General features: G+C 71.9%; 54 protein-coding genes and 8 tRNA genes (1 of these 62 only partly in view). 17 read left to right on the top strand and 45 right to left on the bottom strand.

Translation table 11 applies throughout. The annotated features are described in order from the left end of the window. The 10 genes from secF to AB0F13_RS25595 all read right to left on the bottom strand — a co-directional run. On the bottom strand, positions 1–445 hold the start of the coding sequence (gene secF, locus AB0F13_RS25640; RefSeq protein WP_362086786.1) for a protein translocase subunit SecF. 698 nt of this gene lie to the left of the window's left edge; the window shows 445 of its 1,143 coding nt (coding positions 1–445); the start codon lies at positions 443–445; its stop codon lies off the left edge, out of view. 1 nt (position 446) lies between these two features. Next, the gene (gene secD, locus AB0F13_RS25635) at positions 447–2,234 is read right to left on the bottom strand and encodes a protein translocase subunit SecD (RefSeq protein WP_362086783.1); all 1,788 of its coding nucleotides are present in this window, start codon (positions 2,232–2,234) and stop codon (positions 447–449) included. Positions 2,235–2,383: 149 nt separating this feature from the next. Then, positions 2,384–2,872 carry a preprotein translocase subunit YajC gene (gene yajC, locus AB0F13_RS25630; RefSeq protein ID WP_362086780.1) on the bottom strand — a complete coding sequence of 163 codons (489 nt, stop codon included), beginning with the start codon at positions 2,870–2,872 and terminating at the stop codon, positions 2,384–2,386. A gap of 230 nt (positions 2,873–3,102) precedes the next feature. Beyond that, on the bottom strand, positions 3,103–4,125 hold the full coding sequence (gene ruvB / locus AB0F13_RS25625; RefSeq protein WP_362086777.1) for a Holliday junction branch migration DNA helicase RuvB: 1,023 nt from the start codon (positions 4,123–4,125) through the stop codon (positions 3,103–3,105). 104 nt (positions 4,126–4,229) lie between these two features. Further along, the gene (ruvA, locus tag AB0F13_RS25620) at positions 4,230–4,844 is read right to left on the bottom strand and encodes a Holliday junction branch migration protein RuvA (protein ID WP_362086774.1); all 615 of its coding nucleotides are present in this window, start codon (positions 4,842–4,844) and stop codon (positions 4,230–4,232) included. After that, positions 4,841–5,392, bottom strand: coding sequence for a crossover junction endodeoxyribonuclease RuvC (gene ruvC / locus AB0F13_RS25615; protein ID WP_362086771.1), 552 nt, complete (start codon positions 5,390–5,392; stop codon positions 4,841–4,843). Before ruvC ends, ruvA begins: the two co-directional genes overlap by 4 nt. 126 nt (positions 5,393–5,518) lie before the next feature. Beyond that, complete coding sequence (locus AB0F13_RS25610) at positions 5,519–6,271, bottom strand: YebC/PmpR family DNA-binding transcriptional regulator (protein WP_362086769.1); 753 nt, start codon at positions 6,269–6,271, stop codon at positions 5,519–5,521. 62 nt (positions 6,272–6,333) lie between these two features. Continuing rightward, complete coding sequence (pdxT, locus tag AB0F13_RS25605; protein WP_362086766.1) at positions 6,334–6,942, bottom strand: pyridoxal 5'-phosphate synthase glutaminase subunit PdxT; 609 nt, start codon at positions 6,940–6,942, stop codon at positions 6,334–6,336. An 81-nt stretch (positions 6,943–7,023) separates the two neighbouring features. Next, positions 7,024–7,932 (bottom strand): pyridoxal 5'-phosphate synthase lyase subunit PdxS, encoded by a 909-nt coding sequence (gene pdxS / locus AB0F13_RS25600; protein ID WP_362086798.1) that lies wholly within the window; start codon positions 7,930–7,932, stop codon positions 7,024–7,026. Positions 7,933–8,062: 130 nt separating this feature from the next. Next, positions 8,063–8,605, bottom strand: a complete 543-nt coding sequence (locus tag AB0F13_RS25595; RefSeq protein WP_362086763.1) for a hypothetical protein — start codon at positions 8,603–8,605, stop codon at positions 8,063–8,065. Between the two features lie 183 nt (positions 8,606–8,788). Here AB0F13_RS25595 and AB0F13_RS25590 point away from each other — a divergent pair, with 183 nt between their 5' ends. Continuing rightward, on the top strand, positions 8,789–9,526 hold the full coding sequence (locus AB0F13_RS25590; RefSeq protein ID WP_362086760.1) for a VC0807 family protein: 738 nt from the start codon (positions 8,789–8,791) through the stop codon (positions 9,524–9,526). A gap of 61 nt (positions 9,527–9,587) precedes the next feature. On the opposite strand, the gene AB0F13_RS25585 is transcribed toward AB0F13_RS25590, so the two are convergent. From AB0F13_RS25585 to pgsA, 3 genes are read right to left on the bottom strand one after another with little or no spacing between them, the layout of a single operon-like run. Further along, positions 9,588–10,793 (bottom strand): glycosyltransferase family 4 protein, encoded by a 1,206-nt coding sequence (locus AB0F13_RS25585; RefSeq protein ID WP_362086757.1) that lies wholly within the window; start codon positions 10,791–10,793, stop codon positions 9,588–9,590. After that, positions 10,790–11,725, bottom strand: a complete 936-nt coding sequence (locus AB0F13_RS25580) for a phosphatidylinositol mannoside acyltransferase (RefSeq protein ID WP_362086754.1) — start codon at positions 11,723–11,725, stop codon at positions 10,790–10,792. The genes AB0F13_RS25585 and AB0F13_RS25580 overlap by 4 nt, the downstream gene beginning before the upstream one ends. After that, complete coding sequence (gene pgsA / locus AB0F13_RS25575; protein ID WP_362086751.1) at positions 11,722–12,384, bottom strand: phosphatidylinositol phosphate synthase; 663 nt, start codon at positions 12,382–12,384, stop codon at positions 11,722–11,724. Before pgsA ends, AB0F13_RS25580 begins: the two co-directional genes overlap by 4 nt. A 254-nt stretch (positions 12,385–12,638) precedes the next feature. On the opposite strand from pgsA, the gene AB0F13_RS25570 reads away from it, so the two are divergent. Further along, on the top strand, positions 12,639–14,846 hold the full coding sequence (locus tag AB0F13_RS25570) for an elongation factor G-like protein EF-G2 (protein WP_362086748.1): 2,208 nt from the start codon (positions 12,639–12,641) through the stop codon (positions 14,844–14,846). Positions 14,847–15,014: 168 nt separating this feature from the next. Then, complete coding sequence (locus AB0F13_RS25565; RefSeq protein WP_362086745.1) at positions 15,015–16,673, top strand: hypothetical protein; 1,659 nt, start codon at positions 15,015–15,017, stop codon at positions 16,671–16,673. A gap of 26 nt (positions 16,674–16,699) precedes the next feature. Here AB0F13_RS25565 and AB0F13_RS25560 read toward each other — a convergent pair whose 3' ends face one another. From AB0F13_RS25560 to AB0F13_RS25525, 8 genes are all read right to left on the bottom strand, one after another. Further along, positions 16,700–17,926: a YncE family protein gene (locus AB0F13_RS25560; protein WP_362086743.1), complete on the bottom strand. Its 1,227-nt coding sequence runs from the start codon at positions 17,924–17,926 to the stop codon at positions 16,700–16,702. Next, positions 17,923–18,741, bottom strand: coding sequence for a polysaccharide deacetylase family protein (locus AB0F13_RS25555; protein WP_362086740.1), 819 nt, complete (start codon positions 18,739–18,741; stop codon positions 17,923–17,925). The genes AB0F13_RS25560 and AB0F13_RS25555 overlap by 4 nt, the downstream gene beginning before the upstream one ends. Before the next feature lie 207 nt (positions 18,742–18,948). Continuing rightward, positions 18,949–19,191, bottom strand: a complete 243-nt coding sequence (locus tag AB0F13_RS25550; RefSeq protein ID WP_362086737.1) for a hypothetical protein — start codon at positions 19,189–19,191, stop codon at positions 18,949–18,951. 92 nt (positions 19,192–19,283) lie between these two features. Then, positions 19,284–19,796, bottom strand: coding sequence for a hypothetical protein (locus tag AB0F13_RS25545; protein WP_362086734.1), 513 nt, complete (start codon positions 19,794–19,796; stop codon positions 19,284–19,286). Positions 19,797–19,910: 114 nt separating this feature from the next. Continuing rightward, the gene (locus AB0F13_RS25540) at positions 19,911–20,471 is read right to left on the bottom strand and encodes an HIT domain-containing protein (RefSeq protein ID WP_362086731.1); all 561 of its coding nucleotides are present in this window, start codon (positions 20,469–20,471) and stop codon (positions 19,911–19,913) included. A gap of 137 nt (positions 20,472–20,608) precedes the next feature. Next, complete coding sequence (gene thrS, locus AB0F13_RS25535) at positions 20,609–22,585, bottom strand: threonine--tRNA ligase (RefSeq protein WP_362086728.1); 1,977 nt, start codon at positions 22,583–22,585, stop codon at positions 20,609–20,611. Positions 22,586–22,667: 82 nt separating this feature from the next. Continuing rightward, positions 22,668–23,846: a hypothetical protein gene (locus tag AB0F13_RS25530; RefSeq protein ID WP_362086725.1), complete on the bottom strand. Its 1,179-nt coding sequence runs from the start codon at positions 23,844–23,846 to the stop codon at positions 22,668–22,670. Beyond that, positions 23,846–24,526, bottom strand: coding sequence for a DUF4365 domain-containing protein (locus AB0F13_RS25525; protein ID WP_362086722.1), 681 nt, complete (start codon positions 24,524–24,526; stop codon positions 23,846–23,848). Before AB0F13_RS25525 ends, AB0F13_RS25530 begins: the two co-directional genes overlap by 1 nt. A gap of 165 nt (positions 24,527–24,691) precedes the next feature. Between AB0F13_RS25525 and AB0F13_RS25520 the strand changes: the two genes are divergently transcribed. Next, positions 24,692–25,417 carry a 3'-5' exonuclease gene (locus tag AB0F13_RS25520; protein WP_362086719.1) on the top strand — a complete coding sequence of 242 codons (726 nt, stop codon included), beginning with the start codon at positions 24,692–24,694 and terminating at the stop codon, positions 25,415–25,417. Positions 25,418–25,475: 58 nt separating this feature from the next. Here AB0F13_RS25520 and AB0F13_RS25515 read toward each other — a convergent pair. The 3 genes from AB0F13_RS25515 to AB0F13_RS25505 all read right to left on the bottom strand — a co-directional run bounded on the left by AB0F13_RS25515 (position 25,476) and on the right by AB0F13_RS25505 (position 26,297). After that, a tRNA-Val gene (locus tag AB0F13_RS25515) sits at positions 25,476–25,547 on the bottom strand. 170 nt (positions 25,548–25,717) lie between these two features. Further along, a tRNA-Val gene (locus AB0F13_RS25510) sits at positions 25,718–25,789 on the bottom strand. Between the two features lie 76 nt (positions 25,790–25,865). Continuing rightward, complete coding sequence (locus AB0F13_RS25505; RefSeq protein WP_362086716.1) at positions 25,866–26,297, bottom strand: TIGR02611 family protein; 432 nt, start codon at positions 26,295–26,297, stop codon at positions 25,866–25,868. A 191-nt stretch (positions 26,298–26,488) separates the two neighbouring features. Here AB0F13_RS25505 and AB0F13_RS25500 point away from each other — a divergent pair, with 191 nt between their 5' ends. After that, on the top strand, positions 26,489–26,902 hold the full coding sequence (locus AB0F13_RS25500) for an SsgA family sporulation/cell division regulator (protein WP_003959770.1): 414 nt from the start codon (positions 26,489–26,491) through the stop codon (positions 26,900–26,902). 208 nt (positions 26,903–27,110) lie between these two features. Then, a complete protein-coding gene (locus AB0F13_RS25495; protein ID WP_362086713.1) occupies positions 27,111–27,644 on the top strand; it encodes a CGNR zinc finger domain-containing protein in 534 nt (177 codons plus the stop codon). 23 nt (positions 27,645–27,667) lie between these two features. Here the strand turns inward: AB0F13_RS25495 and AB0F13_RS25490 are convergent, their stop codons facing one another. Then, entirely contained in the window at positions 27,668–27,808 is a 141-nt protein-coding gene (locus tag AB0F13_RS25490) for a hypothetical protein (RefSeq protein WP_177338528.1), read from the bottom strand. Between the two features lie 68 nt (positions 27,809–27,876). Continuing rightward, positions 27,877–28,326: a hypothetical protein gene (locus AB0F13_RS25485; protein WP_362086710.1), complete on the bottom strand. Its 450-nt coding sequence runs from the start codon at positions 28,324–28,326 to the stop codon at positions 27,877–27,879. Between the two features lie 165 nt (positions 28,327–28,491). Between AB0F13_RS25485 and AB0F13_RS25480 the strand changes: the two genes are divergently transcribed. After that, positions 28,492–29,040: a DsbA family protein gene (locus AB0F13_RS25480; protein ID WP_362086707.1), complete on the top strand. Its 549-nt coding sequence runs from the start codon at positions 28,492–28,494 to the stop codon at positions 29,038–29,040. On the opposite strand, the gene AB0F13_RS25475 is transcribed toward AB0F13_RS25480, so the two are convergent. From AB0F13_RS25475 to AB0F13_RS25465, 3 genes are read right to left on the bottom strand one after another with little or no spacing between them, the layout of a single operon-like run. Continuing rightward, positions 29,037–29,858: a GNAT family N-acetyltransferase gene (locus AB0F13_RS25475; RefSeq protein WP_362086704.1), complete on the bottom strand. Its 822-nt coding sequence runs from the start codon at positions 29,856–29,858 to the stop codon at positions 29,037–29,039. The two genes, AB0F13_RS25480 and AB0F13_RS25475, sit on opposite strands and share 4 nt — an antisense overlap. Before the next feature lie 40 nt (positions 29,859–29,898). After that, positions 29,899–30,720 carry an aminodeoxychorismate lyase gene (locus AB0F13_RS25470; RefSeq protein ID WP_362086701.1) on the bottom strand — a complete coding sequence of 274 codons (822 nt, stop codon included), beginning with the start codon at positions 30,718–30,720 and terminating at the stop codon, positions 29,899–29,901. Beyond that, positions 30,717–31,757 (bottom strand): chorismate-binding protein, encoded by a 1,041-nt coding sequence (locus tag AB0F13_RS25465; RefSeq protein ID WP_362086795.1) that lies wholly within the window; start codon positions 31,755–31,757, stop codon positions 30,717–30,719. Before AB0F13_RS25465 ends, AB0F13_RS25470 begins: the two co-directional genes overlap by 4 nt. Positions 31,758–31,989: 232 nt before the next feature. On the opposite strand from AB0F13_RS25465, the gene AB0F13_RS25460 reads away from it, so the two are divergent. The 6 genes from AB0F13_RS25460 (at position 31,990) to AB0F13_RS25435 (ending at position 32,539) form a co-directional block, all read left to right on the top strand. Next, positions 31,990–32,062, top strand: a tRNA-Gly gene (locus tag AB0F13_RS25460). 35 nt (positions 32,063–32,097) lie between these two features. Next, positions 32,098–32,171: transfer RNA gene (locus AB0F13_RS25455), tRNA-Cys, on the top strand. A gap of 1 nt (position 32,172) precedes the next feature. Continuing rightward, positions 32,173–32,244 (top strand) — tRNA-Val (locus tag AB0F13_RS25450). Between the two features lie 23 nt (positions 32,245–32,267). Next, positions 32,268–32,339: transfer RNA gene (locus AB0F13_RS25445), tRNA-Val, on the top strand. Between the two features lie 33 nt (positions 32,340–32,372). Further along, a tRNA-Val gene (locus AB0F13_RS25440) sits at positions 32,373–32,444 on the top strand. Positions 32,445–32,467: 23 nt separating this feature from the next. Further along, a tRNA-Val gene (locus AB0F13_RS25435) sits at positions 32,468–32,539 on the top strand. Positions 32,540–32,770: 231 nt separating this feature from the next. Here AB0F13_RS25435 and AB0F13_RS25430 read toward each other — a convergent pair. Next, positions 32,771–32,977 (bottom strand): hypothetical protein, encoded by a 207-nt coding sequence (locus tag AB0F13_RS25430; RefSeq protein WP_362086698.1) that lies wholly within the window; start codon positions 32,975–32,977, stop codon positions 32,771–32,773. Between the two features lie 583 nt (positions 32,978–33,560). Between AB0F13_RS25430 and AB0F13_RS25425 the strand changes: the two genes are divergently transcribed. Beyond that, positions 33,561–35,000, top strand: a complete 1,440-nt coding sequence (locus AB0F13_RS25425) for a serine/threonine-protein kinase (RefSeq protein WP_362086695.1) — start codon at positions 33,561–33,563, stop codon at positions 34,998–35,000. On the opposite strand, the gene AB0F13_RS25420 is transcribed toward AB0F13_RS25425, so the two are convergent. The 8 genes from AB0F13_RS25420 to AB0F13_RS25385 form a co-directional block, all read right to left on the bottom strand. Continuing rightward, complete coding sequence (locus tag AB0F13_RS25420; protein ID WP_362086692.1) at positions 34,975–35,793, bottom strand: RNA methyltransferase; 819 nt, start codon at positions 35,791–35,793, stop codon at positions 34,975–34,977. The two genes, AB0F13_RS25425 and AB0F13_RS25420, sit on opposite strands and share 26 nt — an antisense overlap. An 87-nt stretch (positions 35,794–35,880) precedes the next feature. Beyond that, the gene (gene cobA, locus AB0F13_RS25415) at positions 35,881–37,113 is read right to left on the bottom strand and encodes a uroporphyrinogen-III C-methyltransferase (RefSeq protein WP_362086689.1); all 1,233 of its coding nucleotides are present in this window, start codon (positions 37,111–37,113) and stop codon (positions 35,881–35,883) included. Between the two features lie 317 nt (positions 37,114–37,430). After that, on the bottom strand, positions 37,431–40,958 hold the full coding sequence (gene cobT / locus AB0F13_RS25410) for a nicotinate-nucleotide--dimethylbenzimidazole phosphoribosyltransferase (RefSeq protein WP_362086686.1): 3,528 nt from the start codon (positions 40,956–40,958) through the stop codon (positions 37,431–37,433). 219 nt (positions 40,959–41,177) lie between these two features. Then, positions 41,178–42,392 (bottom strand): precorrin-6y C5,15-methyltransferase (decarboxylating) subunit CbiE, encoded by a 1,215-nt coding sequence (gene cbiE, locus AB0F13_RS25405; protein WP_362086683.1) that lies wholly within the window; start codon positions 42,390–42,392, stop codon positions 41,178–41,180. 109 nt (positions 42,393–42,501) lie between these two features. Beyond that, positions 42,502–43,155 carry a GNAT family N-acetyltransferase gene (locus tag AB0F13_RS25400; protein ID WP_362086680.1) on the bottom strand — a complete coding sequence of 218 codons (654 nt, stop codon included), beginning with the start codon at positions 43,153–43,155 and terminating at the stop codon, positions 42,502–42,504. A gap of 163 nt (positions 43,156–43,318) precedes the next feature. Further along, a complete protein-coding gene (locus AB0F13_RS25395; protein ID WP_362086677.1) occupies positions 43,319–44,191 on the bottom strand; it encodes a MetQ/NlpA family ABC transporter substrate-binding protein in 873 nt (290 codons plus the stop codon). Positions 44,192–44,285: 94 nt separating this feature from the next. Continuing rightward, positions 44,286–45,044 (bottom strand): methionine ABC transporter permease, encoded by a 759-nt coding sequence (locus AB0F13_RS25390; RefSeq protein ID WP_362086674.1) that lies wholly within the window; start codon positions 45,042–45,044, stop codon positions 44,286–44,288. Next, positions 45,041–46,099 carry an ATP-binding cassette domain-containing protein gene (locus AB0F13_RS25385; RefSeq protein WP_362086671.1) on the bottom strand — a complete coding sequence of 353 codons (1,059 nt, stop codon included), beginning with the start codon at positions 46,097–46,099 and terminating at the stop codon, positions 45,041–45,043. Before AB0F13_RS25385 ends, AB0F13_RS25390 begins: the two co-directional genes overlap by 4 nt. Before the next feature lie 504 nt (positions 46,100–46,603). On the opposite strand from AB0F13_RS25385, the gene AB0F13_RS25380 reads away from it, so the two are divergent. Both AB0F13_RS25380 and AB0F13_RS25375 read left to right on the top strand, forming a co-directional pair. Next, positions 46,604–46,963, top strand: coding sequence for a hypothetical protein (locus AB0F13_RS25380; protein WP_362086668.1), 360 nt, complete (start codon positions 46,604–46,606; stop codon positions 46,961–46,963). Between the two features lie 2 nt (positions 46,964–46,965). After that, a complete protein-coding gene (locus AB0F13_RS25375; RefSeq protein WP_362086665.1) occupies positions 46,966–47,391 on the top strand; it encodes a hypothetical protein in 426 nt (141 codons plus the stop codon). 18 nt (positions 47,392–47,409) lie between these two features. On the opposite strand, the gene AB0F13_RS25370 is transcribed toward AB0F13_RS25375, so the two are convergent. The 3 genes from AB0F13_RS25370 to AB0F13_RS25360 form a co-directional block, all read right to left on the bottom strand. Beyond that, on the bottom strand, positions 47,410–47,922 hold the full coding sequence (locus tag AB0F13_RS25370; protein WP_362086662.1) for a GNAT family N-acetyltransferase: 513 nt from the start codon (positions 47,920–47,922) through the stop codon (positions 47,410–47,412). 48 nt (positions 47,923–47,970) lie between these two features. Continuing rightward, positions 47,971–48,453 carry a sigma-70 family RNA polymerase sigma factor gene (locus tag AB0F13_RS25365; RefSeq protein WP_362086659.1) on the bottom strand — a complete coding sequence of 161 codons (483 nt, stop codon included), beginning with the start codon at positions 48,451–48,453 and terminating at the stop codon, positions 47,971–47,973. Positions 48,454–48,604: 151 nt separating this feature from the next. Continuing rightward, positions 48,605–49,765 (bottom strand): glycerophosphodiester phosphodiesterase, encoded by a 1,161-nt coding sequence (locus AB0F13_RS25360; RefSeq protein ID WP_362086657.1) that lies wholly within the window; start codon positions 49,763–49,765, stop codon positions 48,605–48,607. Positions 49,766–49,992: 227 nt separating this feature from the next. On the opposite strand from AB0F13_RS25360, the gene AB0F13_RS25355 reads away from it, so the two are divergent. Further along, positions 49,993–50,670: a lysophospholipid acyltransferase family protein gene (locus AB0F13_RS25355; protein WP_362086654.1), complete on the top strand. Its 678-nt coding sequence runs from the start codon at positions 49,993–49,995 to the stop codon at positions 50,668–50,670. Positions 50,671–50,706: 36 nt separating this feature from the next. On the opposite strand, the gene AB0F13_RS25350 is transcribed toward AB0F13_RS25355, so the two are convergent. The 4 genes from AB0F13_RS25350 to argH form a co-directional block, all read right to left on the bottom strand. Further along, positions 50,707–51,537, bottom strand: a complete 831-nt coding sequence (locus AB0F13_RS25350) for an alpha/beta fold hydrolase (RefSeq protein WP_362086651.1) — start codon at positions 51,535–51,537, stop codon at positions 50,707–50,709. Positions 51,538–51,736: 199 nt separating this feature from the next. Then, positions 51,737–53,293, bottom strand: a complete 1,557-nt coding sequence (locus AB0F13_RS25345; protein ID WP_362086649.1) for an MFS transporter — start codon at positions 53,291–53,293, stop codon at positions 51,737–51,739. Beyond that, positions 53,290–53,838: a helix-turn-helix domain-containing protein gene (locus AB0F13_RS25340; RefSeq protein WP_362086646.1), complete on the bottom strand. Its 549-nt coding sequence runs from the start codon at positions 53,836–53,838 to the stop codon at positions 53,290–53,292. Before AB0F13_RS25340 ends, AB0F13_RS25345 begins: the two co-directional genes overlap by 4 nt. Before the next feature lie 61 nt (positions 53,839–53,899). Further along, complete coding sequence (gene argH / locus AB0F13_RS25335; RefSeq protein WP_362086644.1) at positions 53,900–55,348, bottom strand: argininosuccinate lyase; 1,449 nt, start codon at positions 55,346–55,348, stop codon at positions 53,900–53,902. Between the last annotated feature and the right edge of the window lie 164 nt (positions 55,349–55,512).

The raw sequence follows: 55,512 nt of genomic DNA, 5'->3' as shown, positions 1-55,512 counted from the left end.
TCATGAAGACCCCCAGGCCCGTCCACGCCTTGTCGGCGATCTGGTCACCCCAGCTGGGACCGACGATGTCGGTGTTGACCTTGTCCAGCGGGACGTCCAGCTTCTTGGCCAGCGCCTCCTGGGTCTTGCGCGACTGCTCGGTGGTCAGCTCGCTGACCTGGACGCGCAGCGTGCGGTCGCCGAGCTTCTGGACGACGGCGGTGTGGCCGGAGGCCTCCTCCGCCGTCAGCCGGGCCTGGGTGGCGGAGACGGAGGTCTTGGGCGTGGTGAAGACCGCGCCGCCGGAGAACTCGATGCCCATGTTCAGGCCGCGCACCGCCAGGCCGACGATGGCCGTGATGGTGATGAGGATCGAGATGCCGTACCAGATCTTCCGCTTGCCGACGAAGTCGTAGCCGACCTCACCGCGGTACAGCCGGGCGCCGAGAGTGCCGAGTCGCGACATCTCACGCCTCCTTCGGGTCGACGGGGGCGGAGGGGCGGCGGCGGGAGGCCCGCAGCGGCGGCTTGACGCCGAGCCGCGTGGGGTCCAGACCGGACCAGGGGTGGCCGCTGGCGAAGAACGGGCGGCGGGCGAGGAGCGTCATGAGCGGCTTGGTGAAGAAGAAGACCACGACGACGTCGAGCAGCGTGGTCAGGCCGAGGGTGAAGGCGAAGCCCTGCACCTTTCCGACGGTGACGATGAAGAGCACCGCCGCGGCGAGGAAGGAGACGAAGTCGGAGACGAGGATGGTGCGGCGGGCGCGCGGCCAGCCACGCTCGACCGACGGGCGCAGGCTGCGGCCCTCTCGGATCTCGTCCCGGATGCGTTCGAAGTACACGATGAACGAGTCCGCGGTGATACCGATCGCGACGATGGCGCCGCAGACGGCCGGCAGGTTCAGCGCGAAGCCGATGGCCGTACCGAGCAGGACCATGATCGTGTACGTGAGGACCGCGGAGACGGCGAGGCTGGCGAGGGCTACGAGCGCGAGACCCCGGTAGTACGCGATCAGGTAGACGATCACGAGCGCGAGGCCGATGGCGCCGGCGATCAGGCCGGCCCGCAGCTGCTCACCGCCGAGCGCGGCGGTCACCGTGGTCTCGGTGACCACGTCGAAGGAGAGCGGCAGGGCACCGAAGGACAGCACGTTGGCCAGGTCCGTGGCGCTCTGCTGGGTGAAGCCGCCGGAGATCTCCGCCTGTCCGCCGCCGATCGAGGAGGAGACGGAGGGGTCGGAGACGACCTCGCCGTCGAGCACGATCGCGAACTGGTTCTGCGGGGCGGGCTTGGCGGCCAGCTGGCCGGTGACGTCGGCGAACTTCTTCGCGCCGGAGGAGTTGAACTTCAGCTGGACGATCCAGCCCTTGCCGCCCTGGCTGTCGAAGACGGCGGCGGCGCTGGTGACGCCGGTGCCCTCGACGGCCACCGGGCCGAGGATCTCCTTGACCGTGCCGTCCTTGCGGCAGGCGACGACCGGGTCGGTCGGCTTGGCGTTGGCGGCGGCCTCGTTCGCGGCGGAGCGGCTCTCCTTGGTGGAGCAGTCCAGGGCGTCGAGCTTCTTCTGCAGCGCCGCCATGTCACCGGTGGCCGGGGCCGGCGTCGGCGAGGGCGCCTTCTTGTCGTCCTTCTTCTCGTCCTTCTTGCCGGACGAGGAGGCGGAGGCGCCCGGGGTCGCGTCGGCCTTGTCCGCCTTCAGGGCGTCGGTGACGGGACGGCCCTGGGTGCTGGCACTGGCCGAGGGGGAGGGGGAGCCGGAGGACTTGTTCTTGTCGTCCTGCTTGCCCTTGTCGCCCTTGTCCTTGTCGGCCGAGGCACTGGGCGTGGGCTCCGGGGTCTTGACGCCGGCGGTCGCCGTCATAACGGGCCGGAAGGCGAGCTGGGCGGTGGTACCGACCTGCTGGCGGGCCTGCTTCGCGTTCGTCCCCTTGGGGATGTTCACGATGATGTGCTTCTCGCCCTGCGTCTGCACCTCGGCCTCGGTCACACCGAGACCGTTGACACGACGGTCGATGATGCCGACGGCCGTGTTCATGTTGGTGGGGTTGATCGCGTTGGGCCTACCGGGCTGGTTCTTGGCCTCCAGCGTGAAGCTGGTGCCACCCGCGAGATCGATACCCAGCCGGGGCGTGGTGTGCCCGGAGGCGAACATCCCCCCGGCGAGCGCCACCATGGCGATCAGGATCAGGGCCAGGACTCGGCCCGGCCTGCCCTGGCCGCCCGGGGACCTGCGGCCCTTCTTCGGTGCTGCCACCTTGTCGTTTCTCCCTGTCCAACCGTCCGGCGTCGGGTGTTCGCCGGGCGGCCACGAAGTGTTGTGGGGACCTGCCCCCCGCCGGAGCCTAGACCGTAACGGAACCGCGGCGCACCGCTCGGTGGGTGCTCCGCGGTTCCGGGAAGGGGCTACTTCGCGTCGGTGTCGCCGTCCCGCTTGGCGTCCTTTGTCTCCGCCTCGGTGACATCACCGGACTTGTCGGACTTTTCGTCCTTGTCGTCGGCGGCCGTGGCGGTGTCCTTGCCGAGGTCGATCTTCTTCTCGGCCGGGGCATCGGCGTCGGTCGCGGTCAGCGACGAGGCGTCGTCCGGAACGACCGTGCTCTCCTCCGCCTCCAGGCCGTGGACGATGCGGTTGTACTCGGCGTCCTCGAGGACGGCACCGATGGCGTTCTTCGCGTAGATCGCGTGCACGCCCGGGGCGACCTCGAGGAGGACCGTGTCCTCGTTGATCTCCTTGACGGTGGCGTACATGCCGCCGATCGTGCGGACACCGGTACCGGGCTGCATGTGGTCACGCATCTGCGCGGCCTGGCGCTGCTTGTTCTTGGCCGACCGGGTCATCAGGAACATGGCCCCGATAAGCACGATGAACGGCAGGAGAGTCACGATATTCACGGGACGGGGTTTCCTTCACACGACCGCTGGGGATGCGGCCTGGTCTACGGGGGTGGTATGCCGCACAAATACGGACGGCATCGGCGGAGTCTAAGCGAGTCCGCACCTATGGAACAACGCCCAGCATGGCACCGTGGTTCCTGAGCGGACCAGCCCACGCGCCGTCACTCCCCGAAGAGGACGTGCGGCTGCCTGCCGTCCGCCCCATGCCCGCCGGGACCGCTCCCGCCCTACTGGGGCGGGGTGAGCCCGAGGTGCGTCCATGCCGCCGGGGTGGCGATCCGGCCCCTGGGCGTACGGGCCAGGAGCCCCTCCCGCACCAGGAACGGCTCGGCCACCTCCTCGACCGTCTCGCGCTCCTCGCCCACCGCGACGGCCAGCGTGGAGAGCCCGACGGGGCCGCCGCCGAACAGCTTGAGCAGGGCCGTGAGGACCGCGCGGTCCAGCCGGTCCAGGCCGCGGCCGTCGACCTCGTACACCTCCAGGGCCTGTTCGGCGATCTCCTGCGTGACCACACCGTCCGCCTTGACCTGGGCATAGTCGCGCACCCGGCGCAGCAGGCGGTTGGCGATGCGGGGGGTGCCGCGCGAACGGCCGGCGATCTCCGCCGCGCCCTTCTCGTCGATCTCCACGTCGAGCAGCCGGGCCGAGCGGTGGACGACGCGCTGGAGCTCCGCGGGGACGTAGAACTCCATGTGCCCGGTGAAGCCGAAGCGGTCGCGCAGCGGGGGCGGCAGCAGGCCGGCCCGGGTGGTGGCGCCGACCAGGGTGAAGGGCGGCAGCTCCAGCGGGATGGCGGTGGCGCCGGGGCCCTTGCCCACGACGACGTCGACCCGGAAGTCCTCCATGGCCATGTAGAGCATCTCCTCGGCGGGCCGGGACATGCGGTGGATCTCGTCGAGGAAGAGCACCTCGCCCTCGGCGAGGGAGGAGAGGATCGCCGCGAGGTCGCCGGCGTGCTGGATGGCGGGGCCGGAGGTGATGCGGATCGGGGCGCCCATCTCGGCCGCGATGATCATCGAGAGGGTGGTCTTGCCGAGGCCGGGTGCACCGGACAGCAGGACGTGGTCGGCGGTCGCGCCGCGGGCGCGGGCGGCCTTCAGGACGAGGTCGAGCTGCTGGCGGACGCGCTCCTGTCCGATGAACTCGCCGAGGTCCTTGGGGCGCAGCGCGACCTCGACGGCCTGGTCGTCGGTGTCGGCGGCGGCGCCGACGACGCGCGTGGCGGGGGTGGACTCGTCGTCCCAGTTCACGGGTGAAACCTCACGGTTGGAATATTCAGCCCGTCCGGCGTTCGAGGACCGGGGTCCGGGGCGGAGCCCCGGTTACGGGAAGGGGCGGGAAGGGGAGAGACCGGTCAGCGCGCCCGGTTCAGCGTCTGCAGGGCGGCCCGGAGCAGCTGGCCGACCTGGGGTGTCCCGCCCTGCGCGGCGACCGCCTCCGCCTGCGGGGCGACAGCTGTCACGGCCTCCTCCGCCTCACGGCCCGCGTAGCCGAGGCCGACGAGCGCGGCGTGCAGTTGCTCGCGCCAGCCGGAGGCGGCCGCCTGGGCGCCGGCGGCGGAGCCGATGGGCTCGCCGAGCCGGTCCCGCAGCTCCAGCAGCAGCTTCTGCGCGCCCTTCTTGCCGATGCCCGGCACGGCCGTGAGCGCCTTCTCGTCACCGGAGGCGAAGGCGCGGCGCAGGGCGTCGGGGGTGTGCACGGCGAGCATGGCCTGCGCGAGCCGGGGACCGACGCCGCTGGCGGTCTGGAGCAGCTCGAAGGTCTGCCGCTCGTCGTCGTCGGCGAAGCCGTAGAGGGTCAGGGAGTCCTCGCGGACCACCAGGGAGGTGGCGAGCCTGGCGTGCCGGCCAACACGGAGCCCGGACAGGGTGTTCGGCGTGCACTGGACGGCCATGCCGATGCCGCCGACCTCGACGACGGCGGTGTCCGGGGCGACGGCCGCGACCGGACCGGAGACGAAGGCGATCATCGGGTGCCCTTCGGGAGGCGTACGGGAGCGGTGGAGCGGCGCTGGGCGTCGGCGAGTTGCTGCAGGCGGCCGGCTGCCGGGGCCCGCCAGATGTGGCAGATGGCCAGGGCCAGGGCGTCGGCGGCGTCGGCCGGCTTGGGCGGGGCGTCGAGTCTCAGCAGCCGGGTGACCATGGAGCCGACCTGGGCCTTGTCGGCCCGGCCGGAGCCGGTGACGGCGGCCTTGACCTCGCTGGGGGTGTGCAGGGCGACGGGCAGTCCGCGGCGGGCGGCGCACAGCATGGCGACGGCGCTGGCCTGGGCGGTGCCCATGACCGTACGGACGTTGTGCTGACTGAACACCCGCTCCACGGCGACGTATTCGGGCCGGTACGTATCGAGCCACTCCTCGATGCCGCGCTCTAGGAGGACGAGGCGCTCGGCGGCCTCCGCCTCCGAGGGGGTACGCACGACGCCGACACCGACCATGCGCAGCGGACGGCCCGCGGCGCCTTCCACCACTCCGACGCCGCACCGTGTCAGCCCCGGGTCCACGCCCAGCACCCGCATTGCGCCCCTCCCTTCGATCACCTGCCCGGGCAGGCTATCGGCTGCCACTGACAACGGCCGCTCATGCCGACGGGCCGGCGGGGGGTGAGTCCCCGCCGGCCCGTCAGCCGACCGCTGTGGCGGGGCTTACGCGTCGACCTTGGCCATGACGTCGTCGGACACGTCGAAGTTGGCGAAGACGTTCTGCACGTCGTCGCTGTCCTCCAGCGCGTCGATCAGCTTGAAGATCTTGCGGGCGGCTTCCTCGTCGAGCTCCACCTGCATGGTGGGGACGAAGTTGGCCTCGGCCGAGTCGTAGTCGATGCCTTCCTTCTGGAGCGCGGTGCGGACCGCGACCAGGTCGGTGGCCTCGGAGATGACCTCGAAGGACTCGCCGAGGTCGTTGACCTCCTCGGCACCGGCGTCCAGGACCGCGCCGAGCACGTCGTCCTCGGTGAGCTCGCCCTTGGCGACGATGATGACGCCCTTGCGGTTGAACAGGTACGACACCGAGCCCGGGTCGGCCATGGAGCCGCCGTTGCGGGTCATGGCGACGCGGACGTCGGACGCGGCGCGGTTGCGGTTGTCGGTGAGGCACTCGATGAGCACGGCGACACCGTTCGGCCCGTAGCCCTCGTACATGATCGTCTCGTAGTCGGCGCCACCCGCCTCGAGGCCCGCACCACGCTTGACGGCGGAGTCGATGTTCTTGTTCGGCACCGAGCTCTTCTTCGCCTTCTGGATGGCGTCGTAGAGGGTCGGGTTGCCCTCGATGTCGGCGCCGCCCATGCGGGCCGCGACCTCGATGTTCTTGATCAGCTTCGCGAAGAGCTTGCCGCGCTTGGCGTCGATCACGGCCTTCTTGTGCTTCGTCGTAGCCCATTTAGAGTGGCCGGACATCCGCCTGTCTCCTTCGCGTAACCAAATTAGAAACGAACGACAGAGATCCTACCGGGATACCGCTAGCCCGCGGCGCGCACCATCTCCACGAACATGGCGTGCACCCGGTGATCGCCGGTGAGTTCCGGGTGGAAGGACGTGGCCAGCACGTTGCCCTGCCGGACCGCGACCGTGTGACCGTCGTACCTGGCGATCACATCGGCCGCCGCACCGACGGACTCCACCCACGGGGCGCGGATGAACACGCCCTCGACGGGGCCGCCTTCGACGCCGGTCATCTCGACCGCCGCCTCGAAGGACTCGTTCTGCCGGCCGAAGGCGTTGCGCCGCACGATCATGTCGATGCCGCCCAGGGTCTCCTGGTCCTCGCGCCCGTCCAGGAGCTTGTCGGCGAGCATGATCATGCCGGCGCAGGTGCCGTAGACGGGCATCCCGGCCCGTACCCGCTCGCGCAGTGGCTCCAGCATGCCGAAGGCCACCGCGAGCTTGGACATGGTGGTGGACTCGCCGCCGGGTATGACCAGGCCGTCGACCTCGGCGAGCTCCTCGGGGCGGCGGACCGGCCGGGCCAGGGCGTCGGCCGCGGCGAGGGCCACGAGGTGCTCGCGGACGTCACCCTGGAGGGCGAGGACGCCGATGGTGGGCGTAGCAAGGGGGGCAAGGGGAGCCACGGGGTGCTGCCTCTCAGATCTGTGACGCGCGGTGGGCGGTTAGCGGTGCACCGCTAACCGCCCACCCGGGAACAACGTGCGTTACCAGCCGCGGTTGGCGTAGCGCTCGGCCTCGGGGAGGGTGTCGCAGTTGATGCCGACCATGGCCTCACCGAGGTTGCGGGAGGCGTCCGCGATGATCTTCGGGTCGTCGTAGAAGGTGGTGGCCTTCACGATGGCGGCGGCACGCTTGGCCGGGTCGCCGGACTTGAAGATGCCGGAGCCGACGAAGACGCCCTCGGCGCCGAGCTGGCGCATCAGCGCCGCGTCGGCCGGGGTGGCGACGCCACCGGCGGAGAAGAGGACGACGGGCAGCTTGCCGAGCTCGGCGACCTCCTTGACCAGCTCGTAGGGGGCGCGCAGGTCCTTGGCGGCGGCGTAGAGCTCGTTGTTGTCGAAGCCGCGCAGCTTGGCGATCTCGTTCTTGATCTGGCGCAGGTGACGGACGGCCTCCACGACGTTGCCGGTGCCGGCTTCGCCCTTGGAGCGGATCATGGCCGCGCCCTCGGCGATGCGGCGCAGGGCCTCGCCCAGGTTGGTGGCGCCGCAGACGAAGGGGGTGGTGAACGCCCACTTGTCGGAGTGGTTGACCTCGTCGGCGGGGGTGAGGACCTCGGACTCGTCGATGTAGTCGACGCCGAGGGACTGCAGCACCTGGGCCTCGACGAAGTGGCCGATGCGGGACTTGGCCATGACCGGGATGGAGACGGCGCCGATGATCTCTTCGATCATGTTCGGGTCGGACATCCGGGCCACGCCGCCGTCCTTGCGGATGTCGGCGGGCACCCGCTCCAGGGCCATGACCGCAACGGCGCCCGCGTCCTCGGCGATCTTCGCCTGCTCGGCGTTGACGACGTCCATGATCACGCCGCCCTTGAGCTGCTCGGCCATGCCTCGCTTGACGCGCGCGGTGCCGGTCTCGGGGTTGTGCGTGGTGGGGGTGGACACGATGTGACCTCACTATCAAGGGCGGTGATGCTGCAGCGTCATCAAACCCACTGCAGGCGGACCGGAAAAAGGGCCAATTCGAGGTGAGTGGCTTGTCCGCCCGGCGCCTTCGACGTCAGCGGCATCGCCGGGGTCAGTTGCCGGTCCGGTCGCCGAGCACCGCCGGCGGCTCGTCGTCCATCTCGAAGGCCATGGGAAAGGGCGCGTGGCCCGCCAGCCGGAACCAGCGCACCGTGCGGTGCCGGCGCAGCGCCCGGGCCGCCCGGACCGCGTCGTTGTGGAACCGCCGCGCCATCGGCACCCGGCGCACGGCCTGGGTCAGCTCCTCCAGCGACTCCTCGCCGCCCGGCGCCGCCCGGACGGCATCGACCTGCGGGGCCTCTCCGAAGACCGCCCGCAGCGCCTGGCTCAGCTCGCTCTCGGCGACCTCGCGGTGCTCCTCCTCGGCCTGCCGGGCGGCATGCGCAGCCTGGTAGAGCACGATCGAGGCGGCCGGATCGAGGATCCCGGCGGTGGCGAGCTCCTGGGCGACCGAGGCACGCCGCAGCAACTGGGCGTCCAGGGCGGCGCGGGCGGCGTCGATACGGCTGTGCAGCCGGTCCAGACGGCCCGCGGTCCAGCTCAGGTAGACGCCGATGACGACCAGGGCGGCCGCGATCCAGATGAAAGTGGTCACGCGGGGTCACGTTACCGCTCGCCGTGGGGCCGCTCAGTGCCGCAGGCTCCACCCGGGGGTGGAGGCGGGGTGGAGAACGGCCGGCGACGAACCCACCCTGGCTCCGATCCGTCTCCACCCGCCCGGCCCCTAACGTCGGAGCAAGACGCCGGACCGCCCGATGCCGGGCTGCTGGAGGCCCCCATGGAAGCCGTGGATTCGCGTGGCGCGCGCACGGGGCGCGCGCTCCTGATTCCCCTGACCGTCGACATTCTGCTGCCGCTCGCCCTGTACTACGTGCTGCGGGCGCAGGGCATCGCCCAGTGGCAGGCGCTGTTGCTGAGCAGCGTCGTGCCGGCGGCGCACGCGCTGGCGACGGCGGTGGTGCGCAGGCGGGCGGAGGCCTTCGATCTCCTCGTCGTCGTACTGCTCGCCATATCCGCGGTGACTTCGCTGATCAGCGGCAGCCCGCGGGTGCTGCTGCTGAAGGACGCGGGGCTCCCGGCGGTGCTGGGGGTGTGGATAGTGGGCACGCTGTTCACGGCCCGGCCGTTCACGTTCCAGTTCGGGCGCCGGTTGCGGGGCCCGGGCGCCGACGAGGAGGCGGAGCGCGCCTGGCGCGAGCGGCCGGACTTCCGGGCGGCGCTGCGGGGACTCACCGTGCTCTGGGGCGGTGAGCAACTGCTGGACGCCGCGCTGAGCGCGGTGGAGGCGCTGACCCTGCCCGTCGACCTGGTGCCGGTGATCGGCCGGTTCCAGTCCTTGGCGCTGATCGGTCTGGTGGCCGTGGTCACCGTCCGCAGCAGCCGGCGCTTCCGGGCGCGGCACGGGACGGCCCTGTTCGGAGTGCGGGCCCCGGCCGGCCAGGTGCCGCGGAAGGCACCCGGCCGGGAGATACCCGACCCGAAGGCACCCGACCGGAAGGCACCCGACAGGGTGTGAGCCTTCGGCTGTACGTGGCCACACGTGAGCTCTCGGCTGTGCGGCGCCGGGCCGGCGGCCGCTAGTCCCGGGCGAGGCCGAAGCGGGCGCGCAGGCTGATGCGTTCGTCGGTGGCGACCGAGGCCGCGCCGGCGGTGACCGTCTCGTAGACGGCCAGGATGTCGGCGCCCACCACGGACCAGTCGAAGCGGCGTACGTGCTTGCTGCCGCGCTCGCTCAGCTCCGCCCGGCGCGCGTCGTCGCCCAGGAGCCGGAGGGCGGCGGTGGCCAGGGCGTCGGCGTCCTCGTTGGCGAACAGCTCACCGGCCGCGCCCCGGTCCAGGACCTGCGCGAAGGCGTCCAGGTCGCTGGCGAGGACGGGGGCGCCCGCCGACAGGGCCTCGACGAGGATGATGCCGAAGGACTCGCCACCGGTGTTGGGCGCCACATAGACATCGACGCTGCGCAGCAGGCGGGCCTTGTCCTCGTCGCTGACCATGCCGAGGAACTCGACGTTCGCGCGCATCCCGGAGGGCAGTGCGGCCACGGCCTCCTCCTCGTCGCCCCGGCCGGCGACCAGCAGCCGGGTGCCAGGGCGCTCGGCGAGGATCTTCGGCAGGGCGCGCATGAGGACGGGCAGGCCCTTGCGGGGCTCGTCGATGCGGCCGATGAAGCCGATGGTTCCCCCCCGTCGCCCACCATCACCCTTGCCGGAGCTTCGCGCCTCTTCCGATTGCCACTCGGGCTTGGGCTCGGCGCCGGCGAAGAAGCCGACGTCGACACCGTTGGGGATGACGACGGCGTCGCCCCCCAGGTGCTCGACCAGGGTGCGGCGGGCGTACTCGCTCACCGCGATGCGCGCGCTGATCTTCTCCAGCGCGGGCTGGAGGATCGGATACGCCGCGATCATGGCGCGCGAGCGCGGGTTGGAGGTGTGGAAGGTCGCCACGATGGGGCCCTGGGCGGCCCAGCAGGAGAGCAGTCCCAGTGAAGGGGAGGTGGGCTCGTGGATGTGGATGACGTCGAAGTCGCCCTCGTGCAGCCAGCGGCGTACGCGCGCGGCGGACAGGAAGCCGAAGTTCAGGCGGGCCACCGACCCGTTGTAGGGCACGGGGACCGCCCGCCCGGCGGAGACGACGAAGGGCGGCAGCGGCGTCTCGTCGTCGGCCGGCGCCAGCACCGACACCTCGTGACCAAGCCGGATCAGATGCTCGGCCAGGTCACGGATGTGGAACTGGACGCCCCCGGGGACGTCCCACGAATACGGGCAGACGATCCCGATCCTCAAGGCTTCTCCGTTCCGGAGCTCTGGTCGGGGCGGGGCAGGGGCGGCCGCCGGTCGAGGTCGGCGAGCCACAGCCGCTGCAGCATGTGCCAGTCCTGCGGGTGTTCGGCGATGCCGGAGGCGAAGGCGTCGGCCAGCTGCTGTGTCATCGCCGCCGCCTTCTGCGCCCGGCTCCCGCTCTCCGGCACCTCGACGGGGCCGTGTATGCGCCCCCGCATCACCGGCGACCGGTCGTACCAGAGGGTGACCGGCAGCAGCGGGGCGCCGGTCTGCACGGACAGCATGGCGGGCCCTGCGGGCATCTTGGCCGCCTCGCCGAAGAAGGTGACCTCTATCCCGGAGCTGGACAGATCACGGTCGGCCACCAGGCACACCATGCCCCCGGAGCGCAACCGCCGGGCGAGCGTGCCGAAGGCGCTGCCGCCGGCGTGCGGCAGGACCTCCATGCCGAGCCCCTCGCGGTAGGCCACGAACCGGTCGTAGAGCGTCTCGGGCTTGAGCCGCTCGGCCACGGTGGTGAAGGGGATTCCGAGCCTGGTGGTGACCCAGGCGCCGGCCAGGTCGTAGTTGCCCATGTGGGGCAGGGCGAGGACGACGCCCCGGCCGGCCGCCAGGGCCTCCTCCAGGTGGTGCACGCCCTCGGGCGCGAACCCGTTGCGGATGCGGTCCTTGCTCCACGCCGGCAGCCGGAAGGACTCCATCCAGTAGCGCATGTACGAGCGCATGCCCGCCCGGGACAGCTCGGCCAGACGCTCGGGACCCGCTTCGGGGACCACGCGGGCGAGGTTGGACTCCAGGCGCAGCACGCCCTTGCCGCGCCGTTTCCAGGCCACGTCGGCGATCCGCCGGCCCAGTCCGGTGGCGACGGGCTCGGGGAGCCTCTTGACCGTGCCCCAGCCGAGCCCGTACAGCGTGTCGGTCAGCTGGTCCTTCACCCGGCCTCGCCCTCGACGGCCGCCACCGCGGCGTCCGCCTCGGCGGATTCCCGGCGCACGGTGACCATCCGCTGGATCAGCGTGATGAAGCTGCCCGCGGCCACGATCCACAGCGCGATCGGCAGCAGGATCTGGATGTGCGGCACACCGAACTTGTGCAGTCCGGAGAAGCCGCAGGCCACCAGGGAGATCACCAGCCGCTCGGCGCGCTCGATCAGGCCGTTGACGTTCACCGGCAGGCCGATGCTCTCGCCGCGCGCCTTGGTGTACGACACCACCTGGCCGCTGGCGAGGCAGAAGATCGCCACCGCGCAGAGCGCGAGATCGTCACCGCGCCCCGCGTACCACAGGGCGAGCCCGCCGAAGATCGCCGAGTCGGCGACCCGGTCCAGGGTCGAGTCGAGGAAGGCCCCCCAGCGGCTGGAGCGGCCGAGCTGGCGCGCCATGTTGCCGTCGACCAGGTCGGAGAAGACGAACAGGGTGATGGTGACCGTGCCCCAGAAGAACTCACCCTGGGGGTAGAAGACCAGCGCACCCGCCACCACGCCACCGGTACCGATGAGGGTCACCGCGTCGGGGCTGACGCCCAGGCGAATGAGCAGAGCGGCGAACGGCGTGAGAACACGCGTGAAGAAAGCACGCGCGTACTTGTTCAGCATGGCCTTCCCGGAGGGTCGTGTCGGGCCGGATGGTCGGAAGGCCACCGGCTGGCCCATCGTAGCCAGGCCGCAGGGGCCCGCTGCGCAGACGTCGCTCCCCCGGCCCATGGCGCAGGTCACGCCCGCCCGGGCGCCGGCCCCGGCGGGCTCACTCCGGGGGCGGACGGTTGTGTGCGCGTGTGCGACGTATGGACGCAGCGTGACCACGGTGGAAAGCTCGAAGGACCGCAGGTGTCGACCGGGAGGCGAGACACATGGGCGAGAAGACGAACACCCACCCAGGGGCCGCGGGCAGAGCAGTGACGGCCGACCGGCCCAGCAGCATCCGCAACGTGGTGCTGGTCGGCCACAGTGGCTCCGGAAAGACGACGCTGGTGGAGGCGCTGGCCCTGGCCACCGGCGCGGTGAACCGGGCGGGCCGGGTCGAGGACGGCGCGGCGGTCTCCGACTACGACGAGATCGAACACCGCCAGCAGCGCTCGGTGCAGTTGTCCCTGGTGCCCGTCGAATGGGCCGGTTTCAAGGTCAATCTGTTGGACACACCCGGATATGCCGACTTCGTCGGCGAGCTGAGGGCCGGTCTGCGCGCCGCGGACGCGGCCCTCTTCGTCGTCTCGGCGGCGGAGGGCACCGAGGGCATCTCCGGCCCGACGCGCACGGTGTGGGAGGAGTGCGCGGCGGTGGGAATGCCCCGCGCCATCGTGGTGACGCACCTGGAGGCGGCCCGCGCGGACTTCGAGGAGATGACGCAGGCCTGTCGCAGCGCGTTCGGCGGCGACTCCCCCGACAGCGTGCTCCCGCTCTACCTGCCCCGCTACGGCCCGGAGGGCCCGGACGGGCACCGCCCGGTGACGGGGCTGATCGGGCTGCTCACCCAGCGGGCCTTCGACTACTCCTCCGGCACCCGCACCGAGGCCGCGCCCGGGCCGGAGGAGCTGCCGGGGATCGAGGAGGCGCGCAACCGGCTCATCGAGGGGGTCATCGCCGAGAGCGAGGACGAGACCTTGATGGACCGCTATCTCAGCGGCGAGGAGATCGACGTCAAGACCCTGATCGGCGATCTGGAGACGGCCGTCGCCCGCGGCAGGTTCCACCCCGTGCTGGCGGCGGCCCCGGCCGTGGAAGGCGCCAGACAGGGCCTGGGCACCGTCGAGCTGCTGGAGCTGGTCACCGGCGGCTTCCCCACCCCGGCCGAGCGCACGGCCCCGGCCGTCACCACTCCCGACGGCGCAGCGCGCCCCGAGCTCACCTGCGACCCGGAGGGGCCACTGGCCGCCGAAGTCATCAAGACCGCCGCCGACCCCTACGTCGGCCGGATCTCCCTGGTCCGGGTCTTCTCCGGCACCCTGCGTCCCGATGAGACCGTGCACGTCTCCGGGCACGGCCTGGAGGAACGGGGGCACGAGAGCCACGACGTCGACGAGCGGGTCGGCGCCCTCTCCTCCCCCTTCGGCAAGCATCAGCGGCAGCTGGGCAAGGCCATCGCCGGTGACATCGCCTGCGTCGCCAAGCTCGCCCGCGCCGAGACCGGCGACACCCTCTCCGGCCGCGGCGATCCGCTGCTGATGGAGCCCTGGCTCATGCCCGACCCGCTGCTGCCCGTCGCCATCCAGGCGCACAGCAAGGCGGACGAGGACAAGCTCTCCCAGGGCCTGGCCCGCCTGGTCGCCGAGGACCCCACGATGCGCCTGGAGCACAACCCGCACACCCACCAGGTGGTCCTGTGGTGCCTGGGCGAGGCCCACCGGGACGTGGCCCTGGAGCGGCTGCGCACCCGCTATGGCGTCCAGGTCGACGTGGTGCCGTACAAGGTGTCGCTGCGCGAGACCTTCGGCTCCCGTGTGACCGGCCGCGGCCGGCACGTCAAACAGTCCGGCGGCCACGGCCAGTACGCCATCTGCGAGATCGAGGTCGAGCCGCTGCCCGGCGGCTCCGGCATCGAGTTCGTGGACAAGGTCGTCGGCGGCGCGGTCCCCCGCCAGTTCATCCCCTCGGTGGAGAAGGGCGTACGGGCCCAGGCCGCCCGTGGCGTCGCCGCCGGCTATCCGCTGGTCGACGTGCGGGTGACCCTCCTCGACGGCAAGGCGCACTCGGTGGACTCCTCGGACGCGGCCTTCCAGACCGCCGGCGCCCTGGCCCTGCGCGAAGCCGCCGCCGAGACCCGCATCCACCTCCTCGAACCGGTCGCCGAGGTCCAGGTCCTCGTCTGCGACGACTACGTCGGCCCGGTCATGAGCGACTTGTCCGGACGCCGCGGCCGGGTCGTCGGCACCGAGCAGTCCGGAGCGGGCCGCACCCTGGTACGTGCCGAGGTCCCGGAGATCGAGATCGGCCGCTACGCGGTGGACCTGCGTTCGCTCTCGCACGGCACGGGACGGTTCAGCCGCTCCTACGCCCGGCACGAACCGATGCCTCCGCAGCTAGCGGAGCGCATTCGCGAACAGGCCGAGAACGGAGCATAGTTCACAAGCCGCCCGCATCAACTCCGTTGAGGCGGGCGGCTTCCCGATCTCCCACGACAGACGGCCGCCGCCCCATTACGCTGAGCACGCGGCCCATGACGCAATCCATGGGCGGCAGTCGGGAGTGCGGGCCGGCGCACCGGACGCGTACGGCATTGGGGGGCAGCAGTGGCAGCAGGGGACGCGTACGACTTCAGCCCGGGTGCGCAGATCCCGGTCTCCGGCGGCGCCGGCCAGACCGCGGCCACCCAGGCCCTGGCCTCGGCGGCCTACCGGGACGACCCCGTCGGCGAACTCCTCAAGGCCAACTCCGAGTGGTCCGCCTCGGAGTTCAAAAAACCCCGCATCTCCCTCTTCGAGCCCAACCTCGGCGAGGCCTTCGCCCGCGCCGTGCAGGGCCGGATGCTCGGCGGCGGACGCAAGCCCCTGATCCAGTCCTTCGGCCTCGAACCCCAGGTCATCGTCGAGCACTGCCTGGCCGCGTCCCGCATCCGCAAACAGCGCGACGCCCGGCTGACCCTGATCATGGCGGTCTTCGGGCTGCTCTTCCTGCCCGGCGTCCTGCTGTGGCTCGGCGCCTTCCAGCTCCGCCGCAGCCTCGCCGGGGCCCAGAACAAACGCGCCGGAGCGCTCGGCACCACCCTGCTGGTGGCGCTCGCCGCCGTCGTCGTGATCTTCATGGTCAAGGCGCCGCTCAACGGCCTCCTGGGCTTCTACCTCCGCGCCATGCTCATCGCCCCCATCCTCGGCGGCTACTGGGCCAAGGCCGTCTGCGAACGCACCGCCAAGGACCTGCGGGAGCGCTGGACCGGCCTCCTCGACGGCGGCGGCATCCCCGCCAAGATCCCCGAAGCCGTCCCCTCGACTCCCAGCGAAAGCGCCGCAGAGCAGCTGCGCAAGAGCCTGGCACAGCTCTCCGCCGAGCAGCAGAGCAACCTCGTCTTCTACGCCGGCCCCAAGGGCATACTCGGTATGGGCACCCGCTGGGGCAGCTGGCAGCTCGCCGAGGACCTCGCCCCTCTCGGCCCCGGCAAGGACATCAGCCCCTTCCGCAGCTGGGACATCGTCCGGGCGGTCCACGACCAGCTCAAGCTGCTGGAGCGCACCCCCATCAACACCGGCGGCCTCACCGCGCCGCATGTGGAGCACTGGGTCGTCTCCCCCATCGGCGAAGGCGCCTCGGCCGTTTCCCGCCCCGGAGGCTCCGATGCCCCCTCCTACCAGATCAGGGGCGCCAAGCTCCAGGACATCTGCGACAAACAGCACTTCGGCAGCGGCGACCGCCACTACCTCGGCGTCCAGTTCGTCCTCTGGGACGGCCAGTTGGTCATCAACCTCCTCATCAACGTCACCGTCCTGCACAAGACCCTGCGCATCGAGGTCACCGGCCACGCCCTCGGCCCCACCCACCCCGTCTTCAACGCCAAGCCCAAGAAACGCACCCAGACCTTCAAAAAAGGCCTCAAGTTCTGGGAGACCTACACCCGCACGCTGCCCGTCGTGGAACCCCGTGAGGTCGTGCGGCTCGCCGCCCGCGCACCCCTGACCTGGTACCCGCCCCTGCTGGAGTACTGGGGCGGCAAGCTCGTCCTGCCCGAGCCCTTCGGCCTGCGCCACGCCTGGGCCGACAAGCCCTGGCGCCACCGCTTCATGGCCGACGACGCCCTCCGCGCCGCCACCCCCGTGCTCCGCGTCGTCCACGAGGCCACGCTGCGCGTCCTGGCCGACCACGGCGTCGACACCGAGCGCTTCGCCAGCCGCGCCAACAACCTCAGCGGCGCGGTGCAGGACCCCGCACCGCGCCAGGCCGACGTCTACCCCGCCTGAGCGACGGCCGCCCGCCCGGCCACGCCCTACCGGAAGATCCCGGTGTGGCCCAGCGAGTACCGGCCCGGCTGCGGATACACCGCCAGACCGTGCGGGCCGTCACCCACCTTGATGCGGGCGAGCTGATGTCCGTCCTCGGTGTCGATCGCATAGACCTCGCTGTTGTAGCGCCCCGACAGCCACAGCACCTTGCCGTCCGCCGACACCCCGCCCATGTCCGGACTCCCGCCGTCCGGCAGCTCCCACTTCTTCACCAGCTTGCGGCTGGGCAGGTCCAGCACCGAGATCGAGCCCTCACCCCGGTTGGAGATGTACATCGACTTGGAGTCCCGGCTCACATAGAGACCGTGCGCACCCTTGCCCGTCGGCATCAGCCACGGCTCACCGAACTTGTCGCCGTCCAGCACCCACACGCCGTCGGCCATCATGTCCGCGACGTACCACGTCCGGCCGTCCGAGGAGATCTTCACGTCCTGCGGCATCGCCCCGTCGAACGGCAGCTTCTGCTGGTCGATCACCTTCATCCGGGCCGTGTCGACCTTCAGCAACTCCCCGGAGAACTCGCACGAGACGATGAAGTACCGCCCGTCCGGCGAGAAGTCGGCGTGGTTCACGCCCAGGCAGTTCACATGCTCGGTCTTCATCCGCTTCATGGTGTGCGCGTCCCGGAAGACCAGCTCACGGTCCATCGACGCCATCACCACCGCGTACTTGCCGTCCGGGGTGAAGTAGAGGTTGTAGGGGTCGTGCACATCGACCGTCCTGCCCGCCTTGCCCGTGGCCGGGTCGATCGGCGTCAGCGTGTGACCGCGGTCGTTGTTGACCCACAGCGTCTTCATGTCCCAGGACGGCACGACGTGCTGGGGCTGATTGCCCACCGGGATCGTCTCGATGACCTTGTACGTCCTGGGGTCGATGACACTGACCGTGTCCGACTCCGTGTTGGGCACGTACACCCGCGACGGGAAGTCCTTCACCACCGGCGACAGGGCGTTCGGCCGGTCCGCGGCGTAGAGGTCGTTCGGATCCAGCAGGGGCGGCATCCCCGGCAGCCCCTGCGGCACGCCTCGTGCCGCGCCCTGGCTGTGCGCCCCCTTGTCCGGCCGCCGGCCGGCCGCCTCGTCGCTCCCGCTGCCACAGCCGGAAGCAGCCAGCAGGGCACACGCGGCCGTGAACAGCGCAGCGGCCGAGCGCGCGCCGCGCGAGCGGAAGGGGGTACGCGGACGGGGGCGGTGATGCGAGAACTGGATCATCGGGTCAGCAGCTCCGTAGTCGTCACCGCACGCAGACCGCGGCGGTGCAGGCCGTCGAGGATCGCGGGCAGCGCGGCCACCGTGCCGGCGTGCCCGAAGTGCAGACTCACGACCGACCCGGGCCGTACCGCGCTCAACACGGTGCGCCGGACCGCCTCGGCCCCCGGGTCGGTGAAGTCGAGGGAGTCCACGTCGTACGACAGGATGTGCGGGTACCCCGCCTTGCGCGCCAGCCGCACCACCTGATCGGTCGCCCGCTGCGCGCGGGAGGGCCGGAACCAGCGGCCGATACCGCCCGTGAGCCTGCGCAACCGCTCCGCGCACTCCGTGATCTCGGCATAGGCGGCCTTCGCCGGCATCGAGCAGATATTCAGATGCCGCATCGTGTGATTGCCCAGCTCATGCCCGCCGTCGAGGACCCGCCGCGCCATCCGCGGCTCGGCATCGAGCCAGTCCCCGACGGCGAGGACGGTGACACGGGCCCCGGCCCGTTCCGCCTCCGCCAGCAGGGCGGTGGCGGACTTCGCGTCACCGCGGCCGTGGAAGGTGAGCGCCACCGCGCGGCCCCGGCGCGGGCCGTGGTCGATCTGCGCCGGCAGCCCCGGAGGCAGCCGGGACAGCAGCAACGGCGGCCCCGGCGGCACGCCCGCCCCCCGGGGCGAGCCCGTCGGCGAGGGCGTGCGCTGCGGCTGCGACGGCCGGACACCCCTGGCCGGCCGTTCCCCGTCGCAGCCCGCGGCGGCGGCCCCGGCGGCCCCGGCCAGGGCGCCGCCCGCGGCTGCGCGCAGGACGGTGCGGCGGTGAAGAAAGGTCACCGTCCTATTAGAGCTTCTTTGGAAAGAATTTGTGTGATTTGCTCGTTTTCGCCAGAGCCGTGTCCCCTTCGGCCGGGTTCCGTCGGGTCCAGTCGCGTTGCGACCGTACCGAGGCCGGCTGATGCCCCGCCAGAGGCCCTGCAACGCCGAAGCCCCACCGGGAGGGGATCCCGGTGGGGCTTGGTATCGAGGTCTCCGGCTATCCGGCTATGCCTCGGGGGCCTGCCGGTAGCTGAGGAAGTGCAGGGCGCTCTCGACCGCGTAGCGGAGGTGATGCCGGGCACGGCCGGCATCGGCCTTCTCGCGGAGGACCGGGAGGAACACCTCGTCGGGGTACCCCTCGCCCAGCACCTCCCCGGAACCCGAGAACTGGGCAAAGATGACGAGCATCATCTCGTTGCAGGCCCGCGCCTGCTCCAGGCCCTCCTGGCTGCCCTCCGTGAAGATCATCCGGGTAGAGAACCCGAGCTCGCGCCCGAGGGCACGCAGGAACGTCTCACGGAATGGCGACCCGAGGACCGATCGGACTTCATCCTGAACGCTCATCGAGGTATGTCCAAGTAATCGTCGTCGGTCATCCTGCCGCTGTACCGTTCACGCGGCAGGGAATGGACATCGTAGCCACGCTCCTGCAACACCTTGAGCCGGGCATTCCCGTTCGCCACGTCCCCATTCGGATGCACCCGCAGCGGTTCATCGGCACCCGGCCGCAAGGAGTGCACGATCTCGTCCGTGTCCTTCTTGCCCCAGTAGTCCAACGAGCTCCTGCTGAAGCTGCTCTCGTTCTGTATCAGATTCAGCGGAACGCCGCAGATGTCCCCGTCCCCGAAGCCCAGCGCGAACGACGTCCGGCGGGCGAAGCCGCTCCTCAGCCCCGGCCTCTTGCACCCCTTGCCGAGGCCCTTGACGTAACTGACGCCCTTCTCGCTGCACTTGGCGAGCTTGGCCGCCGTCGCGCCCTCCCCCGCGATGGGGATGGCGGCAAGGCAGGACATACCGGCGTTGACGTAATCGCCTTCCGCCCCGTACCAGGCGCAGTTGATGCCGTTGGTCACCGTGCCCAGGCCGGGCACGGCCCCCGCGACGTCGAGCAGGAAGTGGCCGCCCTCGCGGAGCCAGCCCCACCTGCCGGCCTTCTCCGTTATTGGCGGACTACGTGCGGCAATGCCTCAGACCGTCGGCCAGACGTCGGCGAGCATCTTCCGGGTGTCGGCGAGGAGCTGCGGCAGGACCTTGGTGTGGCCGACGACGGGCAGGAAATTGGTGTCGCCGCCCCAACGGGGCACGATGTGCTGGTGCAGGTGCGCGGCGATGCCGGCACCGGCGACCGAGCCCTGGTTCATGCCGATGTTGAACCCGTGCGCCCCCGCGGCCTCGCGCAGGGCACGCATCGCGCGCTTGGTGAAGTCGGCCAGCTCGGCCGTCTCGGCCCCGTCCAGCTCGGTGTAGTCGGCGACGTGCCGGAAGGGGACGACCATCAGGTGGCCGCCGTTGTACGGGTAGAGGTTGAGCACCGCGTAGACGAGCTCCCCCCGGGCGACGATCAGCCCGTCCTCGTCGGCCTTGGCCGGGATCGAGCAGAACGGGCAGCCGTCGTCGGCGCCGGGGCCGGTGGGCTTGCCCTCGCCCTGGATGTAGGCCATCCGATGGGGCGTCCACAGGCGCTGGAAGGCGTCGGGCGCCCCCACTCCGAACTGCTGCTCCGGCTCACTCGTCATGGGGGCCAGCATATTCCCCGGCGCGGATACGACGAGGGGCGACCCTGGCGGGCCGCCCCTCTGACCCCGCGAGCGCGGGGACTGCGTGATCCAGCTCGGCTTCAAGCTGCCGGAGCGCGCGGCTCACCTCCGCATGCGCGGAGAAGCGGTCACACCTGGACGCGACGCTCCACCACATCAACGAGCTTCGCGATCGCCTGGTCACGCGGGATGCCGTTCTCCTGCGAACCGTCGCGGTAGCGGAAGGACACCGTGCCGGCGTTCATGTCGTCGTCACCGACGATGATCATGAACGGGGTCTTCATCTTCTGGTGGTTGCGGATCTTCTTCTGCATCCGGTCCGACGAGGCGTCGACCTCGACCCGCAGGCCCTTCTTCTTCGCCTCGGCGGCGAACTCCTGCAGGTACTCCACGTGCGCGTCGCCGATCGGGATGCCGACCGCCTGCACCGGAGCCAGCCACGCCGGGAAGGCGCCCGCGTAGTGCTCCAGCAGCACCGCGAAGAAGCGCTCGATCGAGCCGAAGAGCGCACGGTGGATCATGACCGGCTGCTGGCGCGAGCCGTCCGCCGCCGTGTACTGAAGGTCAAACCTTTGCGGCAGGTTGAAGTCGAGCTGGATGGTCGACATCTGCCAGGTCCGACCGATGGCGTCACGCGCCTGCACCGAAATCTTCGGGCCGTAGAAGGCCGCGCCACCCGGGTCGGCGACGAGCTCCAGGCCCTGCTTCTCGGCCACCTTGCGCAGCGTCTCGGTGGCCTCCTCCCACGCCTCGTCCGAGCCGACGAACTTCTCCGGGTCCTTGGTGGACAGCTCCAGGTAGAAGTCGTTCAGGCCGTAGTCGCGCAGCAGGTCCAGGACGAAGGTGAGCGTCCGGTCGAGCTCCTCGCCCATCTGCTCCCGGGTGCAGTAGATGTGCGCGTCGTCCTGCGTGAAGCCCCGGGCGCGGGTCAGGCCGTGGACGACGCCCGACTTCTCGTACCGGTACACGGTGCCGAACTCGAACATGCGCAGCGGCAGCTCCCGGTACGAGCGCCCGCGGGCGTCGAAGATCAGGTTGTGCATCGGGCAGTTCATGGGCTTGAGGTAGTAGTCCACGCCCTCGTCGAGCTGCATGGGCGGGTACATGCCGTCGGCGTACCAGTCCAGGTGGCCCGAGGTCTCGAAGAGCTTGCCCTTGGTGGCGTGGGGGGTGTAGACGAACTCGTACCCCTCCTCCTCGTGCCGCTTGCGGGAGTAGTCCTCCATGACCCGGCGGATGATGCCGCCCTTGGGGTGGAAGACCGCGAGGCCCGAGCCGATCTGCTCCGGGATGGAGAAGAGGTCGAGCTCGTTGCCGAGCTTGCGGTGGTCGCGCTTCTCGGCCTCGGCCAGGAACTCCAGGTGCGCCTTCAGCTCGTCCTTCGACGGCCAGGCGGTGCCGTAGATGCGCTGGAGCATGGGGTTCTTCTCGCTGCCGCGCCAGTACGCGGCGGCGTTGCGCATCAGCTTGAACGCCGGGATGACACGGGTGGTCGGCAGGTGCGGACCCCGGCAGAGGTCCTTCCAGCACAGCTCGCCCGTCTTCGGGTCGAGGTTGTCGTAGATCGTGAGCTCACCCGCGCCCACCTCCACGTCCGCGCCGTCGTCGTGCGAGGCGGAGCCCTTGATACCGATCAGCTCGAGCTTGTACGGCTCGTCGGCAAGCTCCTCGCGGGCGGCCTCGTCGGTGACCACGCGACGGGAGAAGCGCTGACCGCGCTTCTGGATCTCCTGCATGCGCTTCTCGATGAGCTTGAGGTCATCGGGGGTGAAGGGCTTCTCGACGTCGAAGTCGTAGTAGAAGCCGTCCTTGACCGGCGGGCCGATGCCCAGCTTGGCCTCGGGGAAGAGCTCCTGCACGGCCTGGGCCATGACGTGGGCGGTCGAGTGGCGCAGGATGTTCAGGCCGTCCTCGGAGGAGATCTCGACGGGCTCGATCTCCTCGCCGTCGGTGACGACGTACGCGAGGTCCTTCAGCTCGCCCGCGACGCGCGCGGCGACGACGGTGCGCTCACCGGGGAAGAGGTCCGCGGCCGTAGTGCCCGTCGTCACCACGCGCTCTTCCCGCTCGGAATCGCGTTGGATGATCACACGGACGTCTGACACCGGTCTCTCCTGACTATGGGGCGCTGCAGTGGTCACTGCGCGCCTGAATCGTACCGAGCCCGGTCCACTGGTCGCTAAACGGTTATTCGTCGTCGTGCTTCTCCGCGAAGAGGTCGAGGTTCTCGTGGAGGGACTTCAGGAGCCGGTCGCGTTCGGAGTCGTCGACCTGTAGGGGCATGACGCCGTTCGCGTCGGCCAGCCGGCGGAAGCCGCCCCGGCTCTCCAGCCGGCCGCTCACGGTGACCGGCAGTCCGGCGAGGTGGGCGTGGCCGGCGACGCGGTAGTCGTCCTCGCCGAGGGTGGCCCGTACCTGGGTGACGTCGGCGCCCGTCAGGACGCGCAGCCGCACGGTGCCGGCCCCGCCGGGTGCCTCGCGGCGCATGCGGACCACGGTCGCGGTGAGCCGGACGGGCACCGAGGGCTCGTCCCGTACGTACCGGGCGCCGGCCTCCCGCAGGGCGGGCAGGTCGCCCGGGGAGAAGTCGACGGGTTCGGGGCGGGCGGCGAAGCCCTCCGGCGGACCGGCGGCCGGGGCCCATTCGACGCCGACGCGGATGCCCTCGGAGCCGGCGACCAGGGCGACGAGGGCTTCCGTGAGCTCCTGGCACACGCCCGCCTCGACCGCCGCGTCGAAGGCGTCCGTGCTGCCGGTGGCGCGCTGGTAGTCGGTGGCGTCCCTCGCCGCCTGCAGGGCGCGCAGGAGTGCGGCCACGAGAGGGCGGCCGCCTTCGGTCACCGCACGGGCCGGGGGCTGGACGGGTACGAAGACGGTCAGTTCGCGGCCTCCGGCGGCGGGCCCGGCCAGCAGCGGCTCCAGGGCGGCCTCGGCCTGCCGGCGGCGGCGGGCGCCGTGGTAGCCGGCCCGGCCGCGGGCGGCGAGGGCGCCGGCGAGCAGCAGGGCGCGGGCTCCGGCCCGTAGCCGTTCCTGGGCGGTCCAGGCGGTGGCCGGGGCTCCGGGTTCGGGGATCTCCCGCCACCAGCGGATCTCGTCGCTGGGCCGGTGCAGGGCGACGAGGATGTCGCTGGCGGAGGGGGCGGCGCTGCGTTCGAGGGCGGTGAGGGCCTCGGTGAGCAGGTCGGCGCTGTCGGGGAAGGCGTGGCCGACCGGCACGAGGAGGCTGGTGCCGGTGCCCTCGGGGGGTGTCCAGCGGCTGTAGCGCCCGGGTTCTCCGCCGCGTCGCCGCCAGCCGTGGCGGGCCAGGAGGGCGCCGAGGACGGCGGGGTCGGGGTGGTGCCGGGGTTCTTCGGCCGGCCGGTGCATCAGGGTCTCCCTCCCGCCCCGACCCGGGTCATGATCTCGCAGAGCGCACGGTCGTCGAAGACGCGTGAGGTCGGGATCCGCACGGTGGTCCTGCGCCGGCCGGTGACGGGGTGGCCGGCGAGGTTGGTCCAGTAGCAGCAGTGCCGCAGGGCGAGGTGGTCGTGGCCGGCCCGCAGCCAGTCGTCCCGGTCACGCGGCACGATCATCACGACGAGGATCTTGTGGACCGACACGGGGGTGCGGGCGAGCTTGGCCAGGTGGTCGTTGTCGAGGGTGAAGGCGAAGGTGGGGCCGGTGGGCGGGAAGGGGGTGGGCTGGCGGGGCCGGCCGGGGTCGGGTGGGGGTGCCGGGGTGTGGGCGGCGATGTGGCGCGGGGGGCGTGCGCCGGGCGGCGGGGGCGTGCGGGGGCTCAGCTGGTAGGTGCTCTTGAGCTGCACCTTGATGGTGATCTCGTCGTCGGCGGTGTGGCCGGGGGCGCTGTGGCTGACGTGCCAGTCGATTCCGTTGTCGGGGAAGGGCTGGGCGAGGGAGCAGCCGGCGGCGGCCGCGACGGCGTGCAGGTAGCCGACCTGGAGGGTTTCCATGCACGCGGTGGTGGCGAGGCTGCCGCGCAGCGGTGCGGTCTGCCCGGGCGGCCGGCTGCTCGTGGGCGTGGCCGGGTCGGGCTGAGCGAGCGCCATGTCCGAAAAACCTTCCGGGCTCGCCGGGTTTCGGGTCGTACATCTGTGTTGTCTCCATGCGAACTCCCCGGCAAACAGCGGCGGTTCGGGCGGCGGCGTGGCCGGGTATCACCTGGCGGGGAGGGGAAACACGCCATTTGCCGGACAAGCGCGAGGAGTTGTGTCATGCCGTGCTGGTTCGAGGGGCCACTGGCCGCCTTCGACACCGAGACGACCGGGGTCGACGTGGAGCGCGACCGGATCGTGTCGGCGGCTTTTGTGACGCAGTCGCAGGCGGGGGCCTCGCCGGTGGCCACCCGTTGGCTGGTGAATCCGGGGGTGCCCGTGCCCGCGGAGGCAACTGCGATACACGGGCTGAGCGATGAGCACCTGCAGCGGCACGGCCGGTGGCCGGCGCCGGTGATGGAGGAGGTGGCACGGGCCCTGGCGGTGCACGCCGCGCGGGGCATACCGCTGGTGATCATGAATGCGCCGTTCGATCTGACGCTGCTGGACCGGGAGTTGCGCCGGCACCGGGCGTCGACGCTGGCCTCCTATCTGGCGGGCGGGGCGCTGTGCGTGATGGATCCCTGGGTGCTGGACAAGCATCTGGACCGCTATCGCAAGGGTCGTCGCACGCTGTCGGACCTGTGCGGGCAGTACGGGGTGGAGCTGACGGGCGCGCATGATGCGGCCTCGGACGCGACGGCCGCACTGGAGGTCGTGCGGGCGGTGGGGCGCAGGTTCTCGTCGCGGCTGGAGCGGCTGAGTCCGGCGGAGCTGCACACGCGGCAGGCGGTGTGGCACGCGGCGCAGGCGCGGGGTCTGCAGGCGTGGTTCGCGCGCAACGGCTCGGACGAGGAGTGTGATCCGGCGTGGCCGCTGCGGCCGGGTCTGCCCGCGGCGGCGTGAAGGGGGCGGCAACGCGGAAGGCCGGTCCATCTGTTGATGGACCGGTCTTCCGGAGATGTGGGCGATACTGGGATCGAACCAGTGACCTCTTCGGTGTGAACGAAGCGCTCTCCCGCTGAGCTAATCGCCCGGGATCCGTCTCGGGGTTTCCCCCGGGAACGCACTGAACAATACAGGTCGCGGCGGGTCTCGTTCAAATCCCCTCCGGCGGTCCTTTCCGCCGGCTTCCCGCGGACGCCGGGGCACGCAAAAAACCGGGGGTCCGCGAGGGGTGTACCTCGCGGACCCCCGGTGGGGATGTGGGCGATACTGGGATCGAACCAGTGACCTCTTCGGTGTGAACGAAGCGCTCTCCCGCTGAGCTAATCGCCCGGGCGCACGGCAAACATTACCGCATGTCAGGCGGTGCCCTGAACCACCCCGTGCCTGGTCAGGGGCGGGGTGGTGGTCAGTGGGAGATCTTCCAGGGCATCTCGAGCCCGTACTTGGCGACGTAGACGCCGACGAGGCCGGCGACGATGACGAGCCCGGTGACGGTGAGGGCGATGTTGCGCCGGCGGACCTTGGGGTCCAGGGCGCGCTGGGCGGCCTCGGTGACCTTGCGCCTGGTCCAGCGCAGCACCAGCTGGGCCCAGACGAACTCGGTCGCCCAGATCGCCATGCCGCCGAAGATCACCAGCCAGCCGGGGCCGGGCAGGGGCAGCATGACGATGCCCGCGCCGACGACGGCCAGGCCGACGACGAAGACGCCGACCTGCCAGCTCAGGTGCAGGGTCCGGGACCGTTTGACGAAGTGCGGGGCCCGGGAGCCGAGGCCCCTTCCGGGCCCGCCGGGGCCGTTCGCAGCGGCGGGTCTCTGCTCGTCACTCTCCGCGTTCATACGGCCCAAAGTACCCGACTGGTGCGAACTCACCGGTTTGGCCGTACGGGCTGCGCGAGGGCTGGGCCGTACGAGGTATACGAAGGGCCTCAAAACGGTCAGAGGGGTTTACAACGGCACCGTAGGTGGCATGTCGATTTCGCCGACGTGCGAATCCCCGAGCGCACACTGAGCGAAAGGCCCTGGCGCTTATGAACACCACGGTCAGCTGCGAGCTGCACCTGCGCCTCGTTGTGTCGAGCGAATCCTCACTGCCTGTACCTGCAGGCCTGCGGTACGACACGGCCGATCCGTATGCCGTGCACGCCACCTTCCACACCGGAGCCGAAGAGACGGTCGAGTGGGTCTTCGCCCGGGACCTGCTTGCGGAGGGCCTGCACCGGCCCACCGGAACCGGAGACGTCCGCGTCTGGCCTTCCCGCAGCCACGGCCAGGGCGTCGTCTGCATCGCCCTGAGCTCGCCGGAGGGCGAAGCCCTGCTGGAGGCCCCGGCGCGAGCCCTGGAGTCGTTCCTGAAGCGGACCGACGCCGCCGTTCCACCGGGCACCGAACACCGTCACTTCGATCTGGACACCGAGCTCTCCCACATCCTGGCGGAGAGCTGATGCCGGGCCGGAGCTGATCCGGGCGCGCCGGCCCACTCGGGGAGGCCGCGCGCCACATCCGGACAACTCGCATACGGCACGACACGGCGCCGTCGCCGCGGATCCACCGCGGGCGACGGCGCCGTCGCGTTGCCGAGCCGCTAGAGTCTGCTCCCCGCGGTCGAACAAATGCCGCCCTACCTCCGTCCGGCCAGGGAGCGAATGATCCGTGCTGATCAATCACGACACCCGGTGCACACTCGACGGCATCGTCGATCTGCTGAACATGGACCTCGACACGCTGGCCGCACTGGAGGGCTTCGTCGAGCGCCATGACATCAGCGGGATCGGCACCCTCCGGGAGCCGGACCTGGCGGCCGTACGGTCCATACGCGACCGGTTCGCGCAGGTATTCGACACCGCGGACACCCGGGCCGTCGCCGAGCTGCTCAACGCCCTGGTCGCCGAGGCGGGCACCACCCCCCGGCTGACCGACCACGACGGCTACGACTGGCATGTGCACTACTTCGCCCCCGGCGCCTCGCTCGCCGAGCACCTGGCGGCGGACGGCGGCATGGCCCTGTCGTTCCTGCTGGTGGAGGGCGAGCGCGAGCGGCTGCGGCGCTGCGAGGCCCCGGACTGCGGGCGCGCCTTCGTCGATCTCTCCCGCAACCGGTCACGCCGCTACTGCGACGGCCGTACATGCGGAAACCGGCTCCACGTCGCCGCGTACCGGGCCCGTCGGCGGGGAACCGCGGACTGACCGGCGGCGGGTGGCGGTCGCGGTCACCAGCGGTACAGGTCGTGCACGGCGGTCACGAGGATCAATGTCGCGATGAAGGCGAGAAAGAACATCAGCGGCGGTTGGGAGAGCGCGAACAGACAGCCGCGCGGCTCGTCGGTGATCTGGGCCGGTTCGTCGTTCATCTCCGACAGATCATGGCGCAGCCCGGCCGGGGACCCTCACCAACACGTCACTCGTGAGGGGGAGTTGTTCAGATTCCGTGTTTTTTGAGGATCGCTTCGATATCGGAGAAGTCCTCCCTCTCGCCGCCGGAGGCCCTCGTCCCCCTGTTCTTCGGAGGCTCGGCCGTGCGCGCCGGGCCGATCGAGGGAGCGGCGGGCGCGGGCAGCGCGGCGTCGCCCCGTGCGGCGGCCGCGGCCTCGCGGCGCTCCTTGCGGGTGCCGCCGCGGCGCCCGGCGGCGGCCCGGGTGACCGTGAACAGCAGCGCGGAGAGCGCGAGCACGCCGAAACCGGCCCACACGCTGGGCTTGAACACCAGATCGGTGACCCAGTCGATGATTCCCGTCATGACCAGCCCGACGGGGATCAGGGACCAGGCCGCGATCCGCGCGGCGGCGAGGAAGCGCTTGCGGTAGGCCGTCAGCAGGGCGATGCCCAGGCCTGCCGCGGACACCGCGGCGCATACGGTCGAGGTCAGCATCCGGTCCTCCTGCCGATGGTGGGTCCTGCCTCCATCCTGCACCGGCGGTGGCAGCCGGTGCCACGACCGGGCCGGGGATCGGGGAGAACTCCGGGTCGTCTCCGGGTCTCCTCCTCCTCGGGACCGAGATCCCCGCGGTGCGTTCGGGGCTGGAAGACTGGCCCCATGAGCGATTCCGACACCTCCCCCACCGACAGCGCCGCCAGCCCCGTCCGCCCCGTCCTGGACGTGTGGTGCGAGCTGCAGTGCCCCGACTGTCACCGGGCCCTGGACGACCTCCGCGCGCTGCGCGCCCGCTACGGCGACCGCCTCGAGATCCGGCTGCGGCACTTCCCGCTGGAGAAGCACAAGCACGCCTACGCCGCGGCCCAGGCCGCCGAGGAGGCCGCCGATCAGGGCCTGGCGTGGCCGTACGCCGAGGCCGTGCTGGCCCGGACCGAGGAGCTCGGCGCCAAGGGCGAGCGGCTGCTGGTGGAGGTGGCGGGCGAGCTGGGGCTGGACGCCGAGGAGGTGGACACCACGCTGATCGACGGGCGGCACATGCTGATCGTCGACGCGGACCAGGCCGAGGGCAAGGCGATCGGGGTGACCGGCACGCCCACGTACGTCATCGACGGCCGGCGGCTGGACGGCGGCAAGAGCCAGGAGGGGCTGCGCGAGCGCATCGAGGAGATCGCCGACCGGCTGCTCGCCGGCCGGGGTCCCACCGGTTAGTGCAGCACCTTGTACAGATGGATCCGGGTCGGTTCGTAGCCCAGTGACTCGTACAGGCGCAGGGCCGGGGTGTTCCCGGCGAAGACGTTGAGTCCGAGCTCGCCCGCCCCGCCCGCCAGGCTCTCGCGCTCGGCGAGCAGCATCAGCGTGCGGCCGTGCCCCCGGCCGCGGTACCGGGCGTCGACCTCGACGTCGAAGATGTAGGCCCCCTCCTCCCGCAGCGCCAGCCAGAGCGTGCCCACGTCGACGCCGTCGTGCGCGAGGACGCGCAGGAGGGTGCCGGGGGTGGCCGCGCCGAGCGGCAGCAGCTTGGCGTGGTCGCGCTCGGCCTGGGCCTCGGCCCGGTCGCGGGGCACGCCGTGCTCCACCCACTCCCGTACGTACTCGGCCTTGGCGGCGTGGTGCCAGGGGGCGAATTCCGTCTCGCTCATGGCGCGGGCGACGCTGCCGTCGGGCAGCGCGACCTCGGTGACCAGCGGCTTGACCATGTTGCGGGCGCGTTCGACGTAGCCGAGCGCGCCCGCGAGCCCCAGGGCGGTCCGCGCGTCCGCGGGGATGGTCAGCGTGATCTGGGCGCAGCCCCAGCCGCGCAGTACCTCCTCGGCGGCGAGCGCGGCGACCGTGCCGCGGCCGCGGTGCCGGTCGGGCTCGTCGACGGCGAGCCGGACTATGCGGCCGAACGAGGGCCCGAACCGGTCGTCCGTGGCGAGGTCGATCCTGCCGACGGGCCGGCTGTTGACGCAGACCTCGTACGAGCGGGACCGGCCGCCGCCGTCGGTGCGCTGCTCGGGTGCGGTGGGCCGCAGGGTGGTGGTCACGTTGGTGTTGTACCGGCTCGGCGGGCGCACGTCACCAGGTTTACGGATCGAGCTCCGAGGTCGCGTGCTCGTCGAAGATCCGCATGGTCTTCGCGGTCACCGGGCCCGGGGCGCCGGGCAGTTGACGTCCGTCGAGGCTGTGGACGGCCTGCACGTCGCGCAGGCTGGAGGTCAGGAGGATCTCCTCCGCACGGTCCAGGACGTCGAAGGGCAGGTCGGTCTCCTTGGCGCCGGCCCACTCGACGACGAGGGCCCGGGTGATGCCGGGCAGACAGCCGGAGGAGAGCGGCGGGGTGTGCAGCTCGCCGTCGAGGACTACGAAGACATTGGAGCCGGTGCCTTCGCACAGCGCGCCGACGGTGTTGGCGAACAGCGCCTCGGTGGCGCCCTGTTCCCGGGCCCGGGCGAGGGCGACGACGTTCTCGGCGTACGAGGTGGACTTCAGGCCGGCCAGCGCGCCGCGTTCGTTGCGCGTCCAGGGGACGGTGACGGCGGTCGTGCTGTCGGCGTGGTGGTGGGTCTCGGCGAGGGCGACGACGAGGGTGGGAGCGGCGGCGCCCCGGTCCGAGCCGAGCGGGGAGACACCGCCGGTGTAGGTGATCCGCAGCCGGCCGAGCGGCAGGGGGTTGGCGTCGAGGACCGCCGCGCAGGCCCGGCGGATCTCGTCCAGGTCGGGCTCGGGCAGGCCGAGGCCGCGGGCACCGGCGGTGAGCCGGGTGAGGTGGCGGGTCATGGCGAAGGCCCGGCCGTCGATGGTCTTGAGCGTCTCGAAGATGCCGTCACCGACCGTGAGTCCGTGGTCGAAGACCGAGACCTGGGCGCTGTCGGCGTCACGCAGTGCGCCGTTGAACCAGATTCTCACCGTTTCGTCCCTCCTAGCGGCTGCTGTGCTGCCGACGCTATCGCGAGCAGGCGGGCCGCCTTCAGCTCGGTCTCGGCCCACTCCCGCTCCGGATCGGAACCCCAGGTGATGCCGGCACCGGTGCCGAAGCGCAGCACGGGGCCGCCGGTCGCCGCGCGGTCGATCCAGAACGTGCGGATGCCGACGGCCAGCTCGCCGGTGCCCCGGTCGGCGTCGACCCAGCCGATGCCGCCGCAGTACGGGCCGCGGGGCGCCGTCTCCAGGGCCTCGATGATCTCCAGGGCGCTGGCCTTGGGGGCTCCGGTCACCGAGCCGGGCGGGAAGGTGGCGGCGAACAGGTCGGCCCAGCCGGCTCCCGCCCTGATCTCGCCGCGGACGGTGGAGACCAGGTGGACCAGGCCGGGGTGTGCTTCGAGCGCGCACAGCGCGGGGACGGTCACGGAGCCGGTGGCGCAGACGCGGCCGAGGTCGTTGCGGACCAGGTCGACGATCATGACGTTCTCGGCGTGGTCCTTCTCCAGCAGGTCCGCGGCGGTGCGGCCGGTGCCCTTGATGGGCCCGGACTCCACGGTGCTGCCGGAGCGGCGCAGGTAGAGCTCCGGTGAGGCGGTGGCCACCTCCACGCCGTGGCCGGGCAGCCGGATCGTTCCCGCGTAGGGGGCGGGGTTGCCCCGGGCGAGGAGCGCGGTGAGGGCGTCCACGTCGGCGGCGGACGGATCGGGCAGGGGCGCGCTCAGGACGCGGCAGAGGTTGGCCTGGTAGACCTCGCCGGCGGCTATGTGCTCGCGTATGCGCCGTACGCCGGCCGTGTAGGCGGCGCGGTCCAGCGAGCTGGTCCAGTCCTCGGCCGCGGGGCCCCGCCAGCCGCCAGGCACGGGCGCGGGGGCCGGCGCGGGGCGTACGTCGCCGAAGCGGGCACACGTCAGGCGTCCCTCGAAGTCCGCGACCACGGCCCACCAGCCGGTGGATTCCAGGGCCGCCGGGTCGCTGGTGACATCGCGCAGATCGGTGGCGAGGAGGCCACCGAAGCGGGCCATCGGGGAGATCGTCGAGGGGAGGCTGTGCACGTCATCGAGTCTATGGCGGTGCCCTGGGAGATCGTCCCGGCGTCCTCCGGGCAGCGTGCGGAAGGTGCGCGGGAGTCCTCCGGGCGGCGTCCGCGTGAAGGATCAGCGCAGCATGCTGGGCAAACGGAATTTGAGCTGGCGCCGGAATCCGCTAAAGTTCAACACGTCGCCGGGACGCGGAAGCGGGCCGGGAACGACAAATGCGGACGTAGCTCAGTTGGTAGAGCACCACCTTGCCAAGGTGGATGTCGCGAGTTCGAGTCTCGTCGTCCGCTCGAGTTGGGGGATCTTCCCGAACCCCCGCACTCCTGGTGGAGTGGCCGAGAGGCGAGGCAACGGCCTGCAAAGCCGTCTACACGGGTTCAAATCCCGTCTCCACCTCCAAGGACGATTAGCTCAGCGGGAGAGCGCTTCCCTGACACGGAAGAGGTCACTGGTTCAATCCCAGTATCGTCCACCGAGGTCCTCACGGACCTTCCCGCGCGATTAGCTCAGCGGGAGAGCGCTTCCCTGACACGGAAGAGGTCACTGGTTCAATCCCAGTATCGCGCACGCTGCATCTGCGAACCGAACATGCATCATCCCGGACGATTAGCTCAGCGGGAGAGCGCTTCCCTGACACGGAAGAGGTCACTGGTTCAATCCCAGTATCGTCCACCGAGGTCCTCACGGATCTTCCCGCGCGATTAGCTCAGCGGGAGAGCGCTTCCCTGACACGGAAGAGGTCACTGGTTCAATCCCAGTATCGCGCACACCGATCGGCCGGGGGCCGGGGCTTCGAGCTCCGGCCCCCGGCCGTTTTCCGTTCCGGGCCGATGCAGGCTGTTGCAGGCCGCTCCGGGCCGATGCGGGACCCCGGGAAACGCGACGGCCGGGCACCTCCCCAGGTACCCGGCTCGTCGTGCCGTCCGCCGCACCCCCGTCCCCACGGGGTTATGACCGGTCTGCACCGGCCCGGGCCGCTCTCCCGGGCCGCAGGGCGCTCAGCGCCCCAGCATTCCGGCCACGGACGACGCCTGTGTGACGACGGCGTCCCAGCCGCCGAAGGCGACCGCGAGGAAGGCCGCCAGCGGCAGCACCATGGCCGCCGCGACAAGCGGATGGCGGGTGGAGGACGGGCGCTCACCGAAGATGTCCGTGGCCCGGTGGCCGTGCGCCCGGTGGCCCGGACGCCCCACGATGTGCGCCATCGTCCCTCTCCCTCCATATGTTCGGGAGCGGCGGGCACCTGGCCTCGGGGGACGAGTGTCGTACCCGCCGCTTGCCTTCAACACTAGGCGCGGGACCCCGGCCCGGCGTCATGCCCTCGTACCGCTTGACGGTTCTCCCGGAGGATGAGGCCGACCCCCTGCGGCTACTCCCGTGGGTGGAGGCCGGTCCCCCTGGCCTTGGGGTCTTCCCCGAGGGGAGCCGGTGACTTCGCTCACTTCCGCCCCGCCCCGGCGCACGGCCCCCGCCGCCCGCCGGGCGGCCCCCTCCGCCACCGCTTCATACGTTCGAGCCGTGCCCCGCCCCTTTCCCGCCGCCGCCCTCCGGTCACCCCCCACCTCACCAATCCCCCACCGGCTACCGCCCCTTGAAGCGCAGCTCGCGGGCAGGGGACGTGCGCGCGGCGTCCCACGACCGCGCCCCGGGCGTCGCGGCGGGCAGGGACAATCCACTCGCCGACGCATGCGCGGCCTCTGAGCGCGACCGTCCGTCAATCCGTAAGCTGTGCCACGTCAGACGCCGGGAAGCTACGTGGGGCAGCCCCACCGGAGGTAGGGGACGAAGATGACGATGATGCGGCTCCGGCGCGAGGACCCGCGTGTCGTCGGCTCGTTCCGGCTGCACCGGCGGCTGGGCGCGGGCGGCATGGGCGTGGTCTATCTCGGTTCCGACCGGCGCGGCCAGCGGGTGGCACTGAAGGTGATCCGGCCCGACCTGGCGGAGGACCAGGAGTTCCGCTCCCGCTTCGCACGCGAGGTGTCCGCCGCACGGCGGATCCGCGGCGGCTGCACGGCGCGCCTGGTGGCCGCGGACCTGGAGGCGGACCGGCCGTGGTTCGCCACGCAGTACGTGCCGGGGCCCTCGCTCCACGACAAGGTGAACGAGGAGGGGCCGCTGTCGGCGGCTCAGACCGCCTCCATCGGGGCGGCCTTGGCCGAGGGACTGCTGGCGGTGCACGACGCGGGGGTGGTCCACCGCGACCTCAAGCCGTCGAACATCCTGCTCTCCCCCAAGGGCCCCCGCATCATCGACTTCGGCATCGCCTGGGCCACCGGGGCGAGCACGCTCACGCACGTCGGCACGGCCGTCGGCTCCCCCGGCTTCCTCGCGCCCGAGCAGGTACGGGGCGCCGCCGTGACGCCCGCCACGGACGTCTTCGCCCTGGGCGCCACCCTCGCCTACGCCGCGACCGCCGACTCACCCTTCGGGCAGGGCAGTTCGGAGGTCATGCTCTACCGGGTCGTGCATGAGGAGCCGCAGCTCATGGGCGTACCGGACGCGTTGGCCCCGCTGGTGCACGCGTGTCTGGCCAAGGACCCGGAGGAGCGGCCGAGCACCCTGCAGCTGTCGCTGCGGCTGAAGGAGATCGCCGCCCGCGAGGCCCATGGCATCGGCGAGGGCCGGCCCCCGTCGCCCCGCCGTGAGCCGGACCGTCCCTCGGCGCGGCGGGCCGCGGAGTACGAACGTCAGCGCACCGAGCGCCGGCCCGGCAGCGCGCCCACGCCGCGTCCGCACGCACCGCACGGGATCCATGGCGCCCACGGCACCCATGGCCCCCACGGTTCTCATGGCCCGGGCGGGGTGGCCGCCCGGCCCGCCGGGGGCGGCGGCCGGGTGCCGGACGGGCGGCCCGTACCGCAGCGCGACGGCGGCCAGGCCGCGGGCGACCGCAATGCCGCCCGCCCCGGCAGGCGGCCGCGCCCGGCCACGCGGCGCCCGGGGCCGGACCGCAAACTGCTGCGCCAGCGGCTGATCGTCTTCGTCGTGGTGACGTTGCTGGTCGCGCTCGGCATCGCGGCCGCCCAGGGATGCCAGGGGCCCGCCCGCAGCATGGGCGAGCTGCCGGGGGGTGCCGCGGTGAGCGGGCCTGCCGGATTTGCGGCTTCGGCTGGTTTCGGCGGGGTCGCTGGTGCCAGTGGTTCCGGTGTTGCCGTCGGTACCGGTGGTGCCGTCAGTACCGGTGGCGCCGCGCACGGCCTTACGCCGTCGGGCGGCCCGTCGTGACCGCGTAGAACGCCACGGCCGCCGCCGCGCCCACGTTGAGCGAGTCCACTCCGTGGGCCATCGGGATGCGGACCCACTCGTCGGCCGCCCGCAGCGCGCGGGCCGACAGGCCGTCACCTTCCGCGCCCAGCATGAGGGCCACCCGCTCCAGCCGGTGCGGTGCCGCCTCGTCCATCGATGTGGCCTTCTCGTCCGGCGTGAGCGCCAGGATCCGGAAGCCCGCCTCCCGCACGGACTCCAGGTCGCGCGGCCAGGTCTCCAGACGCGCGTACGGGACCGAGAACACGGCGCCCATGGACACCTTCACCGACCGCCGGTACAGCGGGTCCGCGCAGTCCGGGGAGAGCAGGACCGCGTCCATGCCGAGCGCCGCCGTGCTGCGGAAGATCGCCCCGATGTTGGTGTGGTCCACGAGGCTCTCCAGCACCGCGACGCGTCGCGCGTCCCGCAGCACCTCGCCCGCCCTGGGCAGCGGCTTGCGCTGCATGGAGGCGAGCGCGCCGCGGTGGACGTGATAGCCCGTCACCCGTTCGGCCAGGTCCGGGGTCACGGTATAGACGGGAGCGGGGCTCTCCTCGATGACGTCCCGCATCACCTCGACCCACTTGGCCGTCAGCAGCATCGACCGCATGGCGTAGCCGGCCTGGCCGGCTCGCCGGATCACCTTCTCGCCCTCGGCGATGAACAGGCCCTCCGCCGGCTCCCGGCGGCGGCGCAGCTCCACGTCCGTCAGGCCGGTGTAGTCGTGCAGGCGCGGGTCGTCGGGGTCTTCGATGGTGATGAGTTCGGCCATGGGAGCTGCTGCCTCGTCCTGGTGCTGTGCGGTGCTGTGCGCTGTGCGTGTGCGGCGTGTGTCGCGGGTGGGGGGTGGGGGTCGGGCTTATTCTCCGGTCGGCTCCGGGCCCGCCTTCACCACCTCGCCGATCACGATGACCGCCGGCGGGCGTATGCCCTCCGCCTTCACCCGCTCCCCCGCCGTCGCGAGCGTCGCGTCCACGCGGCGCTGGGCGGCGGTGGTGCCTTCCTGCACCACCGCGACGGGGGTGCCGGCCGGGCGGCCGTGCCGCACGAGGGCCGCCGCGATCGCGCCGATGTTCTCGACCGACATCAGCAGCACGAGCGTGCCGCGCAGCCGCGCGAGCGCCGCCCAGTCCACGAGCGACCTGGGGTCCTCGGGCGCGACGTGGCCGCTGACCACGGTGAACTCGTGCGCGACGCCACGGTGGGTGACGGGGATTCCGGCCGCGCCCGGCACGCTGATCGAGCTGGAGATGCCCGGCACGACGGTGCACGGGATGCCGTGCTCGGCCAGCGCCTGGACCTCCTCCATGCCGCGGCCGAAGACGAACGGGTCTCCGCCCTTGAGGCGGACGACCGCCTTCCCTGCCCTGGCGTGCTCGATGAGGGCGTTGTTGATGGCCTCCTGGGCCATGAACCGGCCGTACGGGATCTTCGCCGCGTCGATCACCTCGACGTGCGGCGGCAGCTCGTCGAGGAGGTCGCGGGGGCCGAGGCGGTCGGCGATGACCACGTCCGCCTCGGCCAGCAGCCTGCGGCCGCGTACGGTGATCAGGTCCGGGTCCCCGGGGCCGCCGCCGACCAGGGCGACGCCCTTGGGGCGGTCCCGGAAGTGGGGGGCGGCCAGCGAACCGTCACGCAGACCCTCGACGATGGCGTCGCGTACGGCGGCGGAGCGGCGGGGGTCCTGGCCCGTCAGGACCGCGATCGTCACGCCCGCGCCGCGGCCGGTGGCGGGGGTCCAGGCCGAGGCCGCAGCGGCGTCGTCGCTGCGTACGGCCCAGACGCGGCGGGCCTCCGCCTCGGCGGAGGCGGCCTCGTTGGCGGCGGGGTCGTCGGTGGAGATGAGGGCGTACCAGGCGCCGTCGAGGTCGCCGTCGCGGTAGGGGCGGCGTTCCCAGCGGACCTCGCCGGCCTCGGCCATGGCCTCCACGGAAGGGGTGGCGGAGGGGGAGATGAGCAGCACGTCCGCGCCCGCGGCGATCAGGGCGGGCAGACGGCGCTGGGCGACCTGGCCGGCGCCGAGGACGACGACGCGGCGCCCGGACAGGCGCAGTCCGACGGGGTAGGCGGCGGCTTCTGCGTGCTCGGCCATGGGATGCGGCTCTCCTCGTGCGAATGCGCTGGTGGGGACACCCTAAGGTGCGGCGCGGGCCGGTGGGTGGGTCGGGGGCGGGGCGGGACGGGCCCTTCTGGGGCTGGATTATTTACGGCCCCTGTTACGTGGAGATCTCACCCGGAGAGTCGCCGCAAATAACCCTTACGCCCCTGCCAGGGCCCGTCCCGTCCCGCCCCCTCCCGCCGGTGGGCGACCACCTGCCGGTCGCGCCCCGGCCGCTGTCGTTCCGTTGCCGGGTGATCGGGCGGGCGAAACCCCACGCGCCGAAGGCGCGTGGGATCCCCCTGCGGACGTCAGGCCTTCTCGGCCACACCGGCCGCGTCGAACGTCGCCACCTCGTGCATCGCACGCGCAGCGCTCTGCACGACCGGGAGCGCCAACAGCGCGCCCGTGCCCTCGCCCAGGCGCAGGTCGAGGTCGACCAGCGGGCGCAGGCCCAGCTTGGTGAGGGCCGCGACATGGCCGGGCTCGGCGCTGCGGTGACCGGCGATGCACGCGGCCAGCGCCTCCGGCGCGATGGCGCGGGCGACGAGGGCCGCGGCTCCGGCACTGACGCCGTCGAGGATCACCGGCGTGCGCAGCGACGCGCCGCCCAGGATCAGGCCGACGAGCGCGGCGTGCTCCAGGCCGCCGACGGCGGCGAGTACGCCGATCGGGTCCTTCGGGTCCGGCTGGTGCAGCTCCAGCGCGCGGCGCACGACGTCGATCTTGCGGGCGTGCATCTCGTCGTTGATGCCGGTGCCACGGCCGGTGATCTCGGCCGGGTCGGCACCGGTGTAGACGGAGATGAGGGCGGCCGAGACGGTGGTGTTGGCAATGCCCATCTCGCCCGTGAGCAGGGCCTTGTTGCCGGCCGTGACCAGGTCGCGGGCCGTCTCGATGCCCACCTCGATGGCGTGCAGCGCCTCCTCGCGGGTCATCGCGGGGCCGGTGGTGAAGTCGGCCGTGCCGGGCCGGATCTTGCGCGGCAGCAGGCCGGGGGTGCTGGGGAGCTCCCCGGCGACGCCCACGTCGACGACGCAGACCTCGGCGCCGACCTGGTTGGCGAAGGCGTTGCACACCGCTCCGCCGCCCAGGAAGTTGGCGACCATCTGCGAGGTGACCTCCTGGGGCCACGCCGTGACGCCCTGGGCGTGCACACCGTGGTCACCCGCGAAGATCGCGACTGCCGCGGGCTCCGGGATCGGTGGCGGGCACTTGCGGGACAGTCCGCACAGCTGCGCGGAGATGATCTCCAGCATGCCGAGCGCACCGGACGGCTTGGTCATCCGCTTCTGCCGCTCCCAGGCCTCGCCGAGCGCCTTGGCGTCCAGCGGCCTGATGCCGCGCAGGGTCTCGGCCAGCAGGTCGTGCGGGTCCTCGCCGGGCAGCGCGCGGCGCCCGTACTCCTCCTCGTGCACGACCCACGACAGCGGCCGCCGCTTGGACCAGCCGGCCTGCATCAGCTCCGGCTCGTCCGGGAACTCGTCGACGTACCCGATGCACAGGTAGGCGACGGCCTCCAGGTGCTCGGGCAGGCCGAGCTCGCGAACCATCTCGCGCTCGTCGAAGAAGCTGACCCAGCCGACGCCGAGGCCTTCGGCGCGGGCGGCGAGCCAGAGGTTCTCCACGGCGAGCGCGGAGGAGTACGGCGCCATCTGGGGCTGGGTGTGCCGGCCGAGGGTGTGGCGGCCTCCCCGGGTGGGGTCGGCGGTGACGACGATGTTGACGGGCGTGTCGAGGATCGCCTCGATCTTCAGTTCCTTGAACTGCTTGGCCCGTGCCTTCGGCAGCGACTTCGCGTAGGCCTCGCGCTGCCGGACGGCCAGCTCGTGCATCGCCTGCCGCGTCTCGGCGGAGCGGATGACGACGAAGTCCCAGGGCTGCGAATGGCCCACGCTCGGCGCGGTGTGCGCCGCCTCCAGCACGCGCAGCAGCACCTCGTGCGGGATGGGGTCGGTCCGGAAGCCCTTGCGGATGTCCCGGCGCTCCCTGATCACCCGGTGCACCGCTGCCCGCTCGGCCTCGCCGTATCCGACCGCCGGGGGGCCGGCCGGCTCCGGCCGGGGCTCCGGTTCGGGTGCGGCCACGGGTGCGGCTCCGGATTCCGGTGCCGGTTCCGGGGCGGGTGCGGACTCCGCTTCGGGTGCGGGTGCCGCGTCGGGTGCGGGTGCCGCTTCCGGTGCGGGTGCCGCTTCCGGTGCCGTCTCGGGCTCCTGCGGCTCGTCCTCCTGTGCCGGCCCGGCCGGAAGGAAGTGGATGTGTGCGGCCTCCGGGGCTGCTTCCGGTGCCGGTACGGGCGTTGCTTCCGGTGCCGGTACGGGCACCTCTGCTGCCGGTACGGGCGTCGCTTCCGGCACCGGTGCCGGTTCCTGCTCGGAGGGTGCCTCCGGCATGGTCCCGGGTTCCGGGGCAGGGGGCTGCTCCGGGTACTCGACTCGCTGCGCGGGAACCGTCGGGGCCGCCTCCTCCGCCGCTGCCGGCGGCTGCTCCTCGGCGGCCGGTGCCTGCGGCTCGGGCGCGGCGGCGGTCCCGGGCGTCACCGGCTGGTCCGGAACCGGCTCGGCCGGAGCCTGCGCGGCCAGGACCGGCTCGGCGGGCACCGGGGCGTTCCCGGGTGCGGTCCCGGCAGGCGCCGGTTCCGCAGCGGTGACGGCCGGAGCGGGCGCGAACCGGTCGTCAGCTGCCGTCGGCTGCACCGCCTCAGCGGCAGGCTCCGCCGGCGCCCCGGCCACGGCCTGCTGCACGGGCGCGGCGACGTCTTCCACGGCGACGGTCTCGGGAACGGCAACCGGGGCCGGGGCCGGCGGGGGCTCCGGGACTGCCTCCTGGGCGGGTGCCGGGACCTCTTCGACGGCCGCCACCATGGGCCGGCCGGCCGCGGCGGTGTCCTCCGCGGCGACGAGCGGTGCCTCGGGCAGCTGCGTCTCCAAGGGCGCCGGCGCGTCTTCGGGGGCCTGCTGCGTGCTCAGGTTCGGTACCAGGCGGTCGACGAAGGCCTGCGCCGCGCCGGGTGCCACTGTCCCGGCCGGCTGCTGCGGCTCGACGGGCGCCGGGACCGGTTCCACGGCCGGCGCCTGCGGCTGGGGCTCGCCGGCCACCGCGCCGTCCTGGACGGGCGCGGGCTGCGGACTCTGGGCGGGTACGGCCTCCGGGCTCTGCGCGGCGTCCGTGGACACCGCGGCCGCTGACGCCGTCTCAGGCTCCGGCGCGGCCTGTGCCTCGGCGATTATTTCGTGGGCCGCCACGGGAGCGGGCGCCGTCTGCACGGCCGCGGCACCGGTGTTCTGGGGCGGCACGAAGGCCGCGGCCGTCTCTTCGGGCTCCGCGGCGTGCGGCACGTCGAGGTACTCCACGCCCGCGACCTGCGGGGCCGGCGGACGGGCCGGGGTGCCGACGGGCTGCTGGGGGGCCGCCGGGCCCCGGTCGGCGAGGGAGCGGACGACGCCGGTGGAGGGCTCGGGCACGGGCGGGCCCATGTGGAGCGGGCGGCGCGGCGGGACGGCTGCCGCGGCCGGCGGCGGGGTACGGACGCCGGTGTAGTCGAGGGAGCCCGTGTCGCGGCCACCCGTCTCGTGCGTACCGGCCTGGGGCGCGGGCTGCTCCATCCAGGCGCCCTGGGCGCCCGGCATCAGCAGGAGGTCGTCCTCGTCGGCGGCGTCGTTCTCGAGGAAGGCATACGTTGAAGGCGCCGTGGGTGCCGTGGGCGCCGCCGGGGCGGTGGGGGCCGTCGGGGTTCCGGTGTCGGCAGGGGCCGCGGCGTCCGCTGGGAGCGGATGGCCGGGCAGTGCGCCTGCGTTCTCCGGCTGTCCCTCGTCCGGGAACCGGCCGGTGTCGGTCATGCGTACCCCTCGCCCATCGGTAGTGCTCCTTCCAACCGCTCACGCCCATAGACAAGAACGAGCGTGCATGCCTCGCGGCACGTTGTGTGCCGTCCGGTGTCACCCTGCCCTGGACGCGCCAAGCGGGGGGTGCGTTCGGAGCATTGACGACTGTGGTGTCGGACACCGAGCGGCTGCGACAACGATCCGCCAGCCTACCCCGCGCCCGGTTCCCCGGGCTCAGGGGTGCGTACGACGGCCACTCAGAAGGAAGGCTACGGCGCGCTCGCGCTCCGTCCAGGCGCTTGTGTCCAACTCCACTGCTTGGAGCAGTGTGCACTCCACGGCGTAACCGCCTTCGGCGAGTGCGCGGCCGATGGCCTCGGCCCCGTCACGGGTGGCGGCGTGGGCGACGATGCGTTCGGGGCGGCGGTCGGCGCAGGCGGCGACGACGGGGGCGCCGCCGCCGCCGACGCGGACCACGTCGGGTTCGGGAAGGTCCTCGAGGAGCTGGGGGGCGGTGCCCTGGAGGACCTGGAGCAGCACGCCGTGCCGGCGGGCGGCCGCGTAGGTGCGCCGGCAGGCTTCGGGGTCGAGGTCGACAGCGATGACGGCGGCGCCGAAGCGGGCGGCCTCGACGGCGGCCGCGCCGCTGCCGCAGCCGATGTCCCAGACCAGGTCGCCCACGCGGGGGCCGAGCCGGGCCAGTTGGGCCGCGCGCAGTTCGGTGGACTCGCCTTCGCCGAGGCCGGGCCCGTACGTTCCGGGGGGCGGCGCCCAGCCGCGGTCGGCGGGCGGGGTGACGGGGTCGCGGCCGGCGATCCAGGCGCCGCCGCGGGCGGCGGGCGCGCCGGAGCCGCCGATGACGACGACGACGTTGGGGTCGCGCCAGGTGTGGTCGGCGGCGCGGTCGGAGGTGACGACGGTGACCTGTTCGCGCTCGGTGCCCAGTTCCTCGCAGATGACGAAGGTGCGGTGGACGTCCCCGAGGAGGAGGGCGAGTTCGGCGGGGCCGGCACCGGGTGAGGTGAGGACGGCGACCTTGGGGTGGGCACGGCAGACGTTGACGGCGCGTCGCAGGTCGCGGCTGTGGGCGACGACGACCTGGGCGTCGTCCCAGGGCATCGCGGCGCGCGCGAAGGCGGTGGCGACGGCGGAGACGGCCGGCACCACCTCGACCTCGAGGCCGTGTTCGGGTGCGCGCAGGGTGCGGACGACGCCGAAGAAGCCGGGATCCCCGTCGGCCAGGACCACGGCGGAGCCCCGGTGCTGGGCGATGCGGCGGGCGGCGAGGTCGACGCTGCCGAGCCGGATGCGTTCGGCGGCGGCCGGTACCTCGGGCAGGGCCAGGTGGTGCGCGGCGCCGGCCACGAGGGTGGCGGCGCCCAGGGCGGAGCGGGCCGCGTCCGTCAGCGGTGAGCCGTCCCATCCGATCACCGTGACCCGGTCGGCCATCGTCGTCAGTCTCCTGGGCTTGTCTCGGGTCGGGTCCCCGGCCGGAGGACGGGCGCGGGCAGGCTGAGCGTACCCCGGTTGGTCCGGACCGCAGCGGCGGCGGTGGGGCTCAGCGCCAGCCGGGGAAGGCTGTGTCGTAGTCGGAGTAGCCGTATCCGCCGCCCGGGTGGGTCTCGCGGACCTCGTCGAGGTCCTCGGGCAGCAGGCTCCAGATGATGAGGTCGGTGCGGGTCTCGGTCCAGCCGGCGTCCTCGGTGCGGCTACGCGCTATCCAGGCGCTGCGCAGGACGCCCTCGCTGACGCAGCCGGTCTTCTGGGCGACCTGCTGGGCGGCGGTGTTGTCGGCGGCGGTGCGCAGTTCCAGGCGCTCGAACTTCTGGTCGCGGAAGAGCCACTCGGCGACGGCGAGGACGGACTCGCAGGCGTAGCCCTCGCCGCGGGCCCAGGGGGCGGTGGCGTAGGCGGCCTCGGTGGCCAGGGTGCGCCAGTCGGTGTTGCGGAGGCGGAGGGTGCCCACGAGGCGGTGGGTGAGGAACTCGGTGACCGCAAAGACGATTCCGCGCCCGGAGGTGCGCTCCCCGGGCGCCCGGCGCAGGGCCCAGTCGCGGGCGTCGGCAGTGGTGTAGGGGTGCGGGGCGCAGGTCCAGGCCGTGATGAGCTCGTCGTTCATCATCTCGGCGAGGGCGGGGATGTCTCCGGCTTCGAACGGGCGCAGCACCAGCCGGTCCGTGCTGATGGAGATGTCCGGGAAGGTGGAAGTCATGCGCTGCTCCAACGCCGGGGCGGGTGGGCTCGGGGTGATGCGGGTCCGCTCGGGTGCACCAGCATGCAGCATCGGTGGGTGGCTGCGCCAAGCGCCAGGCCCCGCGTACGGCGGATGCGTACGCGGGGCCTGTGATCGTACGTAAGGCCGAGGTTACAAGGTGTCAGCTCTGCGGGGCACCGAAGGCGGGGATGACGGCGCCGTTGCTGAACTTGTCCTCGATGAACTTCTTGACCTCGTCGGAGTTCAGGAGCTTGGCGAGCTTGGCGATGCGGGGGTCGCCCTCGTTGCCCTTCTTGACGGCGAGGAAGTTGGCGTAGGGGTTGCCCTCGGCCTTCTCCAGGGCCAGGGAGTCCTTCGCGGGGTTCAGCTTGGCGCCGATGGCGAAGTTTCCGTTGATGACGGCGGCGTCGACGTCGGCCAGGCGCGAGGGGATCTGGGCGGCTTCGAGCTCGGTGAACCGCACGCCCTTCTTGTCCTCGATGTCGGAGAGCTTGGCGTTCGAGCCGACGCCGTCCTTCAGCTTGATGACGCCGTTGTCGGCGAGGAGCTTGAGGGCGCGGCCCTCGTTGGTGGCGTCGTTGGGCACGGCGACGGTGGAGCCGGAGCCGAGGTCGCCGACCTTCTTGTCCTTCTTGGAGTACAGGCCCAGCGGCTCGATCTCGACGTTGACGACGGGCACGATGTCCGTCTTGTTCTTCTTGTTGAAGTCGTCGAGGTACGGCTTGTGCTGGAAGAAGTTCGCGTCGACGTCACCGTTCTGCGTGGCGGTGTTGGGCAGCACGTAGTCGTTGAACTCCTTCACCTCCAGGTTCAGGCCGACGTCCTTGGCGAGCTTGTCGCGGACGAAGTTCAGGATGTCGCCGTGCGGGGTGGGGCTGGCGGCGACGACGAGCTTGGCGGCCGGGTCGGCGTCCTTGCCCTTCTTGCCCGAGCTGGAGGAGGAGGTGTCGGAGGGGGCGCTGCAGGCGCTCAGGCCGAGGGTGAGTGCGGCGGCTGCCGCGACGGCGGCGGTGAGCTTGACGGTGGTACGCACGAAGAGTGCCTCTTTCTTGTTCTCACGAGGTGTTGCCGCCCGGCAAAGGGTCCGGGCTCGTGGGTGTGGGGGGATACGGCCGCGGGCCGTGGATTCAGGAGGCCTTGGTGGGCTCCGGGGCCTCGGCGGGGGTGCGGGGCCCGGGCACCTTGGGGGCGAAGAGCCCGCGCAGGCCCACGGCGGCCGCCTGGCGGCCGCTGCGCCGGGTCAGGCGTCGTACGGCCAGGTCGCCGGCGAGCTGGACGATCGTCACGATGGCGATCAGCAGCAGGATGGTGACGTTCATCAGGCCGGTCTCGTGGCGCATGTAGCCGTAGGTGATGGCGAGGTTGCCCAGGCCGCCGCCGCCGACCGCGCCGGCCATCGCCGAGTAGCCGAGGAGGGCGATGACCGTGGTGGTCAGGCCGGCGATGAGCGAGGGCAGGGCCTGCGGGAGGAGCACCTTGAAGACGATGGTGAAGGTGCCGCCGCCCATCGACTGCGCCGCCTCTGTCAGGCCGTGGTCGACCTCGCGGACGGCCGTCTCCACCAGCCGGGCGAAGAACGGCACGGCGCCGATGACCAGGGCCACGACGGCGGCACTGGGACCGATGGAGGTGCCGACGACGAAGCGGCTGAGGGGGATCAGCCAGACGAGCAGGATGATGAAGGGCAGCGAGCGGCCGAGGTTGACGGTCACGCCGATGACCTTGTTCACCACGACGTTCTGCAGCAGGGCGCCCCGGTCGGTGAGGACCAGCAGCAGACCCAGGGGTATGCCGCCGATGACGGCCCAGACGGTGGACCACCACACCATGAAGAGGGTGTCGAGACTGGCGTCGCGCAGCAGGGGCTGCATCTCGGTCCAGGTCACTTGGCACCTTCCTTCAGGAGCGCGTCGGCGGTCACTGTCTTTTCGACGGGCGTGATGTCTGCGACGTCCACCTGAAGGCCCTGCTCGCGCAGGAAGCCGATCGGTACGACGTTCTCCTCGAAGAGGCCGGGCAGCTCGATGCGCATCCGGCCGACCTGCTTGCCGGCGACGGTGTCCATCGCGGCGCCGAGGATCGAGATGTCGATGTTGTAGGTGCGGGAGAGCTGGGAGATGACCGGCTGGGTGGCCGCCTCGCCGTGGAAGGTGACGTCGACGACGGTGCTGTCGGGGCCGGACGGCTCCCCGCCGACCGGGAAGAGCTCGGCCGCGAGCTCGGAGCCGGGGGTGGCGAGGATCTCCGAGACGGTGCCGGACTCCACGACGCGGCCGCCCTTCATCAGGGCCGCGGAGTCACAGATCGTCTTGACGACCTCCATCTCGTGGGTGATGAGGAGGACGGTCAGGCCGAGCTGCTGGTTGAGGTCGCGCAGCAGCTGGAGGATGGAGCGGGTGGTCTCCGGGTCGAGCGCGGAGGTCGACTCGTCGGAGAGCAGCACCTTGGGGTCGCCGGCCAGGGCGCGTGCGATGCCGACGCGCTGCTTCTGGCCGCCGGAGAGCTGGGCGGGGTAGGCCTTGGCCTTGTCGGCGAGGCCGACGAGGTCGAGGAGTTCGAGGGCCTTGCGGCTGCGCTCCCTGCCGGAGAGGCCGAGGATCTCGAGCGGCAGCTCGATGTTGGCCTGCACGGTGCGCGAGGAGAGCAGGTTGAAGTGCTGGAAGACCATGCCGATGTGGCTGCGGGCCTTGCGCAGTGCCGCGTTCGCCCGTGGGCTCCGGCCGGCGAGGGCGGTGAGGTCCTGGCCGGCGACGGTGACCGTGCCGGAGCTGGGGCGCTCCAGGAGGTTCACGCACCGGATGAGGGTCGACTTGCCGGCGCCGCTCTGGCCGACGACGCCGTACACCTCGCCCTCTCGGACGTGCAGATCGACGCCGTCGAGGGCGGTGACCTCGCGGCCGCGTGAGCGGTAGACCTTTGTCAGGCCCGTAGTGGTGATCACAGGGGGTTTCCGTCACTGTCGAGTGCGCGGCAGCGGTGCTGCCGGGCACGGGCATGCATTGCGGAACGCGGCATGGGAGCCCCTGCGGGCGCGGAAGGGCGCGGCCGGGGGTCCTGGTGGCGCGGGGGCGGTGGTCCGAATCCGGCGGCGGTGGCCGGGCGCGGGGTCCACGGGGTCTCGCTTCGGGGCGCGAGGCTACAGACGGGGGCCCTCAGCAGTCACACATTCGACACATGCAACGAGCAGCACCGGGCGTCGTCATCGCCTCGGTCGCAAGAGTGCGGGTGCTCGTCGTGGTCATGCGGGCAAGTAAAACAGAAGTGCGTGCGAATCGGCCAAGCCTGTCCGAATGCCGGACGCTCGTGATCACTAAGTGGACACTCGCCCGGTCCGCCTCCGGCAGGTGCCCCCCGGGGTCGCGCGCGGCGGGCCTTCACCGGGCGATTAAAGTCGTCCCATGCCTGTCAAGCCCCCTCCGCACGCCCGCGCCGTCCGGGAGTCACGGTGATCGGCGCGCTGACGCTCGCGGCCGGTCTGGCCGCCCTCGCGCTCGCCGCCTGGTGCGGTTTCGCCTTCTCCCGCGACCAGCCCACCAAGGACTGGCACTTCATCGCCATGGCCGTGGTGACGGTGCTGGTGCTGGTGCAGCTGGTCATCGGCGTGGTGCGGCTGGCCGGCGGTGACAAGCCCGCGCAGGGCACGGCGATCTTCGTGGCGTATCTGCTCGGGGCCGCGGCCGCGGTACCGGCGGCGGGCTTCATGTCGCTGGCCGAGCGGACCCGCTGGGGCTCGGCCACCGTGGCGGCGGGCGCCGTGATCCTGGCCGTGCTCGAGGTACGGCTCTACGACATCTGGGGAGGCTGACCGTGTCGGAACCCACGACGACCGGCAAGGAGTCCGGGGGCGCGTTCGACCTCGGCCAGGGGCCGGGCCGGCTGCTGGTGTGGCTGTACGGGGTGTTCACCGTCGCGGCGGCCTCCCGCTCTGTCGTCCAGATGATCCTGGACTTCGGCCGGGCGCCGCTCGCCTACGTCCTGTCGGCCGCCGCCGCGCTGGTGTACGCGTTCATCACCTACTCCCTGGTGCGCGGCGGCGAGTCGGCCCGCAGGGCGGCGCTGGTGTGCTGCGCCGCCGAGCTGGCCGGCGTCCTGATCGTGGGCACCTGGACGCTCGCCGAGCCGTCCGCCTTCCCCGACGCGACGGTCTGGTCGGACTACGGCATGGGCTACCTCTTCATCCCCGTGATCCTGCCCGTGACGGCCATGTTCTGGCTGCGCCGGGCCGACCGCTGACGGAGCGGGCGCAGGGGCTCAGGCGCTCGCCACGAAGGCGGGTGCCGCGGCGGGGACGGCCTCCTTCTCCAGGGTGACCAGGGTCAGCGCGCGCGTGACCGGTTCGGTGCCGGTCCGCTCGTAGCCCCGGTTGCGGTACAGGCGCAGGCTGACCTCGCTGCGCTGGCCGGTGACGAGGCGGTACCGCTTGGCGGACCACTCCCCCGCCAGCCGCTCCTCGATCGTGGCGAGCAGCCGCCCGCCCAGACCGTGCCGCCGCATCCGCGGATGCACGATGAGCCCGGTGATCAGGGCCGTTCCCTCGCCGTCGACGGTTGCGCGCACGGAGGCGACGACCTCCTCGCCGAGCCGGGCCACGAGCACGCAGCCACCGCCCAGTTCGGCGCGCAGGTCGTCGAGGGTCTGCGTGAGGGGCTCGATGGAGTAGTCGCCGTAGAGCTCGGCCTCGCTCTGGTAGCAGAGGTACTGGAGTTTGAGGATCTGCTCGGCATCGGTCCCGGCCGCGGCCGAGATGGTCACACTCATGCCCATGTGCGCATGCCTCCCCTTGTGGGTTGCCTATCGCTCCTTTCCCCCGGGTCAAGGAGCCGCAATCTCTGCCATGAGCATTCTGCGCAGGCATCCCAGGCAACGGGAACGTACGGGTCCCAAGGATCCCTGTGACATTCCCAACTTCCCTGCGATTTCCCGGTAGGTCGGGTCATTGCCGGAGAGCAGGGCCGCCAGCAGCCGGGGGCAGCGGCCGGGCAGGCGGCGTACGGCCGCGCGGAGTTCGCGGCCCGCTTCGGCGGCCATGACCGCCTGTTCGACTCCGGGCGCCGGGTCGGCGACCGGTCCGTACGGCACCTCGCGCCGGGCCCGGCGCCGGGCGGTGCGGGCCTCGGCGCGTACGGCCGCTCGTAACCGGGCCGCGGACACTGCGGCACCGCCGTCGCCGAGCAGCCGTACCCAGACATCCTGTTCGAGGTCGGCGGCGTCGAGTCCGCCGGCCGCGGCGGCTTCGGCGGCGCACTCGGCCTTGAGCAGGGGGCCGAGGCGGGTCAGGAGATCACTCTGGGTCATGCGAGCGGGGACGTCACGCCGGGCGCGCCGGTTTCCGGGTGACCCGGCAATCACCCGTACGGGTCCGCAGCGGGTGCCCAGGCCCCGCCCTTTCGCCACCTGTCCGGGCTCCGCCCCGGACCCCGGTCCTCGAACGCCGGACGGGCTGAGGTCAGCCCTTGCGGAACGCGTCCCGGGCCAGGGCCGCCGTGTCGGGGTTGTCCGAGAAGATGCCGTCGATGCCGGTCGCGAAGTACGCCTTGAACGCCGCGAACGCGTCACCGTAGGCGTTCGGGTCGCTGCCGCGCCGGAAGTCCGCGGGCAGGAAGCTGTTCTCGTTGCGCATCGTGTACGGGTGCAGGATCAGCCCGGCGGCGTGCGCGTCGCGCACCAGCGTGGTGGGCTCGGTGAGCCTGTCGTCCTTGTCCCGGGGGATGATCTGGTTCACCCACGGGCCTATGCCCTGGGCGAACCCCGACACCCACGTCAGGCCCTTGGGGGTGATGAGGTCGGCGACCGTGCGCGGGTCGTTCGCCTCGACGAAGTCCCAGGGGCGGGTCGGGAGGTCGTCCAGCAGCAGGACCTTCGGGCAGCCGACGCCCAGCCTGTTCAGCCGCTGGAGGCTGCTCGGCTCGAAGGACTGCACGAAGGTGCAGCCGTCACGGCCGGCGCGCCCGTAGCGGCGCAGCAGCTTGGCCAGGCGCTCCTCCAGGCCGAGGCCGGCCTTGCGGAAGTAGGTGGGGTGCTTGGTCTCGACGTGCAGCCAGATGCGGCGCCCGCGCTTGCGGCCCTGGTCCTCGGCCCACTTGAGGACCTCTTCGAAGGTGGGGACCTGCCAGTGGCCGTCGTAGAGGGTGTTGTGCTGGCGGGTACCGGGGATGCGCTCCTTGGCGCGCAGCGTCTTCAGCTCGGCGAGGGTGAAGTCCTCGGTGAACCAGCCGGTGTGCTTCTCCCCGTCCACGGTTTTGGTGGTCTTGCGGGAGGCGAATTCGGGGTGGGAGGCGACGTCGGTGGTGGCCGTGATGTCGTTCTCGTGACGGCACACGAGGTGTCCGTCCTTGGTCGGCACGACGTCCTGCTCGATGACGTCCGCACCGTTGGCCAGCGCGTACTCGTAGGAGCCGAAGGTGTGCTCGGGCCGGTAGCCGCAGGCGCCGCGGTGGCCGACGACGGTGGGTACGGGCAGGTCCTTGTACGAACCGCCGTGGCCTCCCGCCGCCTTGTCCGTCGCCGCCACCGCCGGGGCCGCCCCGCCCAGGGCGACCGCCCCCGCGCCAAGGGCCGCGGCGGCCCCCAGCACCGTGCGCCTGCCGGGCCGCTGCTCCTGCTGCATGAACTCTCCTCGCGTTGTGTTGCGCTGGCCGGGCGATCGTATGCACGTACGACTTCGCTGTCGAAGAACGGAGGGCGAACGGAGTGAAAAGTCACGTCAACACTGTGTTTCGACTCGGTCAACCCCACGTGCGCCGGGGTAGTACCCACGAGTATCGTCAGCGACCGCGCTGTGCCCGCCCTGCCCGGGCACCGTGCCTGCCCCGAACACCACGACCGGAGGGTCCGTTGTCCCGCATCTTGCTCAAGGCGTTCCTCGGATTGCTCATGCGCGTCCTGTACCGCCCGAAGGTGGAGGGGGCCGAGCACATCGCGGACAGCGGGCCTGTGATCCTCGCCGGGAACCACACCACGTTCATCGACTCACTGTTCCTGGCCCTGGTCGTCAAGCGTCAGGTGTTCTTCATCGGCAAGGACGAGTACGTCACGGGCAAGGGCCTCAAGGGCCGGCTGATGGCGTGGTTCTTCGGCTCCTCCGGCATGATCCCGGTCGACCGGGACGGCGGCAACGGCGGTGTGGCCGCGCTGATGACCGGCCGCCGGGTGCTGGAGGAGGGCAAGGTCTTCGGCATCTACCCGGAGGGCACCCGCTCCCCCGACGGCCGTCTCTACCGGGGCCGTACCGGCATCGCCCGCCTCACGCTGATGACGGGCGCGCCGGTGGTGCCGTTCGCGATGATCGGCACCGAGAAGGTCCAGCCGAAGGGCAAGGGCCTGCCGCGCATCGCGCCGGTGACGGTGCGGTTCGGCGAGCCGCTGGACTTCTCGCGCTACGAGGGCATGGACCGTGACCGCTATGTTCTGCGTGCCGTCACCGACGAGGTGATGAGCGAGGTGATGCGTCTGTCGGGCCAGGAGTACGTGGACATGTACGCCACCAAGGCCCGGGCGGCCAAGGCCGCCTGACCTCCTGCGCACCACCGGCCCCGGGTTCGCCCGGGCTCACGCCCCGCCGATGCACCGCGGCTGAAAGCCCGGGTCGGCGGGGCCCTTGCGTTCCAGGGCGTTCAGCACCCACTGGGCGACGACCGGGTCCTTGGTGGCCTGGTCGTGCATGAAGAGGTCGAGCGGGCACTTGTCCTGGAGCACCACGTTGGTCAGGTGCCCGGCCGGGCCGGTCAGCAGGGCGCTGGTGTACGGGACGACGACCTCGTCGTACCGGGTGGTGAGGACCGTGTAGTCCGGGCCGGCCGGGGTCTCGTCGCCCTCGTTGAGCTTCTTCAACAGGCCCGAGCCGACCTGCTGGTCCACGCAGGACGGGCAGACGGTCCAGCCCGCGGCGATCGCGAGCGGGTTCTTCGTGCCGTGGTTGGAGGGGACGATGCCCACGAGGTCGTCGACCTTCTGCGCGCCGCCGAGGAACTTCACGTAGTAGCGCGGCATCATGCCGCCCTGGCTGTGACCGACGATGTCGACCTTCTCGGCGCCCGTCGCGCCCCGCACGGCCTCGACGAAGTCGCGCAGCTCGGCAGCCGCCTGCGGGATCGGGTCGGTCTCCAGGTGCCCGTAGTTGAAGGCGAAGACGCAGTAGCCCGACTCCTTGAGCTTCGGGGAGAGCCTGGACCAGTTCTCGGCCATCAGCTTGAAGGTGCCGTTGACCAGCACGACCGGCTGCGGGTGCGCGGAGTCCGGCTTGCAGGACCAGTCGTTGGCGCCCTTGGGCGGGATGTCCAGGGGTGAGGCGGAGGCCGGGGACGCGGCGAGTCCCATGACGCTCAGGGCGGCGGTGGCCGCGGCGGCGACCAGGAACCGGGCGGTGGTGCGCAGACGCATGTGGGGGATTCCTTTGAACACGGCGTCCGGCTGCGGACGCCCTCGTCCGAATCTCGTTCGACAATGTCGACCGGTGGACGTGATGTTCTCCGGCACGTAACAACCCCGTCAAGAGGGTTACCCGTCGGTATACGTCACACGGGCCGGGGCTTGTCACCCCCGGCCCGTGTGCGGTTTGCTCATTCGAGCCGCACCCGGCTCAGCCGCCGTACCCCTCCTCCAGCCGCTGTCCGCGCAGCATGAACCAGGCGGCGGCCGCGGTCACCAGCAGCACTACGGCCCCGGCGCCGGAGGCGATCCGCAGCCCCTCCACGAAGGAGTCCTGCGCCGAGCCCAGCAGCGCCGCGCCCGTGTCGGCCGGCAGGGCGCCCGCCGACTCGACGGCACCGCCCAGCGACTCCCTGGCCTCCGTCGCCTGCGCCACCGGCACGCCCGGGGGAACGGCGAAGCCACGGTAGACGCCGGTGACGATCGAGCCGAGCAGCGCGATACCGAGCGCCGCCCCCAGCTCGTAGGCCGTCTCCGAGACCGCGGCGGCCGCGCCCGCCTGTTCCTTGGGCACGCTGGAGAGGATCACGTCGGCGGTGACGGTGAAGGAGAAGCCCGCCCCGACGCCGACGACCAGCAGCACCGCGCCGAGCACGGGGTAGGCGGTGCCGGGCTCCAGCCGGATGAGCACCGCCAGGGAGAGGCCGATCGCCGCGAGCCCGCCCGCCACCACCGACCGCACGGACCAGCGCCGGGCGGCCTGCCCCGCGAGCAGACCGGCCGTCACCGCGCCGACGGCCGCGGGCAGTTCGGCGAGCCCCGCCTCCAGAGGGCTGCGGTCCTGCACCAGCTGAAGGAACTGGGAGAGGAAGAAGACCATCCCCGACAGCCCCAGAACGGTCAGCAGGTCGGCCATGACCGCAGCCGAGAAGCCGCGGTGGTGAAAGAGCCTCATGTTCAGCAGCGGCGACGGGAGCGTGAGCTGGCGCCGTACGAACCACAGCAGTGCCAGCGCCCCGGCCGCCGCGACCAGGGCGACCGGCCACGTCAGGCCGTGCGTGGCACCCTCCTTGACTGCGTAGACGACCGCCACGATGCCGGCCATCGACAGGATGACGCTGAGCAGGTCCCACGGCCCCGGCGCGGGGTCGCGGGACTCGGGCAGCAGCTTGATGCCGACGAGGACGAGCACGGCCATGACCGGCAGGTTGATCAGGAAGACCGAGCCCCACCAGAAGTTCTCCAGCAGGAAGCCGCCCACGACCGGGCCCACGGCGGCACCGGCGGAGGCCATGGCGCCCCAGATGCCGATGGCCAGGCTGCGCTCCCTGGGGTCGTGGAAGAGGTTGCGGATGAGGGCGAGGGTGGACGGCATCAGCGTCGCGCCCGCCACGCCGAGCAGCGCCCGGGCGGCGATCATCATCTCGGGACTGGTCGCGTAGGCGTTGAACACCGACACCGCGCCGAAGGCCACCGAGCCGGTCAGCAGCAGCCGCTTGCGGCCGATGCGGTCGCCGAGGCTGCCCATCGAGACGAGCAGACCGGCGATGACGAAGGAGTAGATGTCGCCGATCCACAGCAGCTGGGTGCCGGAGGGCCGCAGGTCCTCGCTGAGGAAGGGCGTCGCCAGGCCCAGCACGGTGGCGTCGACGGCGACGAGCAGGACGGCCAGGGCGAGGACGGCCAGCGCGAGCCAGCGCCCCGGGCGCGGCGCCTCCTCCGTGGGTGCGGGCGCGCCGGGCGGCGGGGGGCTGGTCCTGCTGGTCACCGGTCCGCCCTCCGCTGCGCGCCGCCGAGCAACAGCTCGGAGACCATGCGGGTGAGGTCCTTTGCGGCCACCCGCCCATCGTGCACGGCCCAGGCCCCCGAGGCGATCAGCCCGTACAGCGCGTCGGTGAGCCAGGCGGGTGACAGGTCGATGCGGAAGGCCCCTTCCTGCTGTCCGCGCACGAAGAGCGCGTGCACGCGGGCGTCGAGGCGGTTCCACCCCTCGTCGATCTCGCCCTCGAAGAGCTGGTTCTCGCAGTAGAGGAAGGACAGGATGCCGGCGACCGGCTCGGCGTGGGCGATCAGGCGTCGCAGGGCCCCGGCCGCGTCGCCCTCGTCCGTCCGGGCCTCGTCCAGGGCCCGCTCGAACTGCTCGATGCCGAGCTGTTCGAGGGCGCGGACGAGCGCGTCGCGGCCGGCGAAGTGGCGGTGGAGGGTGGCGCGGCTGATGCCGGCGGCCTTGGCTATCTCGTCCAGGGAGGCGGTGGACTTGCGGGTGAGCAGGGCCGCGGCTGCTCTCAGTACACGTTCACGGTCGAGGCTCATGAGACGACGATAACCCGAATGAGACGTTGATGTCTCATTCGGGTCGTCGATGTGTCTGCGCTCAGCCGCGCCGGGCGTCCGCCCACTGCCGCTGAAGGATCAGGTCCGCCTTGACCTCCTGCAGCTGCACGGCCACGGCCGACGGGGCCGTGCCGCCACGGCCGCTGCGCGAGGCGAGCGCGCCGGGGACGTCGAGGACCGTGCGGACCTCGGGGGTCAGGTGCGGGGAGATCTTCCGGAACTGCTCGTCGGACAGCTCGTCCAGCTCGATGCCGTGCGACTCGCACTCCTTGACGCACTCCCCCGCGACCTCGTGCGCCACCCGGAAGGGCACGCCCTGCTTGACCAGCCACTCGGCGATGTCGGTGGCCAGCGAGAAACCGGCGGGGGCCAGCTCCTCCATCCGCTCACGGTGGACGGTCAGGGTCGCCATCATCCCGGTGAAGGCCGGAAGCAGGACCTCCAGCTGGTCGCAGGAGTCGAAGACCGGCTCCTTGTCCTCCTGCAGGTCACGGTTGTACGCCAGCGGCAGGGCCTTGAGGGTGGCCATCAGCCCGGTGAGATTGCCGATCAGCCGGCCCGACTTTCCGCGCGCCAGCTCGGCGATGTCGGGGTTCTTCTTCTGCGGCATGATCGAGGAACCGGTGGAGAAGGCGTCGTGGAGCGTCACGAAGGAGAACTCCTTCGTGTTCCAGATGATGACCTCCTCGGCGATCCGCGACAGGTCCACGCCGATCATCGCCGTGATGAAGGCGAACTCCGCGACGAAGTCGCGCGAGGCGGTGCCGTCGATGGAGTTCCCCGCCGAGCCGCGCTCGAAGCCGAGGTCGGCGGCGACCGCCTCCGGGTCCAGCCCGAGCGAGGACCCGGCCAGCGCGCCCGAGCCGTACGGCGAGACCGCCGTGCGCTGGTCCCACTGCCGCAGCCGCTCCGCGTCCCGCGAGAGGGCCTGCACATGCGCGAGCACATGATGGGCGAACAGAACGGGCTGGGCGTGCTGCAGGTGCGTACGGCCCGGCATGGCCACGTCCGGGTGCGCCTCGGCGAGGCCCACGAGCGCCTCCTGGAGGTCGGCGATCAGAGCGCCGATGATCCGCGCGTGATCACGCAGGTACATCCGGAACAGCGTGGCGACCTGGTCGTTGCGGGACCGCCCCGCGCGCAGCTTGCCGCCGAGGTCGGGGCCGAGCCGCTCCAGCAGGCCGCGTTCGAGGGCGGTGTGCACGTCCTCGTCGGCGATGGTGCCCACGAACGTGCCCGCCGCGACATCGGCCTCCAGCAGTCCGAGACCCTCGGTCATCCGCTGCAGCTCGCCGTCCGTGAGGAGCCCCGCCTTGTGGAGCACGCGCGCGTGCGCGCGGGAGCCGGCGATGTCGTAGGGGGCGAGCCGCCAGTCGAAGTGGACGGAGGCGGAGAGCTTGGCAAGGGCCTCGGCCGGCCCGTCCGCGAACCGGCCGCCCCACAGCCGTACGTCGCCGCCTGCGGCCGGGATCCCCGAACCCGTGGTCATCGTGCTGCTCCTTCGCGTGGCATGAGTGGCGTGGCGCCGGGCTCGGCGCGGCGCCTGCCGTCTGCCCGCCCGGGCGGGCCGGGCGCCGGCGGGGGGTCGTGCGAGGGCGCGGCGTAACTGCTGACAACTGACACGACATCGCACCCACACTGAAAAACTTAAAA

It is taken from the genome of Streptomyces sp. NPDC026206, from assembly GCF_040638465.1.
Taxonomy (GTDB): domain Bacteria; phylum Actinomycetota; class Actinomycetes; order Streptomycetales; family Streptomycetaceae; genus Streptomyces.
Note: the sequence above shows the minus strand (reverse complement) of the source record. Positions and strands in the feature narration are given on the sequence as shown.

Coding starts and splice junctions, on each gene's coding strand:
- ruvA (WP_362086774.1), bottom strand. CDS start 4,844: ATGATCGCCTTCGTCTCCGGTCCGGTCGCGGCCGTCGCCCCGGACACC.
- ruvC (WP_362086771.1), bottom strand. CDS start 5,392: ATGCGGGTGCTGGGCGTGGACCCGGGGCTGACACGGTGCGGCGTCGGA.
- AB0F13_RS25610 (WP_362086769.1), bottom strand. CDS start 6,271: ATGTCCGGCCACTCTAAATGGGCTACGACGAAGCACAAGAAGGCCGTG.
- AB0F13_RS25590 (WP_362086760.1), top strand. CDS start 8,789: ATGGAAGCCGTGGATTCGCGTGGCGCGCGCACGGGGCGCGCGCTCCTG.
- pgsA (WP_362086751.1), bottom strand. CDS start 12,384: ATGCTGAACAAGTACGCGCGTGCTTTCTTCACGCGTGTTCTCACGCCG.
- AB0F13_RS25570 (WP_362086748.1), top strand. CDS start 12,639: ATGGGCGAGAAGACGAACACCCACCCAGGGGCCGCGGGCAGAGCAGTG.
- AB0F13_RS25560 (WP_362086743.1), bottom strand. CDS start 17,926: ATGATCCAGTTCTCGCATCACCGCCCCCGTCCGCGTACCCCCTTCCGC.
- AB0F13_RS25550 (WP_362086737.1), bottom strand. CDS start 19,191: ATGATCTTCACGGAGGGCAGCCAGGAGGGCCTGGAGCAGGCGCGGGCC.
- AB0F13_RS25540 (WP_362086731.1), bottom strand. CDS start 20,471: ATGCTGGCCCCCATGACGAGTGAGCCGGAGCAGCAGTTCGGAGTGGGG.
- AB0F13_RS25530 (WP_362086725.1), bottom strand. CDS start 23,846: ATGCACCGGCCGGCCGAAGAACCCCGGCACCACCCCGACCCCGCCGTC.
- AB0F13_RS25525 (WP_362086722.1), bottom strand. CDS start 24,526: ATGGCGCTCGCTCAGCCCGACCCGGCCACGCCCACGAGCAGCCGGCCG.
- AB0F13_RS25520 (WP_362086719.1), top strand. CDS start 24,692: ATGCCGTGCTGGTTCGAGGGGCCACTGGCCGCCTTCGACACCGAGACG.
- AB0F13_RS25505 (WP_362086716.1), bottom strand. CDS start 26,297: ATGAACGCGGAGAGTGACGAGCAGAGACCCGCCGCTGCGAACGGCCCC.
- AB0F13_RS25500 (WP_003959770.1), top strand. CDS start 26,489: ATGAACACCACGGTCAGCTGCGAGCTGCACCTGCGCCTCGTTGTGTCG.
- AB0F13_RS25490 (WP_177338528.1), bottom strand. CDS start 27,808: ATGAACGACGAACCGGCCCAGATCACCGACGAGCCGCGCGGCTGTCTG.
- AB0F13_RS25485 (WP_362086710.1), bottom strand. CDS start 28,326: ATGCTGACCTCGACCGTATGCGCCGCGGTGTCCGCGGCAGGCCTGGGC.
- AB0F13_RS25480 (WP_362086707.1), top strand. CDS start 28,492: ATGAGCGATTCCGACACCTCCCCCACCGACAGCGCCGCCAGCCCCGTC.
- AB0F13_RS25465 (WP_362086795.1), bottom strand. CDS start 31,757: ATGGCCCGCTTCGGTGGCCTCCTCGCCACCGATCTGCGCGATGTCACC.
- AB0F13_RS25430 (WP_362086698.1), bottom strand. CDS start 32,977: ATGGCGCACATCGTGGGGCGTCCGGGCCACCGGGCGCACGGCCACCGG.
- AB0F13_RS25425 (WP_362086695.1), top strand. CDS start 33,561: ATGACGATGATGCGGCTCCGGCGCGAGGACCCGCGTGTCGTCGGCTCG.
- AB0F13_RS25420 (WP_362086692.1), bottom strand. CDS start 35,793: ATGGCCGAACTCATCACCATCGAAGACCCCGACGACCCGCGCCTGCAC.
- cobA (WP_362086689.1), bottom strand. CDS start 37,113: ATGGCCGAGCACGCAGAAGCCGCCGCCTACCCCGTCGGACTGCGCCTG.
- cobT (WP_362086686.1), bottom strand. CDS start 40,958: ATGACCGACACCGGCCGGTTCCCGGACGAGGGACAGCCGGAGAACGCA.
- cbiE (WP_362086683.1), bottom strand. CDS start 42,392: ATGGCCGACCGGGTCACGGTGATCGGATGGGACGGCTCACCGCTGACG.
- AB0F13_RS25400 (WP_362086680.1), bottom strand. CDS start 43,155: ATGACTTCCACCTTCCCGGACATCTCCATCAGCACGGACCGGCTGGTG.
- AB0F13_RS25370 (WP_362086662.1), bottom strand. CDS start 47,922: ATGGGCATGAGTGTGACCATCTCGGCCGCGGCCGGGACCGATGCCGAG.
- AB0F13_RS25365 (WP_362086659.1), bottom strand. CDS start 48,453: ATGACCCAGAGTGATCTCCTGACCCGCCTCGGCCCCCTGCTCAAGGCC.
- AB0F13_RS25360 (WP_362086657.1), bottom strand. CDS start 49,765: ATGCAGCAGGAGCAGCGGCCCGGCAGGCGCACGGTGCTGGGGGCCGCC.
- AB0F13_RS25350 (WP_362086651.1), bottom strand. CDS start 51,537: ATGCGTCTGCGCACCACCGCCCGGTTCCTGGTCGCCGCCGCGGCCACC.
- AB0F13_RS25340 (WP_362086646.1), bottom strand. CDS start 53,838: ATGAGCCTCGACCGTGAACGTGTACTGAGAGCAGCCGCGGCCCTGCTC.
- argH (WP_362086644.1), bottom strand. CDS start 55,348: ATGACCACGGGTTCGGGGATCCCGGCCGCAGGCGGCGACGTACGGCTG.